Raw genomic sequence first — 54,945 nt, 5'->3', positions numbered from 1 at the left:
GTGACCTATCGCCTGAAACTTACGCCGGACACCAGCGCCGTACGTGCGGCGGTCGAAACCCAGTTGCGCGATCTGCACAACCGCGAGGCCGACCTCGGCGAGGATCTGCTGATCAGCCACATTCGCGAAGCCATCAGCAGTGCTGCCGGGGAAACCGATCACGTGCTCAGCGCCCCGGTCGCCAACGTCACCGCCAAGGACAGCGAGCTGCTGACGTTCGGAGGCTGCGTATGGGGGGCATAAGAACCGCCGCGCAATATCAGGCGCAACTGCGCGCCTTGCTGCCCAGCGGCCCGGCGTGGGACCCGGAACGGGTGCCGGAACTCGAAGAAGTGCTGCAAGGCGTCGCCGTCGAACTGGCACGCCTCGACGCGCGCGCCGCTGACCTGCTCAACGAGATGGATCCGGCCGGCGTCAGCGAACTGGTGCCCGACTGGGAGCAGGTGATGAACCTGCCCGACCCGTGCCTGGGCGCCACGCCGCTGTTCGACGACCGTCGCCTCGCCGTACGCCGCCGCTTGCTCGCGGTCGGCAGCCAGGCCGTCGGCTACTACCTCGACATTGCCAAAAGCCAGGGCTACCCCAACGCTACCATCACCGAACACGAAGCACCCCGCATGGGCCGTGCCCGGTTCGGCTCGGCGCATTGGGGCACCTGGGAAGCGCAATTCATGTGGACGCTCAACACCGGCGGCCGCCTGCTGCTCGGCCGGCGTTACGGCGCGAGCTACTGGGGTGAGCGCTTCGGCGTCAACCCGGGCTCGGCGCTGGAATGCCTGATCCACCGCAGCGCACCGGCGCATACCAAGGTGCACATCAATTATGACTAGGGAGGAATGAGGGATGGATTATCCAAAGAGCATGCCTGGTGTCGGTTTGGTCAACAGTCGTTTCGTTGATGAAAATCCCGTCACCGGAACTCCCGGATCACTGATTCCTGCTGAGTGGGGCAATGCCCTTACCGAAGAGATATTGACGGTTATCAAAGCAGCGGGAATTGAACCGACTGAAGGCTTGAACACGCAGTTGCTGGAGGCGATTCGCAGCAAAAAGCTGTTTGAAACGCCGCCTCAGTTCGATGCCAGTCAGAAAGTCGCGACGACAGAGTTCGTGCAGCGTGCGCTTGGCAGTCTGGCAGGGCAGACCAACTATGTGGGGGAGGTCTCATTGACCGCCGCTGATGTTGGCAGGCTTTCGATTTTTACCGGCCCCAGTACTGCAACGCTGCCGGAGTGGTCGACTGTCCCGGCCGGAGGTCTGATATCACTGTGTGCCAGCTCCGGTGGTTTGACGGTCAAAGCCAGAACTGGCGAAACCCTGGGCACCAGCAATGGCGCCTCGCCGACGTCGCTGTCGTTTGTCGGTGGCAGCTTTGTAACCTTCCGCCGTCTTTTGCTTGGCGGTGGCTGGGGCCTGGACGCCGGCGACGGGGCGCTCAAGTATTCGCCAGTGTTCACCGCCTCGCTGGCTACTGCCGGCGGTTATCAGCGCCTGCCCAGCGGTTTGATTTTGCAGTGGGGGCTGGCCACCGGCGGAGGCCTCAGCGAAACCATTACTTATCCGATTGCATTCCCCAACGCCGTGCTTTTTCTCTCTGGCGGCGATATCTCACCGGGATTCGCCGATCTGCGCTTCTCCCTGTTCAGACTCTCGCAAAGCCAGTTTCAGCGCTTTTCCAATATGGATCCGGGCGGTTGGAACTGGTTCGCCATAGGCTTCTGACATCAACGGTGAATTAAATGAAATACATAGATTTTGATGCCTCGGGTGAGCTGCTCGGGCGCTACGACTCGGCGATCCACGCGCAGATTCCGGCAACTGCCGTAGAGATCTCCGATGAACTGTTTCTGCGAACGATCGAAGAGCGCGACGGCCTCTGGAAATGGACCGCAGGCAAGGTCACCAAACACTCGCTTGCGAACGCTACGCAGCTGGTTGAAAGCGAACGGCGAGCGTCGGCCCTGGCGCGGCGTGACGAGTTGTTGGCCGAAGCCGATCAACAGACCGTGGGTATGGCAGACGCCTACATTGTGGGTCTGCTTGATGACGATGACATGTGGCGGTTCAAAGCCTACGCCGGTTACAAACTGGCTCTGAACAAAATCGATAAACAGCCAGGTTTTCCGCAGAGCATAAATTGGCCAGCCGTGCCGGTTGGATGACATTCCTGAGTCGAATTCCAAAGCGGGACCTTGCTTCGCTCTCACTGCAGTTGCCGCATCTGCCGTTTCAACGCTGGCCATCCGCCGGTGTTTCGATCGGTACCGTCAAACCCACGTCGATGTGGGCCTCCTCTCTTAAACAAACAGACCGCTTGAGCGCCCGCTTACACGGGGCATGAGTCAGTTCACAGGAAACAAGTAACCCATGGATTATCCAAAAAGCGTCCCCAGCGTCGGCCTGGTCGATGGCCGCTTCGTCGATGAAAACCCGGTGGCGGGCACTCCGGGATCTTTGATTCCGGCGGCGTGGGGCAACAGTGTTACGCAGGAAATTCTCAACGCGATCAAGGCTGGCGGGTTGACGCCGGATGAAGCCAGAACCGATCAACTGGCGACGGCGATCGGTGCCTTGGTCGATTTCACCAAACTGAAGAACACCCCGACGACTTTGAGTGGTTACGGCATCACGGATGCGGTGGGGCGGCTACTGGCGGTCCGGCAGATCGAGACGGTAGGGATCACGGTGTACAAGCCCAACCCAAGAGCCAAGCGTATTCGAGTGCGTCTGGTTGGCGCCGGTGGCTCGGGGGGAGGCTGTGCGCCGGTGGCGGCGGGTTATCACAGTATCGGTGGCGGCGGCGGTGGTGGCGCCTATGCCGAGAGCTTGTATGACGTGAGCGCGGAAATGATGGCCGGCGTGCCGGTTTCACTGGGCGCGGGTGGCGCTTCACGCAACGCCATGGGGCAGGCGGGTGGTGGCGCTTCTTTTGGCAGTTACATGAGCGCGGCGGGAGGCATGGGAGGACAAATCCTGACCTTTCCCTTGACAGCCACCGCAGTCGGCTTCGTCCAGGGTGGTGCCGGAGGGCAAGCCGTCACGGGTGGCAACCTCGCTAACGCACGTGGAATCGGCGGAGGCTATGCCATGCACAACGCCAATTGGGGTGTACTGGCGGGTGGAGGCGGAGCGAGTCCGTTTGATGGCGGTGGTCCGTTGATGGGCCTTAGTGGCCCCGGCACCTCAGGGAATCGAGGCTCGGGTGGCAGTGGTTCTTGTTCGACCAGTGCGTCCGCCTCTGTCCTTAGCGGCGTCGGCGGCAACGCCTTCTGCGAAATCTGGGAGTACGAATAATGGCTATTTATGCTCGGGTCGAACACGGCATGGTCGTAGAACGGATCGACACCGGTGACTACGTCATCAATCAGTTGTTCGCACCGTCCTTTGTCGAGTCGATGGTTCTGATTTCAGATGATCGACAAATCGAAATCGGCGCGCCGCTCGACGCGCTTCCCGCCGCCGATGAACCATCGTCAGCAGCGCAGAATTCGCTGCTCCTGCAGACGTCCATCAGTGCAGAAACCGAATCTGCGACATCCGCACGCGGCTGGCGCCAGGCGTCGCTGGCGGCGACCGAATGGCTGGTCACTCGCCATCGTGACGAGCAGGCGCTGGGGCGCGGCACCCACCTGCGGGCCGCGCATTATCTGGAACTGCTCGAATATCGCCAGGCGCTGCGCGACTGGCCTGATTCGCCAAGTTTTCCGGCATTGAATTCCAGGCCGGAAATACCGCTATGGCTTGCAGACATTAATGGCTGATGCGCGGGATGTAGGTTCAACGAAGGAGATGAAAAATGGATTACCCAAAGAGCTTGCCCGGCACCGGTTTGGTAAATGGCAGATTTGTTGATGAAGATCCCGTCACAGGCACGCCCGGTTCGCTGATCCCTGCAAGTTGGGGTAACAGCGTAACGCAGGAAATTCTTGAAGTTATCAAAAGTTCAGGCGTGGCGGCGGATGAAGGCGATAACACGCAGCTTCGCGCAGCGATCAACGCATTGATCCTGAAGAAACAAAACGAAAGCCTGGCCACTCAAGAAGACGCTGAAGCGGGTACGAACGCAGCAAAACTCATGACACCCTTGCGGGTATTTCAAGCAATAGCCAGGAAGGTTCAGCAAGCGACAGAGGCGTTCGTGGGGACGGCGAAAATTGCCTCTCAGGCCGAGGTCAATGCGGGCACTGGCGATGCATCAATCGTTACCCCTAAAAAACTCAGACTTGGCTTCATGGTGCGACTGGGTACTTCTGGTTATGTGGTTTTTCCCTCATGGATGGGCGGGATAATCATTCAATGGGTTAACGGCAGTGCCAGCCAGGCAGGCAATAACAATAATGGCGAGCTGAATTTATGGCCGCTGGCATTCCCCAATGCGTTGTATGTCGCGGTGGCTACTCACGAAGGTACGTCGACAGCAACTTTCCTTACATGGAATGCCGTTTCGACCGTCAGCAGGCAGGTAGGCATCAATGTGCGCTGCCCTGATTACCCTAACTCCACTATCTCCGCGCGTATCATCGGCATAGGGAATTGAATATGTATTATTTTTCCCCGACTACTAGCGGTTTTTATCATTCTGATCTGCACGGCCTGAATATTCCCAACGATGCGTTTGTACTCAGCGAAGGCGAGTACTGCGCGCTGGTATCGAATGCTCCGAAAGCAACGGTCCTTTCCCTTGATAGAGACGGCCGTCCGGAGCGTGTTCCAATGGTTGCCCAATCTCATGACTCAATTGAGCGTGCCTGGCGCAACCAGGTGCTTCAGAGCACCCAATGGCTGGTTTTGCGTGATGCCGAAGAACTCGAAACCGGTGAAGGCACGACCCTGCGCACCGAAGAGTTCAAGCAACTGCTCGCCTATCGCCAAGCGCTGCGCGACTGGCCCGATCAGCCTGAGTTTCCGGATGCGCATTCGCGTCCGATTGAGCCGGACTGGCTGGGCGCTCTGACTTTATAAGGAATCAATCGTGGATTACCCGAAAAGCGTCCCCAGCGTAGGGCTGGTGAACGGAAAGTTCGTCAATGAAGACGCCGTTGCAGGCATGCCGGGCTCGCTGATCCCTGCGGCCTGGGGCAACAGCGTTACCGATGAGCTGTTGAATGTCATCAAGTCCGCCGGGCTGGAACCGAGCGAAACCGACGCGAGCCAACTGCTGCAAGCGGTAAAAAAAATCAGCCAGGCTGGTGCAGACAAACACGCCGCGGACATCGGTGCGGCCAACCTCTACATGGCCAACTATGTGCCAGCGGTCAGCGTCTTGAAGGATGGCTTGGCACTGCGCTTCACCGCAGCAAATGCCAGCACTGGAGCGAGCACGTTTGCCCCGAATGGATTGCTGCCCAAGCCATTGGTCAGCCTTGCCCTGAGTGCGTTGCGCCCGGCCGAGATTGTCGGCGGCAGTGTGTGCTCGGTGGTGTACAGCGCTGCGCTGGACAGTTGGGTGTTGGTCTACGCGAGTGGCGGTAATGCGGCGAGCGGCCGGTTGCTGGGGGTGAAAACGTTTACTGCTTCGGGGACTTATGTGCCGACCGCAGGAATGAAGGACGTATTAGTCAAGGTTATGGCCGGTGGCGGTGGCAGTGCCGGCGTTGGCGCGACTACGACGGCACAGTACGCAACCGTGGGTGGCGGCGCCTCTGGCAGTTATGCCGAAGCCTGGCTTTCCTCCGACTCGATCGGTTCCCAACAGGTGGTAACGGTGGGCGCTGGCGGAAGCGCCGGACAGTCAGCTGCAAACGCGGGCGGAGGGGGCACCAGTTCCTTTGGTTCGCTGGTTTCTGCTGCCGGTGGTGGCGGATCGCCGTGGATCGGATATGTCGCGAATCAGGGAATGGCCCTTTGTACCGGTGGCTATCCTGGCTTGGCGGCGAGTGGTGGCAATATCGTTAATAGCGCGGGAAGTGCTGGCGCCCCGGGAATATCGGTCAACGGCTCGACCCTCGCAGGTAACGGTGGTAACTCGCCATTGGGTAGTGGCGGTTTTGCGAGCAGCGCAGCGAGCGCGTTGGCGGCTCCAGGCACAGGTTACGGCTCCGGTGCAGGCGGAATCGCCAATGCTCCAAGTCAACCGGCCAGATCCGGCGGCGCGGGTGCCCCGGGTGTCGTCATCATCTACGAGTACGCCTGATGAAAACCTACGCTCGCATCGTCAATGCCACTGTGGTCGAGTTGTTCGTCACCGACGGCAATATGGCCGAGATGTTTCACCCGGATCTGCTCTGGGTCGATATCAGCGAAGTTCTGCCGGCACCGCAAATCGACTGGACAGCCCACTTCGGCACCCTTGGTTGGGTGTTTGCCTCACCCGAACACCCTGCGCCGGTCAGCAACCTGAAAACTCTGGCAAATAAATGGCTGGCAGGCATCACCGGCCAGCCGTGATTCAATCAGGATCAATCCAGGGAGGATCAAGCATCATGCAAATAACCGAAAACAACCTTATCGACATCATGCCCAACGCCCGCTCCCAAGCGGGCGTTTTTGTTTCTGTACTCAACATCGCCATGGCGCGGCGTCGCATCGACACGCCCAAGCGCATTGCCGCGTTTCTTGCGCAGGTCGGCCACGAGTCCGGGCAACTGCGTTACGTACGCGAACTGGGCAACAACCAATACCTGAGCAAATACGACACCGGCACGTTGGCGCTGCGTCTGGGCAACACCCCCGAAGCCGACGGTGACGGGCAGAAGTATCGTGGTCGCGGCCTGATCCAGATCACTGGGCGCAGCAACTATCGCCAGTGCAGCCTTGGGTTGTTCGGCGATGAACGTTTGTTGTCGTTGCCCGAGCTGCTTGAGCAGCCACAGTGGGCAGCCGAATCGGCGACATGGTTCTGGGAGCAGAAGGGCCTGAATGAGCTGGCTGATCGTGATCAGTTCAACACCATCACCCGCCGCATCAACGGCGGGTTGAACGGCTTGCAGGATCGCCTGGACATCTGGGCGCGGGCGAGGGCGGTGCTATGCCCATCCCCTGGCGAATGATCGGCGTCCTGTCGTTCGCCGCAGCCGCCTTTGTAGCGGCCTGGCAGATTCAGGATTGGCGTTACGGACGGCAACTGGCCGAGCAATCCCGGTTAAACGCCGAAGTCCTCAATCAACAGAACCTCGCCGCCGCCACCGCGCAACAGGCCGAGCAGGATAAACGCCTGGCACTGGAGCAACGGCTCGCGAGCAGTGAACAAACCCATTTTCGAGCGCTGAGCGATGCCCAACGTGATCAGGATCGCCTGCGCGATCGTCTTGCTACTGCTGGTGTGCGCCTGTCAGTCCTTCTCGACGCCGGCGACGTTGCCCCAGGCTGCAACGTGCCAACCGCCGCCGGCGCCGGCCGCGTGGATCATGCAGCCGTACGCGCCCGACTTGACCCGGCGCATGCTCAACGAATTGTCGCCATCACCGACACCGGCGATCGTGGATTGATTGCCTTGCAGGCTTGTCAGGCCTATGTCAGAGCGCTGGCGCCTGCACATTTTGAATGATTCTGTGTATTGAAAGAGCAACCGGCTCGTGTACGGTGGTACGCATTCCACACGATCCGGAGTGCGCCGTGAAAGAGATCACCCAACTGGCCGCCGAACTTGGCCGACGTCTGCAAGTGCTCAACGCCCACGTGACCACCGCCGAGTCTTGTACCGGTGGTGGTATCGCTGAAGCGATTACCCGGATTCCGGGGAGTTCGGCGTGGTTCGAGGCCGGTTACGTAACCTATTCCAATCGGCAGAAGACTCAGCAACTGAATGTGCCGGCCGAGCTGTTCGAAACGGTGGGCGCGGTCAGTCGCGAGGTGGTCGAGGCGATGGCGCGTGGCGCGCAGGACAAAAGCCTGGCGCGGTTTGCCGTGGCGGTCAGCGGTGTGGCCGGGCCGGACGGCGGCTCGCCGAGCAAACCGGTCGGCACGGTGTGGCTGGCATGGGCAGTGGGCGATACGGTTGCCAGCGAGGTTCAGCACTTCCCGGGCAACCGCGACGAGGTTCGCCGACAAACGGTGAAGGCCGCGCTAGAGGGGCTGTTGCGACTAGCGGCACGAGAAATCGAAAATCAGGGGTAGGCGATCTTCGAACGCTGTGGAATAATACTGGCTACTTATACAGGTGTTGGCCGTCAGGCCTTATTGATTACGTGAGGACTTTAATGGACGACAACAAGAAGAAAGCCTTGGCTGCGGCCCTGGGTCAGATCGAACGTCAATTCGGCAAGGGTGCCGTAATGCGTATGGGCGATCAGGACCGTCAGGCGATCCCGGCCATCTCCACTGGCTCTCTGGGTCTGGACATTGCACTCGGCATCGGCGGCCTGCCAAAAGGTCGTATCGTTGAAATCTACGGTCCTGAATCTTCCGGTAAAACCACGCTGACGCTGTCGGTGATCGCCCAGGCGCAAAAAGCCGGCGCGACCTGCGCATTCGTCGACGCCGAACACGCCCTCGACCCCGAGTACGCCGGCAAACTGGGCGTCAACGTCGATGATCTGCTGGTCTCCCAGCCGGACACCGGCGAGCAGGCACTGGAAATCACCGACATGCTGGTGCGCTCCAACGCCGTTGACGTGATCATCGTCGACTCCGTGGCTGCGCTGGTGCCGAAGGCTGAAATCGAAGGCGAAATGGGTGACATGCACGTGGGCCTGCAAGCCCGTCTGATGTCCCAGGCGCTGCGTAAGATCACCGGTAACATCAAGAACGCCAACTGCCTGGTGATCTTCATCAACCAGATCCGCATGAAGATCGGCGTGATGTTCGGTAGCCCGGAAACCACCACCGGTGGTAACGCGCTGAAGTTCTACGCCTCTGTTCGTCTCGACATCCGCCGTACCGGCGCGGTGAAGGAAGGCGACGAAGTGGTCGGCAGCGAAACCCGCGTCAAGGTTGTGAAGAACAAGGTCGCTTCGCCGTTCCGTCAGGCCGAGTTCCAGATTCTTTACGGCAAGGGCATCTACCTCAATGGTGAGATGATCGACTTGGGCGTACTGCACGGTTTCGTTGAAAAATCCGGCGCCTGGTATGCTTACGAAGGCACCAAGATCGGTCAGGGCAAGGCCAACTCGGCCAAGTTCCTGGCGGACAACCCGGAAATCGCCGCGAAGCTTGAGAAGCAACTGCGTGACAAGCTGCTGTCGCCAGCAGTGATTGCCGATTCCAAGGCTTCCGCTGTCAAGGAAACCGAAGATGATCTGGCCGACGCTGATATCTGATTGTAGCGATGACCACCGTCGTACTCGATACACTCGTCGCAGTGCGACGAACCGCGATGGACCTGCTCGCACGGCGCGAGCATGGTCGAGTCGAGCTGACGCGTAAGCTGCGCCAGCGCGGCGCTGAAGCGGAGATGATTGAAACAGCCCTCGACCGATTGACGGAAGAGGGTCTGCTTTCCGAAGCCCGTTACCTCGAAAGTTTTGTTTCGTACCGTGCCCGTTCCGGCTACGGCCCTCTGCGGATTCGTGAGGAGCTTAGCCAGCGCGGTCTACAGCGTGCCGATATCGAACTCGCCCTGCGCGAAAGCGGTATCAACTGGCAGGAGCAACTTCGAGACACCTGGCAGCGCAAGTTCTCCGGGCATCTACCGATTGATGCGAAAGAGCGGGCCAAACAAGGTCGGTTTCTCGCGTATCGGGGTTTTTCGATGGAGATGATCAACCGTTTGTTCAGCGGTCGAGGGATGGACGATTAGAACGATTCAATAAAAACGGCCCGCTATGAAAATAGTGGGCCTTTTTTTTGCCCTCAAATTGTCTTCGAAGGTTCCCGGCTGAGTTGCTTCAGCTGTGTTTGGGAGTGGGCCCAGTTTTCCGGCAGATTGATGTAGTCAATCAACTCCCTCAGACGTCCATGGGTGCGAGCGTTGAAGGCGAACGCCAACCGCGCCAGGTGGCTGAATTGAGCGTCATCGTGCTCCTCGCCGGCATAGGCGTGTTGGTGAAACCGATCGCTCAGGCACAGATCGGCAAAAGCCTCCTGCATGTGTTCCAGCGCCTGATCGGTGAGTTTGTGATTCATGCGGATCACGAACTGGCGCTTGAGCCAGCGACTGGAATGAAAGTTGCTGTAGAACTGATTTATCTGTTCCACCGCCTCGTCGACGCTGTAGACCAGCCGCATCAGTTTCATGTCGGTCGGCAGGATGTAGCGATTGACTTCCAGTTGCTGATGAATGAAATCCATCGCGCCCTGCCAGAATGTCCCACCCGGTGTATCGAGCAGCACCACCGGCACCAATGGACTTTTGCCGGTCTGGATCAGCGTCAGCACCTCTAACGCTTCATCCAGCGTGCCGAAACCACCCGGGCACAGAACCAGTGCGTCAGCTTCTTTGACGAAGAACAACTTGCGGGTAAAGAAGAAGTGGAAAGGCAGCAGGTTGCCAGTGCCGTCCACGGTCGGGTTGGCGTGTTGCTCGAAGGGCAAGGTGATGTTGAAACCGAGACTGTGATCGCGACCGGCCCCTTCGTGAGCGGCGGCCATGATGCCGCCACCGGCTCCGGTGATAACCATCATGTCGGAGCGCGCCAGTGCGGCGCCGAGTTCACGGGCCATCGCATATAACGGATGTTCAAAAGGCGTGCGCGCCGAGCCGAACACGGTGACCTTGCGCCGCCCCTTGAATTGTTCGAGTACGCGAAATGCCTGCTCCAGTTCGCGCAGGGCCTGCAGGGTGATCTTCGCGTTCCAGCGGTTGTGATCCTCTTGTGCCATGCGCAGCACGGTCAGAATCATGTCGCGGTAAATAGGGATATTGGGACTGTTGGGAGAAACACGGTTGAGTTGTTCTTCGACCTTGCTGATGAGGTCGGGGCCGCTTTCCTGGAAATGACGACTCAAGAGGTCATTCGGTTGGTAAGGCATTCAATGTCTCCTTTGTGCACAGAGCGGGTGGCCCTGACGAGCGGCGTCAGTGCCGCGCTGCATAAACACACCTCTGGGCAGTTCCTTGGCTGCCGTCAACGGGTGATCGGGAATACTCTGAATCTAGACCTTTGCGTGGCACTACGCTGCGACTCTTTTAGAAATAGCCCCGCCAACAGAGCCACCGCTCGTCCGAACGCGCACCGGACCGCAATCCCTCTGATTAACTGATTTACAGGCGTCATGCGACAACTTCGCGTCGATCAGGTACGCAAGTAATACGCTATTCAAGGATTTGCAGGTGGCAAGGAGGCGGGACACATGGCCAGAGTGACTCTGGAAATCGATACGCAGCTGTATCGAATGTTGCTGGCAGCGGCCGAGACCAGTCAGATCAGTCTCGAAGAGGAGTGTTGCCGACGTCTGGCGGGCGGCGAACGTCGGTCCCAGTATCTACAAGCGCTGCTAGCCGAATTGCGCGCCGAGGATGAACAGCGGCGCGCCAATTCGCGGTGATTACTTCTTCTTCGCTGGGGCGGCTTTCGGGCAATCGGATTCCTGATAGCTCGCCGAGCCGATCGCTTTGTTGGTTTTCACTTCAGTGAAGTCGTAACGCATGATCGCACCCTTGGCCATCAGCTTGCGGTACGAAGGGTTGTTGCACACCGAGGCGCCCAACTGGAAGTACACGGCTTTAGGATCAGCACGCATTTTATCGGCGTGGCTTTTTTGTACGCTCAGGTGATTGATCAACTGAGTGCCTTCGACGGTGTAGCCCTGATCAAGAATGTCTTCATTGATTGCCCGAGGCGTGCCGACGCTGCTCTGGGCGGCGACATTGCGCAGCTCTCTGTTCAGATTCTGCTCACTCAGGGACGCCGCCTGAGCGGTGAAGGACGACGCCAGCAGAATGGCAGCGGTGGGAACGATAAGGCGCAGCATGAAACTCTCCTGGTTCAGTGACTGGTGGTTCGACCCGTCACGTGACTGTGCGTTCAGTGGCGGCGAATTATAGGGGAGCCGGTCGGGAGGGTACAGGCTTGTGCCGCTCGCTCTGGTAAACTGCCGGCCTTTATTGCCCTGCCGAGTGTTGTTCGTGTCGAGTTTCCCTGCCTGCCGACGTTGCCTGCGATGAACCATGCCCCCAACGCCGTAGCCCGTTTGCGCGACCAGCGCGAAGATGAAGGCATCAAGCCGATTCAGGCCAGAGGCTTTCGCTCCGAGCGTTGCCGCGATTGCCGAGTGATCATCAGTCACTGCCTGTGCGCGTGGCGGCCAAGCGTCGAGACCCGTTCGGCGGTGTGCCTGATCATGACTGGCAAAGAAGTGTTCAAGCCGAGCAACACCGGTTGGCTGATTGCCGATGTGGTGCGCGACAACCATGCGTTCATCTGGTCTCGCACCGAGCCGGACCCGCTACTGCTGGCGCTGCTCAACGACCCGCAATGGCAGCCGTACCTGGTGTTTCCCGGTGAATACGTCGAGCCGTCGCGGGTGACCAACACCGTCGCCGCCGATAGCAGCAAGCGTCCGCTGTTCATTCTGCTGGACGCGACCTGGACTGAAGCGCGGAAGATTTTCCGCAAGAGTCCGTACTTCGATCGACTGCCGATCTTGAGCCTGTTGCCCGACAAACTGTCGCGCTACCGCTTGCGCCGCTCGACCCGCAGCGAGCATCTGTGCACCGCGGAAGTGGCGGCGCTGTGCCTGGAACTGGCCGGTGATGCGGATGCTGCTTCGGCGCTGGACGCTTATTTCGACGTGTTCAGCCAGCACTACCTCGGCGCTAAACAGCAATTGGACAAGAACGAGTCGACCCCGGCCCATGCTGAGTTGCAACGCTATATACCAAAGCCGCAGGCGGGGTTGGCGCAATAGTGGCCCATACTGTACGAGCCAGCCGCCGCGCTGCTTGACCACCCCGGCTTCGCTGGGCATGCTTGGCGCCGTTCTGGGTGCGGCCAAGGTTTGAAACGTCGTGTTTGCTGTTGATTGGCGTTGAACGTGCCCCTGTGGATACCGCCTGCGAGCGGCATCTCGAGTTGCTTTGGTCTGACCGGAATGCCCCGGCCGGCCATCAAAAACAGGATCATTTGAAAAATGGCCACATACGACATCCTGATTGCCGATGATCACCCGCTGTTTCGCAGTGCCCTGCATCAAGCGGTGACGCTGGGCCTCGGCCCGGATGTGCGGCTGGTGGAAGTGGCGAGCATCGCCGAACTGGAAGCGCGTCTGACCGAAAAGGCAGACTGGGATCTGGTCCTGCTGGACCTCAACATGCCTGGCGCCTACGGTTTTTCCGGATTGGTCCTGTTGCGCGGGCAATATCCACAGATTCCGGTGGTGATGGTTTCGGCGCAGGAAGAAGCTTCGGTGATGGTCAAATCCCGCGAGTTCGGCGCCAGTGGCTTCATTCCCAAGTCCAGCGATCTGAGCGTGATTCAGCAAGCCGTACGCAAAGTGCTGGATGGCGACGTGTTCTGGCCGCCGCAAGCGTTCGAGGCAGTCAGCGTTTCCGACGAAGCCAAAGCCGCCAGCGATGGCCTCGCCAGCCTGACGCCGCAGCAGTTCCGCGTATTGACCATGGTCTGCGAAGGCCTGCTGAACAAGCAGATTGCCTACGAACTGAGTGTGTCAGAGGCGACCATCAAGGCCCACGTCACGGCGATCTTTCGCAAATTGAATGTGCGCACCCGCACGCAAGCGGCTTTACTGCTGCAACAACTTGAGTCAATTCCGAGCCAGTGATGGCTGGCGGTTTCACGCTTTTTTGACTTTCGTTGATCTAGCTTCCCCACTCCTTTTTGGTTGGTCTCTTCCATATGTCACCTTTCAAGGGCCAGACCGGCCTGAAACGTATCCTCAACGCCTCCGGTTATTCGCTCGACGGCCTGCGCGCGGCGTTTACCGGCGAAGCGGCGTTTCGCCAACTGGTGCTGCTCAATGTCGTGCTGGTCCCATTGACCTTCTTTCTCAATGTCAGCCGGGTCGAACAAGCGGTATTGATCGCCGTATGCCTGCTGGCGCTGATTGTGGAACTGCTGAACTCGGCGGTGGAAGCGGCCATTGACCGCATCTCGCTGGAACTGCACCCGTTGTCGAAGAACGCCAAGGACATGGGCAGCGCCGCGCAGTTCGTGGCCCTGAGCATGATTGCGCTGGTGTGGGCGGTGATTCTGCTTTAAGCGATGGTCGGCAGGACGATCTCGTCGCTGCGCTGCACCCCGGCGGTGAACGCGCGGCACAGTTCAAGAAACTCGCGCATGGCTGAGGTCTGATATTTCTGCTTGTGCCAGATGAAGTAAAACTGCCGGGCCAGATCCAGGTCCGGCGTCTCCACCGGCACCAGACTGCCGCGGCGAAACGCATCGCGCAGCGCCAGGCGTGAGATGCAGCCAATCCCCAGCCCTGACTCCACCGCGCGTTTGATCGCTTCGGTGTGTTCCAGCTCCAGACGGATATTCAGCGCACTACGGTGGTGGCGCATGGCTTGATCGAAGGTCAGGCGCGTGCCGGAACCCTGTTCCCGCAGAATCCACGCCTCGTGGGTCAGTTCCTCCATGCTCGCACTGCCGCGTTGAGCCAGCGGATGCTGCGGCGCGCAGAACACCACCAGCTCATCCTCGACCCAGCTCTGCACCTCGATATCCGGGTGGCTGCAATCGCCCTCGATCAGACCCAGATCAATTTCATAGTGCGCGACTTGTTGCACGATATTGGCGGTGTTCTGCACGTGCAGCTTCACCTGGCTTTCCGGGTGAAGCTGCATGAAGCTGCCGATCAGCAGGGTGGCCAGATAGTTGCCAATGGTCAGCGTCGCCCCCACTGATAGAGAGCCGAAACCGGATTTGCCGTTGAGCAGGTCCTCGATCTCCTTTGCCTGATCGAGCAGCGCGACTGCTTGCGGCAATAACTGTTTGCCCAGGGCGTTGAGGCTCAGGCGTTTGCCGGCGCGATCGAACAGCTGGCAGCTGGACTGGCGCTCGAGTTCGGTGATCGACGTGCTGGCCGCCGACTGCGAGAGGTTGAGCAGACCCGCAGCACGGGATACGCTTTCCTGCTGGGCGACGGCGACGAAGACTTGCAGTTGACGGAGAGTAAATCGCATATCGATATAACCGATAACCCTTATCTTAATAATCCAGTTAACAGATATTGTCGTCGCTATTAGAATGCGATGCAATTGCGCGCTATGGCCTTGGTGGGCCTGCGCAGACCCAATCTCCAGGAGTCAAACGTACATGAGCAACATGAACCACGAGCGTGTCCTCAGTGTTCATCACTGGAACGACACTCTGTTCAGCTTCAAGTGCACCCGCGATCCGGGTTTGCGCTTCGAGAACGGTCAGTTCGTGATGATCGGCCTGCAGCAGCCCAACGGCCGCCCGCTTATGCGCGCTTACTCGATCGCCAGCCCGAACTGGGAAGAGCATCTGGAATTCTTCAGCATCAAGGTGCAGGACGGTCCGCTGACCTCTCAACTGCAGCACCTGAAGGAAGGCGACGAGATCATCATCTCGAAAAAGCCTACCGGCACCCTGGTGCTCGATGACCTGAACCCGGGCAAGCATCTGTACCTGCTCAGCACCGGCACCGGCCTGGCGCCGTTCATGAGCGTGATTCAGGACCCGGAAACCTACGAGCGCTTCGAGAAAGTGATCCTGGTTCACGGCGTGCGTTACGTCAACGAAGTCGCCTACCGCGAATTCATCACCGAGCACCTGCCGCAGAACGAGTTCTTTGGCGAAGCGCTGCGTGACAAGCTGATCTACTACCCGACCGTGACCCGCGAGCCGTTCGAGAATCAGGGCCGTCTGACTGACCTGATGCGCAGCGGCAAGCTATTCAGCGACATCGGCTTGCCACCGATCAACCCGCAGGACGACCGTGCAATGATCTGCGGCAGTCCGAGCATGCTCGACGAGACCAGCGAAGTACTCGACAGCTTCGGCCTGAAGATCTCGGCGCGGATGCGCGAGCCGGGTGATTACCTGATCGAACGCGCGTTCGTCGAGAAGTAAACACTTGCCCTTGTGGGAGCGAGCCTGCTCGCGAATGCGATCTGTCATCAACATTGATGTTGGCTGACACGACGCCTTCGCGAGCAGGCTCGCTCCCACAGTTGGTTTTGTGGTGTGACAGTAAAAGCCCGCGTTGCCTGAGAAGGCAGCGCGGGCTTTTTCGTTTTCGGGGTTTATGCCGAGGCGGGAATGACTTCGAGCACGCAAATCCGCTCAGGCGTCGGATAATGCCAGCGCACATCCAGATCCCAGAACTGCGCACCGTATTCACGCTCTGGCGCCGGGGTCTGATAGGCCGGACGCGGATCCTGCGCCAGGCATTGCTCGATCAGCTCGACCAACGGCTCGCCGAGGCGCTGCGCATGGGTATGCGCCTGTTGCAGCGCTGGATCCGTCCACTGCACGTCAATCAGATGCGGCGCAGCGCTGGCAATGCTGTTGGCGGCGCCGGGAATGATGTCGGCGTAAGGCACATACGGTTTGATGTCGAGCACCGGGGTGCCGTCGAGCAGATCGATGCCGGAAATGAACAGCCGATTGGCTTCGACCCTGTCGAGTTTCACCACCGATTGGCCGATGCCGTTTGGCCGATGCGTCGCGCGGGTGGCGAACACGCCGATGGACTTGTTGCCGCCCAGACGCGGTGGACGCACCTTCAGCCGCGGTTTCTCTTCCAGCGCTTGATGAAACAGGAACAGCAGCCAGACGTGGCTGACTTGCTCCAGACCCTGCACGGCGTCACCCTGATCGAACGGCGCCACCAGCTCCAGCACGCCACGAGCGGCGGGGGCCAGTTGTGGCTGGCGGGGGATGGCGAATTTCTCCTTGAAGCAGGAGCGCACGAAGCCGATGGGGGAGACGCTGTAAGTCATGGTTTGCAATCGAAGCGGGGCAGGGTGGGCATGATAACCCGTTCAACCTCAAGTCTGGTGCTGGTAAGGAGGGCCTCTTCGCGAGCAGGCTCGCTCCCACAGGGATTGTGTGCATGACACAGGTCCAACGTGGGAGCGAGCCTGCTCGCGAAGGCCGCACCGCCAATGTCAGAGGCTGAACCCACCATCCAGCGGAATGATATTGCCGGTCATGTAAGCCCCGGCCGTACTCGCCAGGCTGATCGCCAACGCCGCCATCTCTTCCTCTCGTCCCCAGCGCTTCATCGGAATCAGGGCCGTGTCCTCGGCCAGCGCCTGCTCATCGTTGCCGATATGCTGGGTCATCTTGCTCGGAAATCGCCCCGGCGCGATCACGTTGACGTTGATGTGCTGGCTGACCAGTTCGCGCGCCAGAATCCGCGATAACTGATGCAGCGCTGCTTTACTCGGCCCATAGGCATATGCCTGCTCACCAAACGAAGAAATCCCCGCCACCGAACCGATATTGATGATCCGCGCCGGATTCGCCGCCGAGCCGGCCTTGCGCAGCAACGGCAGAAATTGCTGGATGCAACTGAACACCGACGTCACGTTGAGTTGCATGACTTTTTCCCAGCCCTTGACCGGGTAACTTTCAAGCGGCGCGCCCCAGGTCGTGCCGGCGTTGTTCACCAGAATGTCCAGGTGCGTGATCTGCTCGCCCAGGCGCGCAGCCAGTTCCTGCACACCTTCCTCGGTCGCCAGATTCGCCGCCACGCCTTGGCAGATGCCCAAGGCGCCGAGTTCGTCGGCGGTTTGATGGCAGGCTTCAGCGTCGCGGGAGCAGACGTAAACACGGGCGCCGGCCTCGACGAAGGCCTTGGCGATCATCTTGCCGATACCACGGGTGCCGCCGGTCACCAGAGCGGTGCGGCCTTGCAGGGAGAAGTAAGGATGCATGGCGAGTCCTGAAGATTAGGGATCAGTACACCCTAGTCGTCAGCCGCGAAAAGCGGAGCCATTATTTTTGCAGGGAATGAACGGTCATGCGTTGCGGCGGCGACTATCCGTCGCCACCGTACAAGGGCATCAGGCAGGGCGGACGCGCAGGGTCAGGCCCTTGAGGAAATTACGCAGCAACTGGTCGCCACACGGGCGATAGTTGGTGTGGCCGACCTTGCGGAACAGCGCGCTCAGCTCAGGCTTGGATACCGGAAAGTCAGCGGCCTTGAGGATCGCGTGCATGTCGTCTTCTTTCAGTTCGAAGGCTACACGCAGTTTTTTCAGGATGATGTTGTTGGTCACCGGCACTTCGATTGGCTGCGGCGGACGGCTTTCGTCCTTGCCGCGCTTGAAGATCACCAGACCGTCGAGGAAGTGGGCGATAACTTCGTCCGGGCAGCGCACGAAACCTTCTTCGTCTTCTTCCTTTTTGTCGAGCCAGGTCACTACGTCGGCGAGCGCTACGTCCATGCCGCCGAGTTTGATGATTTCGACAACCTTCTTGTCGCTGATGTCGAGCATGTAGCGCACGCTGCGCAGTACGTCGTTATGAACCATGTCGGTATTCCTGATGCGTGGTGGGCAGCGCTCACGGGCGCTGCCGAGATGTGTGGCGGCGGGAAAGCGTCAGAACTTCTCTTTGCCGGACAGGTAGCGCCATTGGCCGACCGGGACCTTGCCGATTGACACGCCGCCGATGCGGATGCGACGGATGCCGACGACTTTCAGGCCGACCGCTTCGCAGAACTGCGCGATGATCCCCGGTTGCGGGTTTTTCATGGCGAAGCGCAGGCGGTTTTCGTTCTGCCAGCTGGCCTTGACCGGCGGCAGTTCCTTGCCCTTGTGGGTCAGGCCGTGCTGCAGGCGATTGAGGCCGTGGGCGACCATCTCACCTTCGACTTCGACCACGTATTCCTGCTCGATCTTCGCCGCGTCGGCGGTGAGCTTGCGCAGGATTTTCCAGTCCTGGGTGAACACCAGCAGACCACTGGCCCTGGGCTGCAGATCGGCGCTGGCGGTCAGGCGCAGGAAGTGCCCGCGAAGCGGACGTTTGCTGTAGCGGTGTTCTTCGCTGAGGGTTTCGGCGCTGAGCGATTGCATGGCGGTTTCAACGTCCATGCCGGCCGGCGCGTTGAGCAGAATGGTCACCGGCTCCGGCGCAGTGGCCTTGGCGTCCTTGTCGAGCTCGACCTTTTGCTCGCCGACCTTGAATTGCGGCTCATCAATGACTTCGCCGTCCACGGTGACCCAGCCGCCCTCGATGAACAGCTCGGCCTCCCGGCGGGAGCAACCGACCAGTTCGATGAGGCGTTTGGAGAGGCGAATCGGGTCAGTCATGACAGGGCCGTAACAAAAAAGGGGTGAGCATTGTACCTGTGTGGCGCCGGTTAAGCCCGGTTCCATTTGCAGGCGCTGTATTCAATGTGGGAGCGAGCCTGCTCGCGAAGGCGTCCTGCCAGTCTATGTGTGTAGTGACTGGTACACCGCATTCGCGAGCAGGCTCGCTCCCACAGGGGGTTCATGGCGTGTCAGCCGTTGCTTGAGCGCTGCTGGGACTGCCGCAAGCGCATATGCAGCAGCGGATACGGCTGGCCCATGCCATCGACCTCGGAGCGGCCAATCACCTCGAAGCCCTGCTTTTCATAAAAGCCCAAGGCTTGCGGGTTCTGCTCATTGACGTCGAGTTCATCGGCGTTGAGCCGTTCGATCGCATACCGGAGCAATTGCTTGCCCAGCCCTTGACCGCGATGGGCTGGGTCGATAAACAGCATTTCAATCTTGCCCGCCGCAACCCCGGCAAATCCGGTGATGCGCTGCTGAGCGTCTTTGGTGCAGATCAGCATCACCGCATCCAGATAACGGGTGAGGACCAGGTTGCGCAACAGCTCGATGTAGCTGTCCGGCAGGAACTGATGAGTTGCACGGACCGAGGCCTCCCAGACCCGGGTCAGTTCTTCGTAATCGCTGATTTTCGGTGTGTGGATGACCGAATGCTGACGCATGTGCGTGTGCCTCTTGTACGTTTCAAGGGAGTCCGTCCCCCGCTAAACGATAGCCGCAAAAAAGCCCCGCAACTTATAAAAAGAGCGGGGCTTTTTGGATTTGTTGCGGTGTCTGGCTGGCTATTTCTGTCGCCAGCAAGATCTCTCCCCCTCACCCCAACCCTCTCCCCCAGAGGGGGCGAGGGGGAAGGGAGCTGATCTTCGTACTGTTCAAGCCTGAGTTCGACTCGATATTCCAAGTCGAAGTCATTCTGAAGAGTACCTCGATCAGTCCCCTCTCCCCCATGGGGGCGAGGGGGAAGGGAGCTGATCTTCGTGCTGTTCAAAGCCTGAGTTCGACTCGATATTTCAAGTCGGCTTCATTCTGAAGAATACCTCGATCAGTCCCCTCTCCCTCTGGGAGAGGGCTAGGGTGAGGGGCTTTTGATGTTCAGATCAGATCTGCTCAGCCCACAGATCATATTCGTCAGCATCCGTCACCTTGCACCAGACCTTGTCGCCCGGCTTCAGGTTGCTGCCATTGTCGATAAACACGTTACCGTCGATTTCCGGCGCATCGAAGAAGCAACGGCCAACCGCGCCTTGCTCGTCGACTTCATCCACCAGCACTTCGATTTCACGGCCGATGCGCATTTGCAGGCGGGCCGAACTGATGGCTTGCTGGTGCGCCATGAAACGCTCCCAACGGTCCTGTTTGACATCGTCCGGCACCACTTCCAGGTCCAGATCGTTGGCCGGAGCACCGTCCACCGGCGAGTACTGGAAGCAGCCGACGCGGTCGAGTTGCGCTTCGGTCAGCCAGTTCAGCAGGTACTGGAAGTCTTCTTCGGTTTCGCCCGGGAAGCCGACGATGAAGGTCGAACGGATGATCAGGTCCGGGCAGATCTCGCGCCAGTTCTTGATCCGCGCCAGGGTCTTGTCTTCGAACGCCGGGCGTTTCATCGACTTGAGGACTTTCGGGCTGGCGTGCTGGAACGGGATGTCCAGGTACGGCAGGATCTTGCCGGCGGCCATCAGCGGGATCAGCTCGTCGACGTGTGGGTACGGGTAAACGTAGTGCAGACGGACCCAGACGCCGAGGGTGCTCAGCGCTTCGCACAGCTCGGTCATGCGGGTTTTCACCGGCGCGCCGTTCCAGAAACCGGTGCGGTATTTCACGTCGACGCCGTAGGCGCTGGTGTCCTGCGAGATCACCAGCAGCTCCTTTACGCCGGACTTGACCAGGCGCTGGGCTTCGTCGAGCACGTCACCAACCGGGCGGCTGACCAGTTTGCCGCGCATCGACGGGATGATGCAGAACGAGCAACTGTGGTTACAGCCTTCGGAAATCTTCAGGTACGCGTAGTGACGCGGGGTCAGCTTGATGCCTTGCGGCGGCACCAGATCGATCAGCGGGTTGTGGTCCTGACGCGGCGGCACTACTTCGTGCACGGCGTTGACCACTTGCTCGTACTGCTGCGGACCGGTTACGGCCAGCACGCTCGGGTGCACGTTGCGGATATTGCCTTCTTCCACGCCCATGCAACCGGTGACGATCACCTTGCCGTTTTCCTTGATCGCTTCACCGATGACTTCCAGCGACTCCGCCTTGGCCGAGTCGATGAAACCGCAGGTGTTGACCACCACCACGTCGGCGTCCTGGTAAGTGGACACCACGTCATAGCCTTCCATGCGCAGCTGGGTCAGGATGCGCTCGGAGTCGACCAGTGCTTTCGGGCAACCCAGAGATACAAAGCCAACCTTTGGATTGGCCGGCGCAGGAGTGGTGGACATGTCTAACCTCGGTGTTTTGTGACGTCGCTGGCCACGCGCGGCAGCTGACGGATGGGCGCTTAGGGCGCGCCTCTGATCAAAAAGTGCGCAATTCTAGCGGCGGGCAGCGCACTTGACCAGCTTTATGCAGGGAAATACGACGAGTGCTGCGCTATGCTTCGCGCCGTTGAGCTTTACCGATTTCTTGCAGTCAACAAAACGTCTGTAACAACAGGTAAAACAGCGCATGCTGCAGCACAAAGCATAGTGCTTCATTCGAAGAAGCCGGTATTGAGATCAGGAGTGTTGGATGGGTCAGGCAAGTAGTCATGCGGCAGGCGCCGAGGGTTCGGCCTCCAGGCCGCTGAGCATGCTGGTCGCGGCGGTCGGGGTAGTTTACGGCGACATCGGCACGAGCCCGTTGTACACCCTCAAGGAAGTGTTCTCCGGCGGCTACGGCGTGCCGGTCAATCACGACGGCGTGCTCGGCATTCTGTCGTTGATCTTCTGGTCGCTGATCTGGGTCGTGTCGATCAAGTACATGATGTTCGTGCTGCGCGCCGACAACCAGGGCGAGGGCGGGATCATGGCGCTCACGGCGCTGGCGCGGCGAGCGGCGGGGCATCGGCGCAAATTGCGCTCCTTGCTGGTGGTCTGCGGCCTGATCGGCGCGGCGCTGTTTTATGGCGACAGCATGATCACCCCGGCGATCTCGGTACTGTCGGCAATTGAAGGTCTCGGTTTGGCTTTCGATGGCATCGACCATTGGGTCGTGCCACTGTCGTTGGTCGTGCTGGTTGCTTTGTTCCTGATCCAGCGCCACGGCACCGCACGCATCGGCATTCTGTTCGGGCCGATCATGGTTACCTGGTTCCTCGTTCTCGGCGCCCTCGGTGTATATGGCATCAGCCACACGCCGGAAGTCCTGCATGCGCTGAACCCGGCGTGGGCGGTGCGGTTCTTCATGGTGCACACCGGCATGGGCGTGGCGATTCTCGGCGCGGTGGTGCTGGCGCTGACCGGTGCCGAAGCGCTGTACGCCGACATGGGCCACTTCGGCCGCAAGCCGATTGCCCGCGCGTGGTTTCTGCTGGTGCTGCCGGCGCTGGTGCTGAACTATTTCGGGCAGGGCGCTTTGCTGCTGGACAACCCCGACGCGGCGCGCAACCCGTTCTATCTGCTGGCGCCGAGCTGGGCGCTGATTCCGCTGGTCGGCCTGTCGACCCTGGCCACGGTGATCGCCTCGCAAGCGGTGATTTCCGGCGCGTTCTCCCTGACCCGCCAGGCGATCCAGCTCGGCTATATCCCGCGCATGTACATCCAGCACACCTCCAGCGACGAGCAGGGCCAGATCTACATCGGCGCGGTGAACTGGGCGCTGATGGTTGGCGTGGTCCTGCTGGTGATCGGCTTCGAATCCTCCGGCGCCCTCGCTTCGGCCTACGGCGTGGCGGTGACCGGTACCATGCTGATGACCACCATCCTCGTCTCCGCCGTGATGCTGCTGTTGTGGAAGTGGCCACCGATCCTCGCGGTGCCGGTATTGCTGGGCTTCTTGTTGGTCGATGGCCTGTACTTCGCCGCCAACGTGCCGAAGATCATTCAGGGCGGCGCCTTCCCGGTGATCGCCGGTATTGCCCTGTTCGTGTTGATGACCACCTGGAAGCGCGGCAAGCAGCTGCTGGTCGAACGCCTCGACGAAGGCGCGTTGCCATTGCCGATCTTCATCAGCAGCATCCGCGTGCAACCGCCGCATCGCGTACAGGGCACCGCCGTGTTCCTCACCGCCCGCTCCGACGCCGTGCCGCATGCGCTGTTGCACAACCTGCTGCATAACCAGGTGTTGCATGAGCAGGTGGTGCTGCTGACCGTGGTCTACGAAGACATCCCGCGCGTACCGCCATCGCGACGTTTTGAAGTCGAAGCGCACGGCGAAGGCTTCTTCCGGGTGATCCTGCACTTCGGCTTCACCGACGAGCCTGACGTGCCGCAGGCGCTGAAGTTGTGTCATCTGGATGATCTGGATTTCAGCCCGATGCGCACCACTTACTTCCTCAGCCGCGAAACGGTGATCGCCTCGAAACTCGAAGGCATGGCGCGTTGGCGCGAGGCGTTGTTTGCGTTCATGTTGAAGAATGCTAATGGTAATTTGCGCTTCTTTAATTTGCCGTTGAATCGGGTGATTGAGCTGGGGACGCAGGTGGAGATGTAAGCCTCGCCTCAACTGAAAAAGCCCCCGTCGGCCTTGTGGTTGGCGGGGGCTTTTTTGTGTCTGCTGATAAACCTCAAATCCACAACAAATACCCTGTGGGAGCTGGCTTGCCAGCGATAAGGCCGGCACATTCAGAATCAATGTCGACTGAATCATCGCCATCGCTGGCAAGCCAGCTCCCACAAGGTTATGAGGTGGGTTCAGCCCGTTCGGTTTCGGATTCGGTCTTCGTCCGCGCAGGTCGTGGCATCAGTGTCTGTATCACATCATCAATCAAGGCTTTGCCCATCACTGTCAGGTAATGCGCAGCCCAGGCATGGCGGTCGGTGTCTCTGGTGAAGGCGGCGTCCTCGGCGAAGGATTTGGCAAGGGATAGCAGGTCGGAGGACCGGGACAAGGCATCGATGATCGGGATGCCAGAACGGACGTTGAAGAACGCTTGATCCGATTGGTAGAGGAAAGGGGTGAAGCCGATGGTTTTAGCGTTTGCGAGTCCGTGCAGGTCAGTTTCGGGCATCGTGTTACTCCTCGGTTCGAAGTGCCGCGACTTTCGTTACCACGCGAAAGGGAGGCAACTGTGCGCAGGGTGGTAAACCGGGAACCAAGGAAACCGGCACGCCCGAAAGCGTCCCACGCACAGCCGCCATAATTCGAGGAGCGGGCTGTTGCGATGGTTTCTCCGGGTTACCACACCCGATCGCTGAATGGGTCAGCGACGTCTGGAGAGTATCCCTTCAAAAAACAGCGCAATAGAGCGGCACAGCGCCCCAACAAGAGTTTCGGAGTTTGCCTACAAGGTCTGTGGGCGTCATCTGATATTGCGAGACTGGAAGTAAACGAAAGTAAACACCTGGCACTTGTTTTCCTGTGGGAGCGAGCCTGCTCGCGAAGGCGTAGTGTCAGTCGACGAATCTGTTAACTGACCTCACCGCTTTCGCGAGCAGGCTCGCTCCCACAGGGGATTTTGGTGGTTGCTGGAATGTAAAAAGCCCCCGCAACCGTGAAGTTGCAGGGGCTTTTTGTTGGCGCGCTTCAGATCACTCTTCGGCGACCGAGTCCTTGCTTTGGCGCTTCTGAATCAAGTCCACCAACCGCTTGGCCAGCGCCGGGTAGTTCTCGTCGAAGTGATGCCCACCAGGCAATTTCACCGGCTCGCCAACAGCAGTCTTGTCGGTGCAGCCACTCTCGTCGGTCTCTTCTTCACCGTAGATGCACACCACCTTGGCCGCAGGCAGCTTGGACATTTCCGGGCCGGTGGCGGCTTCTTTGCCGGCGTTGCCGAGCCAGCCTTCGACTTCGATTTCGAAGCTGCCGGTGCGGGCGAAGGCCAGCAGGATGATCGCGTCGACGCGCTGTTGCTCGTTCTCTGGCAGGCGGTTGTAGATCGCCGGGAGGACGTCAGCGCCGAAGGAGTAGCCGGTGAGGATGAAGCGTTTGGTGCCCCATTTCTGCCGGTAGTGCTGCATCAGTTCAGTGAGGTCCAGTGCGCTTTGCTCCGGGCTCTTGTGCTGCCAGTAGTAGCGCAGGGTGTCGATGCCGACCACCGGGTAGCCGATCTTGGCCATTTCCCCGGCCACGTCGCGGTCGAGATCGCGCCAGCCGCCGTCGCCGGAGAGGAACAGGGTCACCGTGTCGTTGGCCTGACCGGCCGGCACTTCGACCACCGGGATCGCCAGACCACCGTTGGCCTTGTCGCCGCCGACGAGGATTTTGCGCAGTTCGTTATTCAGCACTTGCGGCAGGTTGATGTCGTAGTCGCTGATGCTGGTTTCGGCGTTCGGTTGATCGCGCACGAAGCCTGCGCTGGCGTCATCCGGGTTGTCGTTCCACGCCACCAGCCAGTGGCCGTGGGCGGCGGATTTCGGCAGCAGGTGGGTGCAGCCGGGTTTTTCCAGCGCGAGGTCGACGGAGATGGCTTGAGCCTTGTCGTTTTTCTGCTCGGCCAGCCAGCGCCAGGCCAATACCGCGCCCGGGCCGATGCCGCTGACCAGCGTGGCCGGGCCGTTCAGTTCACGCAGGCCCGATTGCAGGGCGCGGCTTTGCAGCAGGCAGTCCTTGGGCAGAATCACCTGAACGATCTGCGCCGAGGCGCTGCGGCTGAGGGTGGTCAGTTGTTTCTCGGAGAGCTTCTGCTCGTCGGTGACGGCCACCAGCACCTGAGCCTTCGGCTTGCTGCCCGGGATTACTCGGGTCATCGCCGCGCCGTCGGCCGGTTTGAGCTGTTCGAGGGTCGGTTCCGGTGCCGGGCGTTTGAGGTACCAGAAACCGCCGCCGGCAATCACGGCCAGCACGATCAGTGCAGCCAGGATGTACTTCAGGGAGCGTTGAATCATCAGCGTTTCACCAATCCAGTCAAGCCGCCCGCGATCAGGGCAGCAGTATCGGCCAGCGCCACCAACGGATCGAGTCCGGCGGGCACGGCCATATAACGGGGTTCCCAGTCAGGCTGGAACTTGTCTTTGAAGCGGCGCAAGCCTTGGAAGTTGTACAGCTGCTCACCACGGCGGAAGACCATCGAGCCCAGGCGCTGGGTCAGTGGTGCACCGCGGCGGGGTTGCAACCCCGACAACGGCACCATGCCCAGGCTGAAGCGCGCGTATCCGTGACTCTTATAATGTTGAATCAGGCCGACCATCATGAATTCCATGGTCAGCTTCGGCGCGTCCGGGTGCGCACGCATCAGGTCGAGGCTGGCCAGATCGTGGCTGTAAGTCTCGAGCAGGTTGGCGAACGCCACCGGGCGGCCTTCGAAGCGAATCACCGCAATGCGGAAATGCTTGAGGTAATCGTCGCTGAAGCGCCCGAGGGAAAAGCCTTTCTCGCGCACGTTCTTGCCGGTCAGCCAGGCATCGGAAATCACCTTCAGCTCGTCCATTGGCGCCTGACCCGGCTCATGGATTTCCAGCGACAGACCATCTCGGGTGCCACGGTTCCAGGTGTAGCGCAGATCCTTCATCTCCTTGCCCTTGGCTTCGAGATCAAAGCGCTGCAGATCGACCCGGGCCTCTTCGCCCAGCTTGATCGCCGTCAGGCCGATGTCCATGTAGTACGGCAGGTTCTCCGCACGCACTTGGTAGAACACCGGACGGGTGTGATGGATATCGCAGAGGTCACGGAACTGCCAGATCATTTCCGCGCGTTGCTGGCTCGGGCCGATCGGGTCGTACAGGGCCACCAGACTACGGCCACGGCGGGCGTACATCAGGAACGCCTCGTCGTTGGGGTGAAACAGCAACGCCTTGTCACCGGTCAGCGCGAGGCCGCCGTCGGGTTGCGACGACGCCATGAGGATTTTCGCCGCGCGAGCGAGTTCGTCCGGTGTCGGCAGATGAATCACCGGGCGTGCGGTCCGCAACAGCCAGGTCAAGGCAATCACCAGCAACAGCACGGCAGCGCCGAGCAGCGAACGCAGGCCGCGCGGGGCATCGGCGTCGAGGGTGAATTGCCACCAGAGCTGATGGCTGTACGGCACGTCCTGATAGGCGAACAGCAGTAGCCACGTCGACGCACCGAGGACGCACAGGCTGGCGACCAGATACAGCGGCGAGAACGGCAACTCGGTCAGGCGACTCGGGCGGTAGAACGAGCGACGGAAGACGCCGAGCAGCGCCGCCGTAAGGGTCATCAACGTGGCTTCTTCCCAGTCGAAGCCCTTGAGCAGCGAGAGCAGGGCGCCGACCAGCAACAGAATGGTGGTCAGCATCCACGCCGCCGACAGGCGCCGGCGCAAGCCTTGCGCGAGCAGCAGGCACAACACGCCGATCAGGCTGGCGCCGAAGTGCGAGGCGTCGACCAGACGATGCGGGATCAGAAAGCCGATGTGCTCCAGGCGCGTGTCGATTTCAGGAGTGGCGCCGGAAAACAGCAGCACCACGCCGGAGAGAAACACCAGCACCGCCAGAATCGGCGCGGCCAGACCGGACGCGGCGCGCATGGTCTGGGTCTGAAACAGGCGCTGGCCTTCGTTGATCAACAACAGTACGCAGGCAACCAGCAGCGGCAGCACCACATAAATCAGGCGATACAGCAGCAGCGCCGCGGCCAGTGGCGCCGCGCCGAGTTTGTCGGCGAACGCGGCGAGCAGAATCGCTTCGAACACGCCAACGCCGCCCGGCACATGGCTGAGCACACCGGCGGCCAGCGCCAACAGGTACACCAGCAGGAACGGCGCGAAGGGCGGCGCTTCCGGCAGCAACAGATAGAGAACGGTGGCAGCAGCTGCGACGTCGAGTGCAGTGATCACCAGTTGCAGGAGCGTCAGGCGCCGGCCGGGCAGGCGCAGGGTGCGGCGCCCGGCCCTGACCAGCAGATTATCGGGGTAGGGTTGTTCCGGCAGGCGGCGGCGATAGATGCCGATCGCCAATACGGCACTGAGAATCAGCACAGCGGCGGCGACGCAGCCCAGCAACACCTCGGACAGGCCAAGTGCTTGCGAAGCGGCGGGCAGGTTGCTCAACGTGGCCAGCGCGGCCAGCGGCGGCAAGGCGCAGCCCAGCGAAAGACTGGCGAACAGGGTCATGTGCGCGACTTCCGACGCACCGACGCCCAGCCGTGCATATAAACGATAACGGACCGAGCCGCCCGACAGCAGCGACAGGCCAATCGCATTGCCGATCGCAAACGCGGTGAAGCCGCCGAGGGCAAGCATGCGCGGTGGCAAGGTCACGCCGGCATAGCGGCTCGCCGACCATTCATATCCGAGCAGAATGATGAAGCCGACCACGGTCGCACCGATGGCGCCGAGCAATGCCGGTTTCGGCACGTCGAGAATCGAGTCGTGCAGCGCGTCGAGATCAAGCTCGGCGAGCAGATGGCGACAGGCAATCAGCGCAATGGCAAACAGCAGCAACGTCACGGCCAGACCGATCGGCTGGCGGTATTTGCTTAACCGATCCAGCCAGCGCAAACGCTCGGGTTTGATCGGTTGTTCTGCTGTGACGGTGTCTTGTGGATCAGACGAGTTGGCGCGCATCAATCACCTCTTGGATTGTGCGCGACAGGATGGAGGTATCCAGCCAAGTTACCAATCCCTGTAGAAAAAAATAATCACAAAATATTACGCCTCTCACCGGGTGTCGGCGAGGGCAGTCATGGATTGCAGGCGTCTTGTCCGCGACCTGAAGCATAGTCGTAACTCGGCGATCCTGAGATCCTGGACGATTCACTGCACGATGACAGCTCATTGTTGCGAAAGGACTTTTTCCACAGATACAAAAAAGGCCACTCTTTCGAGTAGCCTTTTTTGATGTTTGGTTGCGGGAGCCGGATTTGAACCGACGACCTTCGGGTTATGAGCCCGACGAGCTACCAGACTGCTCCATCCCGCGTCTGTGTGGCGGCATTCTACAGGCGAACGGCGAGGTGTCAACCGCTAATCCCGTAAAGAACCAAATAAGTGCGAAATCGCGGCAAACGGTCGCAGGGGGGGCGCGTAAGTTTCGGAAATGCAACGAATTACCGTTTCGCTATGGAGAGAGCAGGGGCGGCTGTTTGCAAAACAGGCGCGCACAAAAAAGGCCACTCTTTCGAGTAGCCTTTTTTGATGTTTGGTTGCGGGAGCCGGATTTGAACCGACGACCTTCGGGTTATGAGCCCGACGAGCTACCAGACTGCTCCATCCCGCGTCTGTGTGGCGGCATTCTACAGAGCTTTGCCGATGTGTCAACAGCCGATTGGGATAAATCTGTTCAGGTTCAATTGGTTAGCGTTTTTCAGTGAGAGTTTTTCGGCCCGCAGGGCAGGCGCAGCAAGGGTTTCGGCTCTATTGGGGGGCTTCGTTTGATTGAGAAATTAAATTCAACGGTTGTTTCCTACAGCCGGTCAGGAACATTCAACACCACTGGTGCTATATACAGGTGTCAGTGAGATACTGCCGGTCTGGCTCGCCACGTTCCCTTTTCTGACATGACTCAGCGAAAAATCATCCACATTGACTGCGACTGCTTTTATGCCGCCATCGAAATGCGCGATGACCCGCGTCTGGCTGGCAAGCCCTTGGCAGTGGGTGGTTCGGCGGATCGGCGCGGGGTGATTGCCACCTGCAACTATGAGGCGCGCGCCTACGGTGTGCGCTCGGCGATGGCTTCGGGGCACGCGTTGAAGCTGTGCCCGGATCTGACCATCGTCAAGCCGCGCATGGATGCCTACCGCGAAGCGTCCAGGGAGATTCATACGATTTTTGCCGATTACACCGACCTGATCGAGCCGCTGTCGCTGGACGAGGCTTATCTCGACGTATCGGACAGTGCGCATTTTGGCGGCAGTGCCACGCGTATCGCCCAGGACATTCGGCGACGCGTCTCCAATCAATTGCACATCACTGTTTCTGCTGGCGTGGCGCCGAACAAGTTTCTGGCAAAGATCGCCAGCGACTGGAAGAAACCCAACGGCCTGTTCGTGATTACGCCGGATCAGGTTGAAGATTTTGTCAGTGGCTTGCCGGTGAGCAAGCTGCACGGCGTCGGCAAGGTCACTGCCGACAAGCTGGGTAAACTCGGCATTGTCGATTGCGCACATTTGCGTGAGTGGGGAAGGCTGGCGCTGGTGCGTGAATTCGGCAGTTTTGGCGAGCGCCTGTGGAATCTTGCCCGGGGTATCGACGACCGGCTGGTGCACAACGACAGTCGTCGGCAGTCGATCAGCGTGGAAAATACCTACGACGCTGATCTGCCGGATCTGCGCAGCTGTCTCGACAAGTTGCCCGAATTACTCGACACCCTGAAAACCCGCATGGCGCGGATCGACAGCAGCTATCGGCCGGGCAAGCCGTTCGTCAAAGTGAAATTCCATGATTTCACCCAGACCACGCTGGAGCAGGCCGGGGCAGGGCGGGATCTGGGCAGTTATCAGTTGATGCTGACGCAGGCGTTCAATCGTGGCGGCAAACCGGTGCGGTTGCTTGGGGTCGGAGTGAGGCTGGAGGATTTGCGCGGCGGGTTTGAGCAGATGGAGTTGTTTGAGCGGTAGATTTGCGCGCCTGAAAGTCGGCCTTCGCGAGCAGGCTCGCTCTCACATTTTGGAATGCATTCCTCTGTGGGAGCGAGCCTGCTCGCGAAAAGCTTTAATTCGGTCCCGGATCCGCCACCAAGCGTCCAGCATCCCGAGTCAACGACTTGAGAAACTCAGCCTGCAATTCAGGATCGTTGCGCGTCAGTTCGATCAGGCTTTGTTCCAGTTCGCTGGCCTCTTCTTCCAGGCCCAGCTCCGAGAGACGTTTGACCCGGTGCACCCACTGGCTCACCTCGTCGTCTTCGAGGTCGTCATAAATCAGCCCGTGCGCTTCCAGCAACTTGTCACGCAGGTGACTGCTGAGCATCAACGTTGAATCGGAATGCACGTCGTCCTTGGCGTCCTCGACACTGATCTGCAAGCGGCCGATATGATTCAGATCGTTCTCGGCGAACGGACTGTCGAGCAGGTTCAGTCGCAGTACGCCGTTGCGATCAGTGGTCATGTCGAAAGTCTGCTTGCCAGCCTTGACCTGTACCGGCCGCTCGCTCCACGGCAGGCTCGAATATTCCGTGCGCTTGTCGCGCTGGACTTCGTCGATACCCGCCAGATTCTGCTGCGCGCGCCCGTTGGATTGCGCATTCATGAATGGATTGAGACCGGCGAAACCGTAGCTGAACCAGTCCTTGGTCATGCTGTCCGGCAGGTTGCCCAGCGCAAACACATTGACCACGTTGGCACCGACACCGCCAACCACGGCGACCGCGCCCAGCGGGATCTCATAGACTTCGCGCCAGGGCTGGTAAGGCGTGTAACGGTCGTAACGCCGAGTGACCTCGAACTCGGTGACCTCGAAGGTCTTTTGCTCGTTGATCTTCACGCGTCGTTGCGGCAGCTCGAGCACCTTGGGCTCGCCGACATCGATCTGCAGGCTGTGATCGAGCAGCTTTCGCTCGACGCGCTCTTCGTGCTCGCTGCGCTGCGACATGTGATTGGCGCAGCCGCTGACCAGCAGGGCGCCGCACAGGGCGGCGCCACCGAGGCCTAAGGTGTTTCGCTTGAACATGACGTCTCTATCTGGTTTCAGCGGCGGATACGGGCCTGCAGGAAGGACAGTACGTCGGCGACCGGCAATGCTTGCGCTTCGCCTTCGGTACGACTCTTGTATTCCAGGTTGCCTTCGGCGAGGCCGCGGTCGCTGACCACGATCCGGTGTGGAATGCCGATCAGCTCCATGTCCGCGAACTTGATGCCCGGGCTGGTCTTCTTGTCGCGGTCGTCCAGCAGCACTTCGAAGCCGGCGGCCGTCAGTTCGGCGTACAGCTTGTCGGTGGCTTCGCGCACTTGCTCGGTTTCATAACGCAGCGGCACCAGGGCGATCTGGAACGGCGCCAGTGTGTCGCTCCAGATGATGCCGTTTTCATCGTTGTTCTGCTCGATCGCAGCCGCGACCACGCGGGACACGCCAATGCCGTAGCAACCCATTTCCAGGGTCACCGGCTTGCCGTTCTCGCCCAGCACTTCGCACTTCATCGCCTTGCTGTACTTGTTGCCCAGCTGGAAGATGTGCCCGACTTCGATGCCGCGCTTGATTTCCAGCGTGCCCTTGCCGTCGGGGCTTGGATCGCCGGCGACCACGTTACGCAGGTCAGCGACGGTGGGAACCGGCAGATCACGTTCCCAGTTCACGCCGAAGTAGTGCTTGTCGTCGATGTTCGCGCCAATCGCGAAGTCGCTCATCAGCTCGACCGAGCGGTCGATGATGATCGGCAGCGGCAGGTTCAGCGGGCCGAGCGAACCGGCGCCGGCGCCAATCGCGTCACGCAGGTCGGCATCGGTGGCCATGACCAGCGGGCTGGCCACGCCAGGCTGCTGGGCGGCCTTGATTTCGTTGAGTTCGTGATCGCCACGAACGACCAGCGCAATCAGTTTGCCTTCTTCTTCGGCGCGCACGATCAGGGTCTTGATGGTCTTTTCAATCGGCAGATTGAATTTCTCCACCAGAGCCGCGATGGTCTTGGTGTCTGGCGTATCGACCAGACGCAGCTCTTCGGTCGGCGCCGGACGCGAAGTTTCCCGAGGCACGGCTTCGGCTTTCTCGATGTTCGCCGCGTAGTCGGAGCCGTTGCTGAAGACGATGTCGTCTTCGCCGGATTCGGCCAGTACGTGGAACTCGTGCGAGCCGGCGCCACCGATCGAGCCGTTGTCGGCTTCAACCGGACGGAATTTCAGGCCCAGACGCGTGAAGATGTTGCAGTAGGCTTCATGCATGCGGTCATAGGTAATCTGCAGCGATGCCTGATCCGCGTGGAAGGAGTACGAGTCCTTCATGATGAATTCGCGGCCACGCATCAAGCCGAAGCGTGGGCGGATTTCGTCACGGAATTTGGTCTGGATCTGATACAGGTTGATCGGCAGCTGCTTGTAGCTGCTCAACTCGTTGCGCATCAGATCGGTGATCACTTCTTCGTGGGTCGGGCCCGCGCAGAAATCGCGACCATGGCGGTCTTTGATGCGCAGCAGCTCAGGGCCGTATTCTTCCCAGCGCCCCGATTCCTGCCACAGTTCGGCCGGTTGGGTGCTCGGCATCAACACTTCCAGAGAGCCGGCAGCGTTCATTTCTTCGCGAACGATGGCTTCAACCTTGCGCATCACCCGCAGGCCCATGGGCAGCCAGGTATACAGGCCCGAGGCGAGTTTACGGATCATGCCGGCGCGCAGCATCAGCTGGTGGCTGATCACGACCGCATCGGAAGGCGTTTCTTTCTGTGTGGCGAGCAAAAATTGACTGGTGCGCATGGTTGGCCGTTGTCGGTTGCTTTGACTGGAAATGACGGAGCAGTGTACCGGCGAGTTTTGTCGACGTACAGGCGTGCGGCCGCTGGTGAGGTCCGACGGCGCAATTCCTCCCGCCGTCGGCGAAACGTCTTACGATTCTTCGACGGTCGGGGTCGGGGTCGGTGCGGGCTCGGGCGTGGGCGTCGGGCCTTCGCGGCGGCTCTCCTGAAACCAGTGCAGCGCGATCAGCACCAGCGTCGGCACGCCGAGCAGGGCGGTGATGAGGAAGAAACTGTGGTAGCCGAACTTTTCCACCAGTACGCCAGAATAGCCGCCCATCAGTCGCGGCAGCAGCAGCATGATGGAGCTGAGCAGGGCGTATTGGGTGGCCGAGAACTTCAGGTTGGTCAGGCTCGACAGGTAGGCCACGAACGCTGAGGTCGCCAGGCCGGAACTGAAGTTGTCCAGCGAGATGGTCACCACCAGCATCTGCAGATTCGGACCCATGTCAGCGAGCATCACGAACAGCAGGTTGGTTCCCGCCGAGGCTACACCGCCAATGAATAGAATTGGCAAGATGCCAAAGCGCACGATCAGCAGGCCGCCCATGCCGGCACCGACAAGGGTCATGATCAGGCCGAAAATCTTGCTGACGCTGGCGATCTGGTCCTTGGTGAACCCCTGGTCGATATAGAACACGTTGGCCATGACGCCCATGACCGTGTCCGACATGCGATAGGTGGCGATCAGGCCGAGCAGCAGCAGCGCTTGCCAGCGGTAACGCAAAATGAAGTCGTTGACCGGGGTGAGTACCGGCGCCAGGCCGCGGCGGCCCATGGCTGAAAGACACAGACCGGTCAGCAGGGTGTAGAGAATTGCACGCAGAAACGCGCGGTCTTCAAGCAGCAGGTCGAGCGGGCTCATGTCGCCGAACAGCACGCTGGCGAAATCGGTGTTATAGAGCTGAGTGAACATCGCCGGTACGGATACCAGCAGGATGATCAGCACGAATACCGACATCAGTTGATGCATGAAGGTGTAACGCCCGGCCTGCAATTGCGTACGCAACGGTACGGGTGGTTCACGCATGAACAGCGTAGTCAGCAGGGCGGGCACCATCAACGCACCGAACAGCACATAAGTGCCGGTCCAGGCTGCATGTTTATAGTTGAAACCCGTGGAGCCGAAACCTTCGGCGAAGAACAACGCGCCGGCGGTGGCGAGCAGGGCGGCGACGCGGTAGCCGGACATGTAGCTGGCGGCGAGGGCCGCTTGCCGGCTGTCATCGGCGATTTCCAGGCGATAGGCGTCGACGGCGATGTCTTGCGTGGCGGAAGCAAAGGCGACCACCACGGCGATCGCGATCAGCCAGGACAAGTGCTTTTGTGGGTCGCAGAAACCCATGCCGATCAGCCCGAGAATCACCAGCGCCTGCGAAAGCACCAGCCATGAACGGCGACGGCCGAGCTTGCCGAGCAACGGCAGGCGCCATTGGTCAAGCAGCGGCGACCAGACCCATTTGAACGCATAGGCCAGACCGATCAGGCTGGCATAGCCGATCGTTTCACGGGCGACACCGGCTTCACGCAGCCAGACCGAAAGCGTTGAAAACACCAGCATGTACGGCAGGCCGGCGGCAAAACCGAGCAACAACAGCACGAGCGTCGAAGGACTGGCATAGGCGGCGAGCGCGGCGCGCCAGGTTTTACGGGGCATGGGCTGAAGTCTGCCTCAAGATTGCGAAAACAAAGCGCGCACTCTAACCGCTGTGCTCTACCGGACGCCAGCCATGGCGCCGAATATCCACACGATTGTTCAGGACGGTGATGCCTTCCAGGCGCAGTCGCGCCCGTTGTTCATCACCGGACGGGCTGCCCACGGGCAGGCTGATCCGCCCGCCAGCGCCCAGCACCCGATGCCATGGTAAGCGGGTGTCGGCGGGCAACTGACTCAGGGTTCGCCCGACCCAGCGCGCGGCGCGCCCCAGCCCGGCCAGTTCAGCCAACTGCCCGTAGCTGACCACTTTGCCCTCGGGCACCTGCGCAAGGGTGGAGTAGAGCGCCGTGCGTCGGATTTGCGCTTCGCTGTCATGGGCGTCGGTGGGTGCTGTCACGGGCGTGGTTCCTGAACCGGGGCTTTTTCAAGGTGTTCAGAGTAATCCGTTGCCGCGCAGTTGAGAAATGAACTCATTGGAAATCGCCCGGTCAGTCCTTGTCAGGGTCTTATTCCTACGGATAATGCCGACCTTTTCCGACAACTTGAGCCCTTGATTCGCCTATGTTTTCCAGATCCCTGCTGTGCCTAGCTGTTTTCAGTGCCTCAACGCCCCTGCTTGCCGACACCGTCTGGTTGAAGAATGGTGACAAGTTGAGCGGCACCATCAGCGTCTTCGATGGCGGCAAGCTGTTGATCCAGACCAAGTATGCCGGTGCGGTGACCATCGACTGGAAAGAGGTCAAGACCCTGGAGAGCGAGCAGCACCTGCTGGTCAAGCAGGATGCCTACACCGGCGAAGTCTCCAAGTCGCTGACCGCGGCGGACGACGGCAAGGTTACGCTGGCCAACGGTGACGCGCCGAAAACCGTCGAGCTGGCGAGCATTCAGCAGATCCTCAAGCCCAAGCCGATCGTCACTGACCTGGTGTGGAAGGGCAACGTCGATCTGGCGCTGGATTATCAGCGCGCCGAGAAAGACACGGATGACTACGACGTCGCATTCAAAACCTCGGCGCGCCACGGTCGCTGGCGCCATACCGCCGAAGGTGAGTACAACCGCGAAGTGCAGGACGCTGAAACCACCACCAACAACTGGCGCGCCGAGTATTCCCTCGACCGCTTCATTACCGATCAGTGGTTTTGGCAGGGCCGCCTGAACTACAAGCGTGATCACGTCGAAGAGCTGGCGCGCCAGCGGGTCGTCGGTACCGGTCCGGGCTATCAGTTCTGGGATGATGAGTTGGGTGCATTCTCGCTGGGCTCATTGCTCAACCGCACCGATTACGAATACCGCGATGGCAGCAAGGACAACTTCTATTCCGTCGCCATGAAGTGGGACTACAACCGCTACCTGATTGGCAAGAAAGTCGAGTTCTTCACCAACGGTGAAGTCGGCAAGCCGCTGTCGGGCGTGGCCGATTATGCACTGGATGCCGAACTGGGCCTGCGCTACAAGGTCACCGACTGGGCCTCGCTCAACCTCAAGGCGGAGCGCGACATCATCAGCGGTACCAACGATGCGGATCTGAACAAGACCCGCTATACCGCAGGGTTTGGCGTGGCCTGGTAAGTCATCGATAAAAATCGCAGCCGTTGTCGGGCTGCGATTTTTTTTGCCTGCACCAAACAGACGCCCACAAAAAAGCCCCGCTTTAAGGGCGGGGCTCTTTTCTAAAGAAGCTACAAGTTAGATAACTTGTACTTCTTCAGCTTGCATGCCTTTCTGACCGCGGGTAGCGATGAAAGAAACCTGTTGGCCTTCTTTCAGGCTTTTGAAGCCGTCGGATTGGATAGCTTTGAAGTGAACGAACAGGTCGTCACCGGATTGTGGAGTGATGAAGCCGAAGCCTTTTTCATCGTTGAACCACTTAACGGTACCGGTTTGGCGATTAGACATGGTGTAACTCCTTGAACAAAGATAACTGCGACTCAGGAAGAACCCTGGCCGAGACTGAGTGCAAAGAGCAGGAAAAATTCTTGTAGATGGTTGGATCGAAATTCAACATATCGTGTAGAGATTCTCAGTGACACAAGCAACACAGTGACGCCACCTTAACCCTTTTTCCGGAACGTGCCAATGCTTGTTGCAAAGGTTTCTGTGTTTTCGGGATCGGCGGTGTGACAGTTCGTCGCCGCAGCCCGTATTTCCAGGGTGTTCGCCGAGAATTGCAGTGCGCACTTTGAACGAGGCGGCGCGCCCGGTAAGATGCCGGACAGAATTTTTCCACCTCGCTATTCAGGACAAACCCGCCATGAGCATCAAATCGGACAAGTGGATTCGCCGCATGGCGCAGGAACACGGCATGATCGAACCGTTCGTCGAGCGCCAGATGCGCGGCAGCGACGACAGCCGGGTGATTTCCTACGGCGTATCGAGCTACGGCTACGATGTGCGTTGCACCAACCACTTCAAGGTGTTCACCAACATCAACTCGGCGATTGTCGATCCGAAGAACTTCGACGCCGGCAGCTTCGTCGACATCCACAGTGACGTCTGCATCATCCCGCCGAACTCCTTCGCCCTGGCCAGCACCGTCGAATACTTCCGCATTCCACGCAACGTGCTGACCATCTGCCTGGGCAAAAGCACCTACGCGCGCTGCGGCATCATTGTCAACGTCACGCCGCTGGAGCCCGAGTGGGAAGGCCACGTCACGCTGGAGTTCTCCAACACCACCAACCTGCCGGCGAAAATCTACGCCAACGAAGGTGTGGCGCAGATGCTCTTCCTCGAATCCGATGAGGAATGCGAAGTGTCCTATAAGGACCGTGGCGGCAAATACCAGGGCCAGCGTGGCGTGACCCTGCCGCGCACCTGATCGGTCTTCCGACAGAACGCGGGAATTCTTTGGCGGGCAGGCACTCTATGAGGTGTACTGCCCGTTTTTGTTTCCAGCGAAACGGGCCTTCGCCGAGGAGTGCCCTATGAAGATCGATCCGCAAATCACTGCCGAACTGGCAAGGCTTGAGCCCAATCAGGTTGGCGTATTGGCCTGGTCCTTGTTGGCGCATCCGCCTCTGAGTGCGGCTGGCGGAGTTCCCGGTCAGCCCGATCCCGATACTCCCAATGAACAACCGACCGAACCCGGCGAGCCAACCCTGCCGGACGAACCGCCTCCGGCGCCTGTCGCCTGATCCTCTGTCACCGGTATGGCCCGTCAGAGACTAACTGACGGGCCATATTTCGTTATCGCCGATCACAAAGACTTTGCAGGTTTCGTCGCGCTCGACCTGAAAGCCCCCGGTGAACGCACCGAATGCCGGCATCAGGCTGATGCGCTCGCCCAGCCGGAAACAGGCCAGGCGCAAGCTCTGCCGCCCTTTACCGTGTAGTCGATAGACCGGATGCACATGGCCGGCGAGTACATGCCGTTCGGGATGCGGATCGGGTTCATGTTGCAAGGCGAACGGGCCCAGCAGCAGCGGTTCTGGCACCACGCGAATATTCAGCGAGGCCGGCGGGTCCCCCGCGCGTTTGTCGTGATTGCCGCGAATCAGCGTCATCGGCAGATCAGCGTGCCGCGCTCGCCATTCAGCCAGCGCGTTCAGCGTATTTGGCGCATGGGAACCCGGCCCGTGGAGAAAGTCGCCGAGGAAGATCAACTGGCGGCACGGCAGCCTCGCCAGCAATCCATCGATCACCGCGATATTGCTCGCAGTGGTGCCGTGCGGCACCGGCTGGCCAAGGCTGCGATAGGCCGCTGCTTTGCCGAAATGTACGTCGGCGATCAGTAGTGCCTCCTGCGCTGGCCAGTACAGGGCTTTCTCCGGCAGCAACCACAATTCTTCACCAGCCAGGCGCACCGGATACGCCGCGCTCACGACGACTTGCCGTTGTCAGCGGTTTTTTCCAGATCACCGACCATTCTTCTGATCCTGTCAGCCAGTTTTTCCGAGCTCATGCTTTCCCGCATGCGTTCGACCAACAACGGAAAGCCCAGCGGTGTCGGGCGTTTGATCAAATGCACATCGAGTTTCATTCGGTTGATCCGCTGCAAGGTCTGCTCCAGTCGAGCGATATCCAGTTCTTCACGCAACACTTCTTCCCCGGCCTGGGCCAGCAGCAGGTTGTCGGCATCGTATTGTTTGAACACTTGAAAGAACAAACCGCTCGACGCCTGCACCTGGCGGGTGCTTTTCGGCGCGCCGGGATAACCGGCGAAGACCAGCCCGGCGATCCGCGCGATCTCGCGAAAGCGCCGTAGCGCCAGTTCGCCCGCGTTGAGGCTGGCCAGCACGTCGGCCAATAGGTGATCGGCATTAAACAGCGCGTCATTCAAATGTTCAGCCCAATCCACGGGCGTGGCACTGAGCAGTTCCAGTCCGTAATCATTCACCGCTATCGAGAACGTCACAGGTTGGCGCTGGCTGACCCGCCAGGCCAGCAGGCTGGCCAGCCCAAGATGCACCTGACGCCCGGCGAACGGGTAGAGGAACAGGTGCCAGCCTTCGCGGGATTTCAGTACCTCGGCCAGCAAATTTTCCGCGGTGGGCAGGCCGGACCAGCGCATCTGCGTGTCCAGCAAGGGCCGCAAGGCGTGCATTTCCGGCCCGGCAAACTCGCCTTGAGCGGCCGCGGTGAAGCGCCTGACCACGGCTTCGGCCAGCTCGTTGGAAAGCGGCATGCGCCCGCCATTCCAGCGTGGCACGGCGGCTTTTTTCGCGGTGCTGCGTTTGACGTAGGCGGTCATGTTTTCCACGCGCACCAATTCCAGCAAGCGCCCGGCGAACAAGAAACCGTCTCCCGGTTTAAGCCGGGCGATAAAGCCTTCTTCGACGCTGCCCAGCTGCTTGCCACCGCCGCCCTTGCTCCAGAACTTCAGATTGATGCTCGCATCGCTGACGATGGTGCCGATGCTCATCCGGTGGCGCCGCGCCAGACGCGCATCCGGCACACGCCAGACGCCATGTTCGTCGGGCTCGACCCTGCGGTAGTCCGGATAAGCTGTAAGAGACATGCCGCCATGGCGTACGAAAGCCAGCGCCCAGGCCCAGTCAGCCAGTGTCAGGTCGCGATAAGCCCAGGCGCCGCGGACTTCTTCGTACAACTCTTCAGGAATAAACCCACCGCCAAGGGCCATGCTGACCAGATGCTGCACCAGCACATCCAGAGGCTTGTGCGGCGACAGGCGCGGCTCGATGCGGCGCTGCTCGACCGCATCGCGGGCGGCCACTGCTTCGATCATTTCCAGACTATGGGTCGGCACCAGCGTCACCCGCGAGGTGCGCCCCGGGGCGTGGCCGGAACGCCCGGCCCGTTGCATCAAGCGTGCGACGCCTTTGGCCGAACCAATCTGCAGCACGCGCTCGACCGGCAGAAAATCCACGCCCAGATCCAGACTCGAGGTGCACACCACGGCTTTCAGATGACCGTCCTTCAATGCCTGTTCGACCCAGTCACGGGTATCGCGCGACAGCGAGCTGTGGTGCAAGGCGATCAACCCGGCCCAGTCCGGTCGGGCTTCCAGAAGGGCCTGATACCAGATTTCCGATTGCGCCCGGGTGTTGGTGAACACCAGGCTGCTGGCGCAGGCATCCAGTTCGGCGACCACTTGCGGCAGCATCTTCAGCCCGATGTGCCCGGCCCAGGGAAAACGGTCGATGGCCGGTGGGAGCAAGGTGTCGACGGTCAGGGCTTTTTCGCTTTGTCCTTGCACACTCACGCCCCCACCCTGTGGGATCAGCACCTGTTCAGCGTGGGATTGATTACCAAGAGTGGCGGAAACACCCCAGACGATCAGTTCCGGCTGCCAATGGCGCAGGCGGGCGAGGGCCAGTTGCAGTTGCACGCCGCGCTTGTTGCCGAGCAGTTCGTGCCATTCGTCAACGACGATCATGCGCAAGGTCGACAGCGCGGTGCGCGCATCGGCGCGGGCGAGCAGCAGGGTCAGGCTCTCTGGCGTGGTGATCAGCGCGGTCGGCAGGCGCCGGCCTTGACGGGCGCGCTCGCTGCTGCTGGTGTCGCCGGTGCGCAGGCCAATGCTCCAGGGCAGTTGCAGATCATCGACCGGTGTCTGCAAAGCGCGCGCGGTGTCAGCAGCCAGCGCGCGCATGGGGGTGATCCACAGCACGGTCAGCGGTTCGGCGGGTGGTTTGCGTTTGCGCGGTGTTTCGACGGCGGCGCGCGCACGGGCGTAGCGGTTGAGCGCAGCGAACCACACGGCGTAGGTTTTACCGGCACCGGTGCTGGCATGCAGCAGCCCGGACTCGCCATTTTTCACCGTCGCCCACACCTGCTTTTGAAACGCGAAGGGCTTCCAGCCGCGAGCGCTGAACCAGGTTTTTGCAAGGTCGGGGGATTTCGCCATGCCGGCTGCGTGCGCTCTGGAGGGGTTTTTTCAGAGACAGCGAAGCGGGGGGACAAGTTTAACTTTGTGGGTTGACGCATATCCCCTGTGGGAGCGAGCCTGCTCGCGATAGCGGTGTATCAGTCACAAATGCATTGACTGGTATGACGCTTTCGCGAGCAGGCTCGCTCCCACATGGATTTGTACTGATCGTTATTTCAGGTTGCCGCTGAGGAATTGCTTCAGCCGTTCGCTTTTCGGATTGCCCAGCACATCCTCTGGTGCGCCTTCCTCTTCAACCAGACCCTGATGCAGGAACAGCACCTGATTCGACACCTTGCGCGCAAAACTCATTTCATGGGTAACCATGATCATCGTCCGGCCTTCTTCGGCCAGACCCTGAATCACTTTCAGCACTTCGCCGACCAGTTCCGGGTCCAGCGCCGAGGTGGGTTCGTCGAACAGCATCACTTCCGGTTCCATCGCCAGCGCCCGGGCAATCGCCACGCGCTGTTGCTGGCCACCGGAGAGAAACGCCGGGTATTGCTCGGCGACCCGCGCTGGCAAGCCGACTTTGTCCAGATAGCGTCGGGCGCGATCCTCGGCTTCCTGTTTGCTGCAACCCAGCACCCGGCGCGGGGCCATGGTGATGTTTTCCAGCACAGTCATGTGGCTCCACAGATTGAAATGCTGGAACACCATGGCCAACCGGGTGCGCAGGCGCTGCAGCTCGTTGGCGTCAGCGACGTGCATGCCGTGGCGGTCGGTGACCATGCGGATCGACTGGCCATCGAGGCTCATGGCGCCGTCGTTGGGTTGCTCGAGAAAGTTGATGCAGCGCAAAAATGTGCTTTTGCCCGAGCCGCTGGCGCCGATCAGGCTGATCACGTCGCCGGTCCTGGCCTTGAGCGAAACGCCTTTGAGCACCTGATGGTCGCCATAGCTTTTATGCAGGCCTTCAACGGTCAGTTTGTACATGGGACGAACATCCTCAAGGCGAAAGTAGGTAGCCGCTGCGATAGGCTTCAGCGCCCGCGACGTGGGCGATGACCATGCCGGCAGTGGCCATGCGCCGCAGCGAGCGGGCGTACAGCAGGCCCGCGGCGGTGCAATGAATGGGGGTGACGCGATCGTGGATCGGGTCAATGATTTCGGCGATTTGCTGACCGGCCTCCAGGTACTGCCCGGCGGTGGCGGTATACACCAGCAGGCCGCCCACCGGAGTGGTTACCGGTTCGACGCCGGCCAGCGGCGTGGCAGGGTACGGCAAGGACGGTTGTGGCTTGGTTTCGCCGACAATCGCATCGAACTGGATCAGATAATCGATCAGCGCCTGGCAGTCGCGGCTGGCCAGTGGATGGGTGACGTCACCCTGACCACGCAATTCGACAGTGACCGAGAAACTGCCCAGCGGAATCTCGAAGTGTTCGCCGAAGCGCTCCTTGAGTTGCCACCAGAGCAGGGTGAAGCATTCGTCGAACGACTGACCGCCAGAGTCGGTGGCGAGCAGGCTCGCCTGCGCACCGATGTAGCGCGCCAGCGGTTCGACCTGCGGCCAGGCTTCCGGCGTGGTGTAAAGGTGCACTACCGATTCAAAGTCGCAGTGCAAGTCGAGCACCATGTCGGCGTCGCAGGCCAGCCGTTGCAGGGTCAGGCGCTGCGATTGCAGTTGCGTGCTGGCGGTCTGGCGGGCGAGGGCAGCGCGCAGGCTGGCGCGGATCAGTTCGAGGTTGTGTTGCGGGTCGTCGCTGAGCTGGCCTTCGATGGCGTTGCCGATTTCCTCGCTGAGGTCGACGAACCAGCGGTTGAAGTTCTGCCCGCTCTCCAGCTCGTAGCGGCCCAGCGGCACGTCCATCAGCACTTGCTCGAGGCCGACCGGATTGGCCACCGGCACCAGCACGATTTCGCTGCGCAGGCGGCCGGCGGCTTCCAGCTCGGCCAGCCGTTGCTTGAGGTGCCAGGCCACCAGCATGCCGGGCAATTCGTCGGCATGCAGCGAGGACTGGATATACACCTTGCCCTTGGCCTGCTCCGGGCCGAAGTGGAAGCTGTGAATCTGTCGTGCGGTCCCCGGCAGCGGGGCCAGCAAGTCATGAATCAGGTGGCGCATTGTTTATCTCTTCAGTTCCTGAGCTGGGCCTAGTGCGTCGGCCCGAGGAAGGCCAGCCAGCGCCGTTCGGCGAGACGGAACAGGCCGACCAGCGCAAAGGTGATGGTCAGGTAGATCAGCGCGGCAATGCCGAACGACTGAAAGGTCAGGAAGGTCGCCGAGTTGGCGTCCCGCGCGACTTTGAGGATATCGGGAATGGTCGCGGTGAAGGCCACGGTGGTCGAGTGCAGCATCAGGATCACTTCGTTGCTGTAATACGGCAACGACCGGCGCAACGCCGACGGCATGATCACGTAAGCGTACAGCTTCCAGCCGGTCAGGCCGTAAGCCTTGGCCGCTTCGACTTCGCCGTGGTTCATGCTGCGAATCGCCCCGGCAAAAATTTCCGTGGTGTAGGCGCAGGTGTTCAAGGCAAAGGCGAGGATCGTGCAGTTCATCGCATCGCGAAAGAAACTGTCGAGCAGCGGTTGTTCACGCACCGCCGCCAGACTGTAGATCCCGGTGTAGCAGATCAGCAGCTGGATATACAGCGGCGTGCCCCGGAACAGATAGGTGTAGAACTGCACCGGCCAGCGAATATAGAAGTGCGGCGAAACGCGGGCGATCGACAGCGGAATCGAGACGATGAAGCCGATGCAGATCGAGGCGGTCAGCAGCCACATCGTCATCGCCAGCCCGGTGATGTTCTGGCCGTCGGTATAAAGGAAGGCGCGCCAGTATTCCTGGAGGAGTTCGATCATCGCACCGCCTCCCGGGCACCCGCCGCGTAACGGCGTTCGAGCCAGCGCAGAATGAAGTTGGACGCACTGGTGATCAGCAGATAGATCAACGCGGCAAGGACCAGGAAGTAGAACAGTTGATAGGTGCTTTTACCGGCGTCCTGCGCGGCTTTGACCAGATCGGCCAGGCCGATGATCGACACCAGTGCGGTGGCCTTGAGCATCACCATCCAGTTATTGCCGATGCCCGGCAGGGCGAAACGCATCATTTGCGGAAACACCACGAAGCGAAAGCGCTGACCGCGTTTCAAGCCATAGGCGGTGGCCGCTTCGACCTGACCGCGCGGTACCGCGAGGATCGCGCCACGGAAGGTCTCGGTGAAATACGCGCCATAAATGAAGCCCAGGGTCAGTACGCCGGCGCTGAACGGGTCGATCTCTATGTATTCCCATTCCATATAGTCGGTCAGCGACGTCAGCCAGGTTTGCAGGCTGTAGAAGATCAGCAGCATCAGCACCAGGTCCGGCACACCGCGGATCAGCGTGGTGTAGAGCTGGGCGGGCAGGCGCAGCACTTTGACTTTCGACAGTTTGGCACTGGCGCCGAGCAGGCCGAGCAACACGGCCACCAGCAGCGACATCGCCGATAATTTGATGGTCATCCAGGTGCCTGCCAGCAGCAACGGGCCGAAGCCCTGCAGACTGAAGGAGGCCAGCCCCAGATTTTGCAGAAGGGTTTCAAACATAAATCAGCAACCTGAACGGATGGAAAAGGCGCCCATCGAGGATGGGCGCCGGGGCATTATTTGCCGCTGTACAGATTCAGATCGCCAAAGTGTTTCTTTTGAATCTCGGCGTATTTGCCGTCGTCGTGTAACGCTTTGATACCTTTATCCAAAAGGGCTTTCAGCTCGGTGTTACCTTTCTTGATACCGACAGCCGTTTTGGCTGGCAGCAATTCGCTGTCGACCGGCTGGCTGATTTCGTAATCGGCGCCTTTAGGCGACTTCAAAAAGCCCAGTTCGGCTTGCAGCATGTCCTGGATACCGGCGTCGAGACGACCGGAAGTCAGGTCGGAGTAAACCTGATCCTGGTTCTGATAGGCCTGGGTTTTTACGCCAGCCTTGTCCAGCACGGCTTTGGCGTAGGCTTCCTGAATGGTGCCTTGCTCGTAACCGACGGTTTTGCCCTTCAGCGACGCAACGTCAGCGGTGATGCCCGAGCCTTTCTTGAACACGTAAGCGGTAGGGCCGGAAAACAGCTCGCTGGAGAAGTCGATGACTTTCTCGCGGGCCGGGGTCACGGTCATCGACGAGATCACACCGTCGAACTTGTTGGCCTTGAGGCCCGGAATCATGCCGTCGAAATCGCTTTCGACCCACTTGCACTTGACCTTCAGTTCGGCGCAGATCGCGTTACCCAGGTCGATATCGAAACCCACCAGGCTGCCATCGGCCGCTTTCGACTCGAACGGTGCGTACGAAGGGTCAACGCCAAAGCGCAGCTCTTTGTATTCCTTGGCCAGCGCGGAGCCGGCGGCCATGCACAACGCCAGTGCAGAAAGGGTCAGCAATGCTTTTTTCATTATTCAATCCCTAAGAACCAATATGAGCGCTTGTGGCGCAGAATTATTGTTACTGCAACGCTTACGACCTATAGAAAGTAGCAATTTCCGAACCAGAGTGCCGAACAGGTGTTTTAAAAGATTGAGACACGAGGGCGGGCACGCGATTGGTGCGCGCGCTTGGCTGGGTCTGGATTCTTGCACAGTTTTGGGTCTTTACACTGCTCGGCGCTCGACTGCTCACCTTGATCGTTCCCACGCTCTGCGTGGGAATGCCTTAACGGACGCTCCGCGTTCGGCTTTGGAAGGGACGCAGAGCGTCCCGGGCTGCGTTCCCACGCAGAGCGTGGGAACGATCATTGCGATCACCGCGATCACCGCGATCACCGGGGCGGGGCCAGGATCAGGCCAGCAGATCCTGCAAGGTAGCGAGGCTGTCAGCCTCTTCGACGGTTTTGTCCTTGCGCCAGCGCAGCATGCGCGGGAAGCGCACGGCAATCCCGCTCTTGTGCCGCCGTGACAGGGCGATGCCTTCGAAACCCAGTTCGAACACCAGGCTCGGTTTGACGCTGCTGACCGGGCCGAACTTCTCGACGGTGGTCTTGCGCACGATGCTGTCGACCTGGCGCATTTCCTCGTCGGTAAGTCCCGAATAGGCTTTGGCAAACGGCACCAGCGAACGCTGGCTCGACTCCGGCGGGCCGTCCCACACGGCGAAGGTGTAATCGCTGTACAGGCTAGCCCGGCGACCATGACCGCGCTGCGCATAGATCAACACCGCATCGACACTGAACGGGTCGACTTTCCACTTCCACCACACGCCCATGTCCTTGGTGCGTCCGACGCCATATAACGCTTCGCGCGCCTTGAGCATCATGCCCTCGACCCCGAGACGTCGCGAGGCTTCGCGCTGCTGGGCGAGGTCGGCCCAGTTGCTGCCGGTGAGCACCGGCGACGGCAACAGCACCGGGCTGTTGCAACGGGCGATCACCGCTTCCAGTTGTTCTCGGCGTTTGGCCTGGGGCTGGTTGCGCCAGTCTTCGCCTTGCCATTCCAGCAGGTCGTAGGCCAGCACCACCACCGGCACGTCTTCGAGGATCTTCTTGTCGAGGGTTTTGCGGCCGATGCGTTGTTGCAGCAGGGCGAAGGGTTGAACCGCCGGCGGCGCCGTGGACTGCGGATCGAAAGCGTCTTCGGTGCTCGGATGGGTGCTTTTCCAGACAACGATTTCACCGTCGATGACCGTGCCATCCGGCAAGCCATGCACCAGCACGTCGAGTTCGGGAAAACGCTCGGTGACCAGTTCCTCGCCTCGCGACCATACCCACAAACGGCCGTCACGCTTGACCACCTGCGCACGTATGCCATCCCACTTCCATTCCACCTGCCAGTTGTCGACCGGACCGAGCAATGCGTCGAACTGATCGACCGGTTGCGACAAGGCATGGGCGAGGAAGAACGGGTAGGGCTGGCCGCCGCGCTGGGCATGTTCGTCAGCCGACTCAGGGGCGATCAGTTTCAGGTAGCTGGCGGCGTTCGGCCGGTTGGACAGGTCGGTGTAGCCGACCAGGCGCTGCGCGACGCGTTTGCTGTCGAGCCCGGCCATCGCGGCCAAAGCGCGGGTGACCAACAGTTTCGACACGCCGACGCGAAAGCTGCCGGTGATCAGTTTGATGCACAGCATCAGGCTCGCGCGATCAAGTTGCGCCCACAGTGCTGGCAGTTGTCGCGCCAGATAATCCGGTGTTTCGCCGCGCAGCGGCAGCAGTTTGTCTTCAATCCACTCAGCAAGGCCGGCTTCAGAGCTGTGCAGGTTCTCCGGCAACACCAGCGAAATGGTTTCCGCCAGATCGCCGACCGCTTGATAGCTTTCCTCGAACAGCCACGGTTCCAGCCCGGAAACCTCGACCGCCAGCTCTCGCAGGATTTTTACCGGCACCAGTTGCCGGGGCCGGCCGCCGGAAAGAAAGTACACCGCCCACGCCGCATCCTGGGGTTGGGCCTGGGCGAAGTAAGCCTGCATCGCCGCCAGTTTGGCGTTGCTTGAGGTGGTCGCGTCGAGTTCGGCGTACAGCTCGGCAAACGCTTTCATGTCGGCACCTCGGCAGGGGCGGGCTCGCTGGCGCCGCTTTCTTCTTCGTCATCGCCGTACTCGGTGTTGAAGCCTTGCGCATCCAGACCTTTTTCACGCAGATGGCGCACCAGCACGCCGATCGAACCGTGGGTGACCATCACTCGTTCCGCGCCGGTCTGTTCGATGGCCCATAGCAGGCCCGGCCAGTCGGCGTGGTCGGAAAGCACGAAACCGCGATCGACGCCGCGCCGCCGGCGGGTGCCGCGCAAACGCATCCAGCCACTGGCGAAACCGTCGCTGAATTCGCCGAAACGACGCACCCACGTACTGCCGCCGGCCGAGGGCGGGGCGATGACCAGCGCCTGGCGCATGATCGGGTCGCTTTTCTTTATGTCTCCGGCGTAGAGCGTCGGAGGCAGATACACGCCGGCCTCGCGATAGACCCGGTTCAACGGCTCGACCGCACCGTGGCTGAGGATCGGCCCGAGGCTGGCGTCGATGCCGTGGAGAATTCGTTGAGCCTTGCCGAATGAATAGCAGAGCAACACGCTGGCTTTGCCGGCGGCAATATTGGCTGCCCACCATTGATTGATCTCGGCGAAAATCTGCGCTTGCGGCTGCCAGCGGTAGATCGGCAGGCCGAAGGTCGATTCGGTGATGAACGTGTGGCAGCGCACCGGTTCGAACGGCGCGCAGGTGCCGTCCGGTTCGACCTTGTAGTCGCCCGACGCGACCCAGACTTCGCCGCCGTATTCCAGACGCACCTGCGCCGAACCGAGCACATGGCCGGCCGGGTGAAAACTCAAGGTGACACCGTGATGCGTCAGGCGCTGGCCGTAGGGCAGGGTCTGCAGGTTGATATCCTGACCGAGGCGTGCGCGCAAAATCCCTTCGCTGGCGTTGCTGGACAGGTAATGCTGGTTGCCGGTTCGTGCATGATCGCCGTGCGCGTGGGTGATGACCGAACGTTCGACCGGGCGCCACGGATCGATATAGAAATCCCCGGCGGGGCAATACAGACCTTCGGGTCGGGCGATAACAAGATCCATGTCGTGACCGGAATGGGGGGCTTGTTACGTATGAGGCGGGCGTGAGGCTGGAAGTTCGATCGGTTTTGGCGCGCTACCCTCACCCCAGCCCTCTCCCGGAGGGAGAGGGGGCCGAGCGAAGTGTCTGACGAGGTATATCAACCTGATGGACCGGGTTCTGGCCCTTCCCACGCTCTGCGTGGGAATGCAGCCCGGGACGCTCTGCGTCCCAACCAGAGCCGAACGCGGAGCGTCCGTTGAGGCATTCCCACGCGGAGCGTGGGAACGATTAAAAGCCAATGTGGGAGCGAGCCTGCTCGCGAAAGCGGTTTACCTGACACATCAATTCTGAATGTGCCTCCGTCTTCGCGAGCAGGCTCGCTCCCACAGGGAAAACTGCGTTTACTTGCCGGGAGTCAGTGTCAATCGGGTCTTGCCATACACCCGGTCAAAATTCTGCGGCTGCATTGGCAAGCCGATGTATTGCCCTTTGAGCCACGCATCGACACCATTGAGGTAATTCGGGCTGAGCGGATTGCCCGACTGCCCGGTACCGTTCTGCCCCATCAACGGTTCCGCCTGGCCGAAGTCGACGATGAAACGCATCGACGGTGCCCGCGTGGTCGCGAAGTCCTGCCCCCAAGCGAATGCGGCCGTATTCAGCGTCGTATGATCACCACCTGCAGCCAATGGTCCGCGCACGGTCTGGCCGTTGGCATTGCTCCACTGGTAGCTGTGCAACTTGCCCCACTGCCAGGCGCGGTGATCGCCGCCCAACTGACTGTCGCCGGCAGTGATCGCAGCGGCGAGGCTGCGCGCGAGAATCTGCGCCTTGTCTTCTTTTTGCGGGGTGCGCAGGTCATCCCAGAACGGGCTGTCCTCGCGACCGAGCAAATGGTCGGCTTGCGCCGCGTAGGACGTATCCCCGTTGGCGACAAACGCCTTCCACGCCGGGCTCGACTGCGGGCCGAGTTCGTCGAGGAAGATCTGCTTCATGCTTTCCTGCAGGAATAGTTCATACAGCGCCGCATCTGCCGAGGTCGGGCTGAGCTTGCCGTCGAACGCCATCAACCGCGTAAAGGCTTCGCGGGCCTTGCTGCGCTCGGCTTCCGGCAGGGCATCGATCGCCTGCTTCAGCGGTTGTTTCATGCCCGGCGCTTCAAAGACTTTTTTCAGCTTGGCAGCGAAGGTCGTGGTCTGGTCGTATTGCATGGCGATCACGCTGCGGCTGTCGTGTTTGCTGGCGCCAGCCAGTTCCGCCAGGCGTTCGCCGCGCTCCGGCGCCGCCCAGGATTTCGACAACTGCATGCCGTAACCGTCCGGGATCACGCGCTGGTTGGCGGTGCCGAGCCAGCCTTGCGCCGGGTCCTGATCGTAGGGGTGCAGCATCGGGTCGGCGTAACCGTCCCAATCATAACGACCCTCCCAGCCCGGCGAGGGCAGCAGGCCTTCGCCTTCACGGCGGTTGGGGAAGCGTCCTGTAACCTGCCAGCCAATGTTGCTTGCATCAGCGAACACCAGATTGGCGGTGATGGCGCGGATTTCGCGGCTGGCGTCGGAAGCTCGTTCAACCGTTTGCGCGCGGGTCAGGTCAAAAAACGCGTCCAGCGATTTGTCGTCGGTAAAGCTTGGGGTCTGCAAGGCCAGGCCGAAACCGCCGCCTTGCGCCGCCGCTTGAGCGCTGTTGAGCAGCGCGCCGTGACGGGTTTCATACACCGCTTCGCGAATCGGTCGCTGGCCTTTGACGAAATAGGTTTCGTTGCGCACGCCCAGTGGCTGCCATTTGCCGTTGACCTCGTAGGTCAGGCTGCTGCCCTGACGGCGGACTTTTTCCAGGAACAGGTCCTGATTGTCGCCGAGCACGCTGGTCATGCTCCAGGCGACCTTGCCGTTGAAACCGCCCAGCACCATCGGCAAACCGGCGATGGTCACCCCGGCCGCCTGATATTTCGGCGCGCGGATCTGCACGAAGCTCCACAGCGACGGCGCCATCAGCGGCCCGTGAGCGTCGCTGGCCAGCAGACTCTTGCCGCTGCGACTGCGTTGCGGGGCGATCGCCCAGTTATTCGCCGACGTTGCACCGAGCAGATTCAGCGCCGAAAGTTGCTGGCTGGCGTTGCTCAGTTCGCTCAACCCAGGAATCTGCCCGTTGAGCTTGAGGCCTTGCAGCTTGTCGGCCTCGGCCAGCGGCAGGTTTTCATCCGGCGCGGACGGCGTCAGCCAGGCGAGTTTGTCGCTGGTGACGGTTTGTGCGAGCACCAAAGACTGGATTTCTTCCGGCAGGTTGGCCGACTGGCTGAAATTCAGCAGGGCGAAGATCAGCGCCGAGTCTTCCGGTTTCCAGTATTCAGGCTTGTAGCCGCTGGCGGCGAGATCGCCCGGCAGCTTGTCGGCGTAGCGGAACAGGTAGGCGTTGACGCCCCGCGCATAGACTTCGAAGAAGCGTTTGAGCCGCGGCGACGAGGCCTTGTACAGCTCGCCGGCGCTCTTCTTCAGATTCACTGCCCGCATGTAGCGGTCGGCATCGAGCAGCGAGGCCCCGGACATTTCCGCCAGACGGCCCTGCGCCAACAGACGCAGCGTGACCATCTGGTTGATGCGGTCGCTGGCGTGGACGTAGCCGAGGCTGAACAGCGCATCGTGGAAGGTGTTGCTTTCGATCAACGGCATGCCCATGGCATTGCGGCGCACGGACACGTTCTGCGCCAGGCCCTTGAGCGGCTGCACGCCGGAGGTCGGTGGCAGGCTGTCTTGCGCGTTCCAGGTCTGGCAACCGGACAGGCCCAGGACACCGGCCACTGCTGCGGCAACGCCGAACCGGGGAAGAAAATGTGTAAGGGCTGGCGAGGCCATGGGCGAAGCTCCTGGGGATAAAGGCTGGGGGCGCAATAAAGGCGCTACGTTAGTGAGCAGGCGAGGGCCGCGCAAGCGGGGCGAGCGGTTATTTCTTCAGTGGTACGGCGGTCAGTCGGCGCGTTTGCAGTTGCCTGAGGCGAAGCGGTGATGGTGAACTGAGGAAAACCGATCAAACCTCGTGAGAAAAATCGCCATGGAGCTCAAGGGCAACGCTGCACTGATCATCATTGATCAACAGAAAGGCATTCTGCATCCGCGTCTTGGGCGCAGAAATAACCCGCAGGCGGAAGAACGGATTCTTGATCTGTTGGCGCTATGGCGCCGAACCGCACGCCCGGTGATTCATGTGCAGCATCTGTCGCACTCGCCGGAATCGGTGTTCTGGCCGGAGCAGGAGGGCGTGGAGCTTCAGCCACGATTCGTCCCGCAGCGGGACGAATGGCTGGTTCAGAAGCAGGTGCCGGATGCGTTTTCTGCCACCGGGCTGGAGGCGCGATTGCGTGAGGCGGGGATTGGGCAACTGGTGATTGTCGGCGTGGCCACTCACAATTCGGTGGAATCAACGGCGCGCACCGCTGGCAATCTGGGGTTCGATGCGTGGGTGGTGGAAGACGGGTGTTTTACTTTCGAAAAGGCAGATTATTTCGGCACTCCGCGTACGGCTGAGGAGGTGCATGGTATGTCGCTGGGGAATTTGCACGGGGAGTATGCGACGGTGGTCAGCAGTGCCCGGGTTCTGGCGGCTGGCTGAATATCTGATTGTACGAGTGAGCCTGCTCGCGATGGCTTTCTTTCAAGCGCTGAGTTTTTTGGTTTGAGCATATCCGTTGCTGCGGGTGTGGCGGCTGGCGGTTTCGCCCTTACGGCGAGTCCCTTTTTCAGACGCCAAAAAGGAACCAAAAGGCTTTGCTCCTACGTACGGCCCTCGCAGGCTCGGGTCCCTTCGCTCCGGTATCGATCCGGGCGCAGCGGCTACGGTTTGCTTCGCTGCACCTACTTCCGCTGTGTACGACTTCGTCGTACGGTCGCTGCGCTCCCACGCCCGGATCAATCCCTGCGCTCAGCCTTCCGATGTCGCTGGTTAGGCAAGATCAAGATCAAGGGCACTCGAGCTAACGCTCATTGTTGAGTGGTTAGAAGCGTCGCATGGTTTGAGATTTTCGGTGGATTCGCCCCTCACCCCAGCCCTCTCCCGAGGGAGAGGGGGCCGATTTTTGGGCCGTTCGGAAACTGCCTACGACTCGGTATTCCAGGTTGGCGTCTCTTCCGCATCCACCTCGGTCAGTCCCCTCTCCCTCCGGGAGAGGGCTAGGGTGAGGGGCTTTTGATTTTCAGGCTCCGAAGCCTTCGACATCGCCAGTGATCAAGATCAACAGCAGGCGAGCTGACACTCGGCCTGAGAAAGCGGCGGTTTTTTGTGGGAGCTTGCCTGCAAGCGATGGCGGTGGATCAGGCGACAACCATGCTGGATGTGCCGGCCTCATCGCGAGCAGGCTCACTCCTACAGGGGACCGTGTTCCAGTTGAAGTAACGCGGTCAAAGGTGGGAGCGAGCTTGCTCGCGATGGCGGGCTAACGGGCGAAGAAATACTTTGCCTGGCGGATCAGGCGCCGTGGCACTTCTTGAATTTCTTGCCGTTGCCGCATGGGCACGGGTCGTTGCGGCCGACGTCTTTCAGGGCGTTGCGCACCGGTTCCTGGTGGGCGTGTCCGCAGTTCGGGCCGTGCACGTGGCCGTGGTCGTGCTCGTGATGATGATCATGATCGTGGTTGCAGTCAGGGCCGTGGACATGGGGTTGCTGGGTCATCGGTGTTGCTCCGGAATTAAATCGGCGGGGATTATCACGCCATTGCGCTTCAGGTGCACGTAGTGGGCGATGAATAAACCGGTTTCCATTTCGCCCTCCAAGCGATAAGGAATCTGCTGATCGGATTTTTTCAGCATTTTCACCACGTCCTTGACCTTCGGCCACAGGTTGGTGCGGATCGGCACCTTGAAATACGCACTGTGCTGGGGTCCGACGCTGAACCAGTGCTCATGCTCGCCTTCGGCCAGCAGCATGTCGGCAAGATGGATGCGGTATTCCAGACCACGCACGGTCAGCTCGCTGTCGTTGGGGTTGTCGACGCGAAAATGCAGGATGAATTTCTGTTCGAGCAATTTTGCCCGCACCACTTCGACTTTCACCAGATGCACGGCGGGGTCGACGCTGTCGTCGCTGAACCACGACGCGCAACCGCCGAGGTTCAACATCAGCATCAGAACAACCCATCGCAATGTGTGACGTTGACCGAGCATCGAGCAGAACTCCCTTTGACCCTCAGTCTAGTCGCCGGCCGGTCTACGCGCCGAAATACCCCGAGCAGCACTTCTTGAATTTCTGCCCGCTGCCACACAGGCAATTGTCATTGCGCCCCAGCTTCACCGACACGGTCGGGTCGATGAAATACCAGCGCCCGCCGTTCTGCACGAAGGACGAGCGCTCGCGATGACTGTGCTCGCCCTGGTCATCATGCCAGCGCGCGGTGAAGGTGACGAAGGCGTGTTCCGGCTGGCCGCCAAAGACTTCCGAGCTTTCGACTTCAAGACCGAGCCAGGTGCTTTGCGCGCTCCAGTTGCTGATCGACTGGCGATCCAGTCCCGGCTGCTGAGCGGGCAGGGTGGTCGCCACCAGATAATCGATCAGCCCCAGCACGTAGGCGCTGTAGCGCGAACGCATCAGCGCTGCGGCGCAGGGTGCCGGGTGGCCTTCGTGATAGTGGCCGCAGCAGGCCTCCAGCAGATTGCCGCTGCCGCACGGGCAAATGGCTGTACTCATTGCATTACCACCAGTATTTCCCGAAGTTTTCCGGATTGGCCCAGAATCGCGAATTGAGCCAGTCAGGGACTTGTTTGTAGTCAAGCAGATCGTAGGTGAACAGGGTCAGCACCTGATCGTCGCGCTGGAAACGCTCGCTGGCCTGCAGTGCCAGCGAATAGAAGTCGGTGTCCTGCCAGCCGCTGGCGCTCAGGTCTGCCAACACCGCGATGCGGCTGGCGTTTAGGTTACGGATGCCACCCAACAGGTTCAGGCCGTCACGCTTGGGCAAATGTTCCAGGCAATCGACGATCAGCGCCAGATCAAAGCGCTGCGCCGCCAGCTCGGCGGGCAATGCACCGGGGGCGGCGTGGGCG

Annotated in this window: 57 protein-coding genes and 2 tRNA genes (2 of these 59 running past the window's edge); 26 read left to right on the top strand and 33 right to left on the bottom strand. The window is 60.4% G+C overall.

Annotation, left to right across the window (positions count from 1 at the left end; all coding sequences use genetic code 11):
• The 15 genes from ACGSLL_RS13035 to recX form a co-directional block, all read left to right on the top strand.
• On the top strand, positions 1-243 hold the final stretch of the coding sequence (locus ACGSLL_RS13035; protein WP_394506364.1) for a baseplate J/gp47 family protein. Its footprint begins 801 nt before the window's first position; only the last 243 of its 1,044 coding nucleotides appear in the window; its start codon lies beyond the left edge, outside the window; its stop codon occupies positions 241-243.
• Entirely contained in the window at positions 231-830 is a 600-nt protein-coding gene (locus ACGSLL_RS13030; protein ID WP_093104145.1) for a YmfQ family protein, read from the top strand. Before ACGSLL_RS13035 ends, ACGSLL_RS13030 begins: the two co-directional genes overlap by 13 nt.
• A gap of 13 nt (positions 831-843) precedes the next feature.
• On the top strand, positions 844-1,722 hold the full coding sequence (locus tag ACGSLL_RS13025; protein ID WP_394506362.1) for a gp53-like domain-containing protein: 879 nt from the start codon (positions 844-846) through the stop codon (positions 1,720-1,722).
• Positions 1,723-1,739: 17 nt separating this feature from the next.
• Complete coding sequence (locus ACGSLL_RS13020; RefSeq protein WP_394506360.1) at positions 1,740-2,162, top strand: tail fiber assembly protein; 423 nt, start codon at positions 1,740-1,742, stop codon at positions 2,160-2,162.
• Positions 2,163-2,367: 205 nt separating this feature from the next.
• Positions 2,368-3,294 carry a glycine-rich domain-containing protein gene (locus tag ACGSLL_RS13015; RefSeq protein ID WP_394506358.1) on the top strand — a complete coding sequence of 309 codons (927 nt, stop codon included), beginning with the start codon at positions 2,368-2,370 and terminating at the stop codon, positions 3,292-3,294.
• Positions 3,294-3,761: a phage tail assembly chaperone gene (locus tag ACGSLL_RS13010; RefSeq protein WP_394506356.1), complete on the top strand. Its 468-nt coding sequence runs from the start codon at positions 3,294-3,296 to the stop codon at positions 3,759-3,761. Before ACGSLL_RS13015 ends, ACGSLL_RS13010 begins: the two co-directional genes overlap by 1 nt.
• 35 nt (positions 3,762-3,796) lie before the next feature.
• Entirely contained in the window at positions 3,797-4,537 is a 741-nt protein-coding gene (locus ACGSLL_RS13005; protein WP_394506354.1) for a gp53-like domain-containing protein, read from the top strand.
• 2 nt (positions 4,538-4,539) lie between these two features.
• Entirely contained in the window at positions 4,540-4,962 is a 423-nt protein-coding gene (locus ACGSLL_RS13000; RefSeq protein WP_394506498.1) for a phage tail assembly chaperone, read from the top strand.
• A gap of 10 nt (positions 4,963-4,972) precedes the next feature.
• A complete protein-coding gene (locus ACGSLL_RS12995) occupies positions 4,973-6,133 on the top strand; it encodes a glycine-rich domain-containing protein (RefSeq protein WP_394506352.1) in 1,161 nt (386 codons plus the stop codon).
• The gene (locus ACGSLL_RS12990) at positions 6,133-6,387 is read left to right on the top strand and encodes a hypothetical protein (RefSeq protein ID WP_394506350.1); all 255 of its coding nucleotides are present in this window, start codon (positions 6,133-6,135) and stop codon (positions 6,385-6,387) included. Before ACGSLL_RS12995 ends, ACGSLL_RS12990 begins: the two co-directional genes overlap by 1 nt.
• Before the next feature lie 35 nt (positions 6,388-6,422).
• On the top strand, positions 6,423-6,989 hold the full coding sequence (locus ACGSLL_RS12985) for a glycoside hydrolase family 19 protein (RefSeq protein ID WP_394506348.1): 567 nt from the start codon (positions 6,423-6,425) through the stop codon (positions 6,987-6,989).
• Entirely contained in the window at positions 6,968-7,486 is a 519-nt protein-coding gene (locus ACGSLL_RS12980; protein WP_394506346.1) for a lysis system i-spanin subunit Rz, read from the top strand. The genes ACGSLL_RS12985 and ACGSLL_RS12980 overlap by 22 nt, the downstream gene beginning before the upstream one ends.
• A 68-nt stretch (positions 7,487-7,554) precedes the next feature.
• The gene (locus ACGSLL_RS12975) at positions 7,555-8,055 is read left to right on the top strand and encodes a CinA family protein (RefSeq protein WP_394506344.1); all 501 of its coding nucleotides are present in this window, start codon (positions 7,555-7,557) and stop codon (positions 8,053-8,055) included.
• An 83-nt stretch (positions 8,056-8,138) separates the two neighbouring features.
• Positions 8,139-9,197 (top strand): recombinase RecA, encoded by a 1,059-nt coding sequence (gene recA / locus ACGSLL_RS12970; RefSeq protein WP_090282065.1) that lies wholly within the window; start codon positions 8,139-8,141, stop codon positions 9,195-9,197.
• 8 nt (positions 9,198-9,205) lie between these two features.
• Complete coding sequence (gene recX / locus ACGSLL_RS12965; protein WP_394506341.1) at positions 9,206-9,676, top strand: recombination regulator RecX; 471 nt, start codon at positions 9,206-9,208, stop codon at positions 9,674-9,676.
• Positions 9,677-9,729: 53 nt separating this feature from the next.
• On the opposite strand, the gene ACGSLL_RS12960 is transcribed toward recX, so the two are convergent.
• Positions 9,730-10,848 (bottom strand): LOG family protein, encoded by a 1,119-nt coding sequence (locus ACGSLL_RS12960; RefSeq protein WP_394506339.1) that lies wholly within the window; start codon positions 10,846-10,848, stop codon positions 9,730-9,732.
• A gap of 321 nt (positions 10,849-11,169) precedes the next feature.
• On the opposite strand from ACGSLL_RS12960, the gene ACGSLL_RS12955 reads away from it, so the two are divergent.
• Positions 11,170-11,364 carry a hypothetical protein gene (locus ACGSLL_RS12955; protein WP_394506337.1) on the top strand — a complete coding sequence of 65 codons (195 nt, stop codon included), beginning with the start codon at positions 11,170-11,172 and terminating at the stop codon, positions 11,362-11,364.
• On the opposite strand, the gene ACGSLL_RS12950 is transcribed toward ACGSLL_RS12955, so the two are convergent.
• Positions 11,365-11,790 carry a PA3611 family quorum-sensing-regulated virulence factor gene (locus ACGSLL_RS12950; RefSeq protein WP_007908738.1) on the bottom strand — a complete coding sequence of 142 codons (426 nt, stop codon included), beginning with the start codon at positions 11,788-11,790 and terminating at the stop codon, positions 11,365-11,367.
• A 189-nt stretch (positions 11,791-11,979) separates the two neighbouring features.
• On the opposite strand from ACGSLL_RS12950, the gene ACGSLL_RS12945 reads away from it, so the two are divergent.
• From ACGSLL_RS12945 to ACGSLL_RS12935, 3 genes are all read left to right on the top strand, one after another.
• Entirely contained in the window at positions 11,980-12,726 is a 747-nt protein-coding gene (locus ACGSLL_RS12945) for a tRNA-uridine aminocarboxypropyltransferase (protein WP_394506335.1), read from the top strand.
• A 222-nt stretch (positions 12,727-12,948) separates the two neighbouring features.
• Positions 12,949-13,599 carry a response regulator transcription factor ErdR gene (erdR, locus tag ACGSLL_RS12940; RefSeq protein WP_123443004.1) on the top strand — a complete coding sequence of 217 codons (651 nt, stop codon included), beginning with the start codon at positions 12,949-12,951 and terminating at the stop codon, positions 13,597-13,599.
• A gap of 74 nt (positions 13,600-13,673) precedes the next feature.
• Positions 13,674-14,036 carry a diacylglycerol kinase gene (locus ACGSLL_RS12935; RefSeq protein ID WP_090282071.1) on the top strand — a complete coding sequence of 121 codons (363 nt, stop codon included), beginning with the start codon at positions 13,674-13,676 and terminating at the stop codon, positions 14,034-14,036.
• On the opposite strand, the gene ACGSLL_RS12930 is transcribed toward ACGSLL_RS12935, so the two are convergent.
• The gene (locus ACGSLL_RS12930) at positions 14,033-14,959 is read right to left on the bottom strand and encodes a LysR family transcriptional regulator (protein ID WP_332762464.1); all 927 of its coding nucleotides are present in this window, start codon (positions 14,957-14,959) and stop codon (positions 14,033-14,035) included. The genes ACGSLL_RS12935 and ACGSLL_RS12930 overlap by 4 nt on opposite strands.
• 133 nt (positions 14,960-15,092) lie before the next feature.
• Here ACGSLL_RS12930 and fpr point away from each other — a divergent pair, with 133 nt between their 5' ends.
• On the top strand, positions 15,093-15,872 hold the full coding sequence (gene fpr / locus ACGSLL_RS12925; RefSeq protein ID WP_007908723.1) for a ferredoxin-NADP reductase: 780 nt from the start codon (positions 15,093-15,095) through the stop codon (positions 15,870-15,872).
• A 173-nt stretch (positions 15,873-16,045) separates the two neighbouring features.
• On the opposite strand, the gene tsaA is transcribed toward fpr, so the two are convergent.
• From tsaA to rimO, 6 genes are all read right to left on the bottom strand, one after another.
• A complete protein-coding gene (gene tsaA / locus ACGSLL_RS12920; protein WP_394506330.1) occupies positions 16,046-16,744 on the bottom strand; it encodes a tRNA (N6-threonylcarbamoyladenosine(37)-N6)-methyltransferase TrmO in 699 nt (232 codons plus the stop codon).
• Positions 16,745-16,912: 168 nt separating this feature from the next.
• Positions 16,913-17,683, bottom strand: coding sequence for an SDR family oxidoreductase (locus tag ACGSLL_RS12915; protein WP_394506328.1), 771 nt, complete (start codon positions 17,681-17,683; stop codon positions 16,913-16,915).
• A 129-nt stretch (positions 17,684-17,812) separates the two neighbouring features.
• Positions 17,813-18,283 (bottom strand): YehS family protein, encoded by a 471-nt coding sequence (locus ACGSLL_RS12910; RefSeq protein ID WP_394506326.1) that lies wholly within the window; start codon positions 18,281-18,283, stop codon positions 17,813-17,815.
• Between the two features lie 69 nt (positions 18,284-18,352).
• Positions 18,353-19,063 (bottom strand): rRNA pseudouridine synthase, encoded by a 711-nt coding sequence (locus ACGSLL_RS28245; protein WP_258450272.1) that lies wholly within the window; start codon positions 19,061-19,063, stop codon positions 18,353-18,355.
• Positions 19,064-19,254: 191 nt separating this feature from the next.
• Positions 19,255-19,728 carry a GNAT family N-acetyltransferase gene (locus tag ACGSLL_RS12900; protein WP_394506324.1) on the bottom strand — a complete coding sequence of 158 codons (474 nt, stop codon included), beginning with the start codon at positions 19,726-19,728 and terminating at the stop codon, positions 19,255-19,257.
• 435 nt (positions 19,729-20,163) lie between these two features.
• The gene (gene rimO, locus ACGSLL_RS12895; protein WP_041478077.1) at positions 20,164-21,501 is read right to left on the bottom strand and encodes a 30S ribosomal protein S12 methylthiotransferase RimO; all 1,338 of its coding nucleotides are present in this window, start codon (positions 21,499-21,501) and stop codon (positions 20,164-20,166) included.
• A 349-nt stretch (positions 21,502-21,850) separates the two neighbouring features.
• Between rimO and ACGSLL_RS12890 the strand changes: the two genes are divergently transcribed.
• On the top strand, positions 21,851-23,692 hold the full coding sequence (locus ACGSLL_RS12890) for a potassium transporter Kup (protein WP_394506496.1): 1,842 nt from the start codon (positions 21,851-21,853) through the stop codon (positions 23,690-23,692).
• A gap of 187 nt (positions 23,693-23,879) precedes the next feature.
• On the opposite strand, the gene ACGSLL_RS12885 is transcribed toward ACGSLL_RS12890, so the two are convergent.
• From ACGSLL_RS12885 to ACGSLL_RS12865, 5 genes are all read right to left on the bottom strand, one after another.
• The gene (locus ACGSLL_RS12885) at positions 23,880-24,209 is read right to left on the bottom strand and encodes a DUF3077 domain-containing protein (protein ID WP_394506321.1); all 330 of its coding nucleotides are present in this window, start codon (positions 24,207-24,209) and stop codon (positions 23,880-23,882) included.
• Between the two features lie 520 nt (positions 24,210-24,729).
• On the bottom strand, positions 24,730-26,025 hold the full coding sequence (locus ACGSLL_RS12880) for a virulence factor family protein (protein WP_394506319.1): 1,296 nt from the start codon (positions 26,023-26,025) through the stop codon (positions 24,730-24,732).
• The gene (gene mprF / locus ACGSLL_RS12875) at positions 26,025-28,664 is read right to left on the bottom strand and encodes a bifunctional lysylphosphatidylglycerol flippase/synthetase MprF (RefSeq protein ID WP_394506317.1); all 2,640 of its coding nucleotides are present in this window, start codon (positions 28,662-28,664) and stop codon (positions 26,025-26,027) included. The genes ACGSLL_RS12880 and mprF overlap by 1 nt, the downstream gene beginning before the upstream one ends.
• A gap of 278 nt (positions 28,665-28,942) precedes the next feature.
• A tRNA-Met gene (locus ACGSLL_RS12870) sits at positions 28,943-29,019 on the bottom strand.
• Positions 29,020-29,239: 220 nt separating this feature from the next.
• Positions 29,240-29,316, bottom strand: a tRNA-Met gene (locus tag ACGSLL_RS12865).
• Between the two features lie 280 nt (positions 29,317-29,596).
• Between ACGSLL_RS12865 and dinB the strand changes: the two genes are divergently transcribed.
• On the top strand, positions 29,597-30,658 hold the full coding sequence (gene dinB, locus ACGSLL_RS12860; protein WP_332762444.1) for a DNA polymerase IV: 1,062 nt from the start codon (positions 29,597-29,599) through the stop codon (positions 30,656-30,658).
• A 94-nt stretch (positions 30,659-30,752) separates the two neighbouring features.
• On the opposite strand, the gene ACGSLL_RS12855 is transcribed toward dinB, so the two are convergent.
• From ACGSLL_RS12855 to ACGSLL_RS12840, 4 genes are all read right to left on the bottom strand, one after another.
• Positions 30,753-31,706, bottom strand: coding sequence for a hypothetical protein (locus ACGSLL_RS12855; RefSeq protein WP_394506314.1), 954 nt, complete (start codon positions 31,704-31,706; stop codon positions 30,753-30,755).
• A gap of 17 nt (positions 31,707-31,723) precedes the next feature.
• Positions 31,724-33,439 (bottom strand): proline--tRNA ligase, encoded by a 1,716-nt coding sequence (locus ACGSLL_RS12850; protein WP_394506312.1) that lies wholly within the window; start codon positions 33,437-33,439, stop codon positions 31,724-31,726.
• Between the two features lie 129 nt (positions 33,440-33,568).
• The gene (locus ACGSLL_RS12845) at positions 33,569-35,134 is read right to left on the bottom strand and encodes an AmpG family muropeptide MFS transporter (protein WP_394506310.1); all 1,566 of its coding nucleotides are present in this window, start codon (positions 35,132-35,134) and stop codon (positions 33,569-33,571) included.
• 43 nt (positions 35,135-35,177) lie between these two features.
• Positions 35,178-35,531 (bottom strand): MGMT family protein, encoded by a 354-nt coding sequence (locus ACGSLL_RS12840; RefSeq protein ID WP_394506308.1) that lies wholly within the window; start codon positions 35,529-35,531, stop codon positions 35,178-35,180.
• A gap of 164 nt (positions 35,532-35,695) precedes the next feature.
• Between ACGSLL_RS12840 and ACGSLL_RS12835 the strand changes: the two genes are divergently transcribed.
• Entirely contained in the window at positions 35,696-36,703 is a 1,008-nt protein-coding gene (locus ACGSLL_RS12835) for a DUF481 domain-containing protein (RefSeq protein ID WP_394506306.1), read from the top strand.
• Between the two features lie 117 nt (positions 36,704-36,820).
• Here ACGSLL_RS12835 and ACGSLL_RS12830 read toward each other — a convergent pair whose 3' ends face one another.
• Entirely contained in the window at positions 36,821-37,030 is a 210-nt protein-coding gene (locus ACGSLL_RS12830; protein WP_002554837.1) for a cold-shock protein, read from the bottom strand.
• A 355-nt stretch (positions 37,031-37,385) separates the two neighbouring features.
• On the opposite strand from ACGSLL_RS12830, the gene dcd reads away from it, so the two are divergent.
• Positions 37,386-37,952 carry a dCTP deaminase gene (gene dcd / locus ACGSLL_RS12825; RefSeq protein WP_007940589.1) on the top strand — a complete coding sequence of 189 codons (567 nt, stop codon included), beginning with the start codon at positions 37,386-37,388 and terminating at the stop codon, positions 37,950-37,952.
• Positions 37,953-38,058: 106 nt separating this feature from the next.
• Positions 38,059-38,268, top strand: coding sequence for a hypothetical protein (locus tag ACGSLL_RS12820; RefSeq protein WP_090282088.1), 210 nt, complete (start codon positions 38,059-38,061; stop codon positions 38,266-38,268).
• Positions 38,269-38,298: 30 nt separating this feature from the next.
• Here ACGSLL_RS12820 and pdeM read toward each other — a convergent pair whose 3' ends face one another.
• The 10 genes from pdeM to ACGSLL_RS12770 all read right to left on the bottom strand — a co-directional run bounded on the left by pdeM (position 38,299) and on the right by ACGSLL_RS12770 (position 51,768).
• The gene (gene pdeM / locus ACGSLL_RS12815; protein WP_394506303.1) at positions 38,299-38,955 is read right to left on the bottom strand and encodes a ligase-associated DNA damage response endonuclease PdeM; all 657 of its coding nucleotides are present in this window, start codon (positions 38,953-38,955) and stop codon (positions 38,299-38,301) included.
• The gene (locus tag ACGSLL_RS12810) at positions 38,952-41,441 is read right to left on the bottom strand and encodes a ligase-associated DNA damage response DEXH box helicase (protein ID WP_394506301.1); all 2,490 of its coding nucleotides are present in this window, start codon (positions 41,439-41,441) and stop codon (positions 38,952-38,954) included. The genes pdeM and ACGSLL_RS12810 overlap by 4 nt, the downstream gene beginning before the upstream one ends.
• Before the next feature lie 192 nt (positions 41,442-41,633).
• The gene (locus ACGSLL_RS12805; RefSeq protein WP_394506299.1) at positions 41,634-42,398 is read right to left on the bottom strand and encodes an ABC transporter ATP-binding protein; all 765 of its coding nucleotides are present in this window, start codon (positions 42,396-42,398) and stop codon (positions 41,634-41,636) included.
• 13 nt (positions 42,399-42,411) lie between these two features.
• On the bottom strand, positions 42,412-43,530 hold the full coding sequence (locus ACGSLL_RS12800) for a succinylglutamate desuccinylase/aspartoacylase family protein (protein ID WP_090282092.1): 1,119 nt from the start codon (positions 43,528-43,530) through the stop codon (positions 42,412-42,414).
• Between the two features lie 29 nt (positions 43,531-43,559).
• Complete coding sequence (locus tag ACGSLL_RS12795; RefSeq protein WP_090282093.1) at positions 43,560-44,270, bottom strand: ABC transporter permease; 711 nt, start codon at positions 44,268-44,270, stop codon at positions 43,560-43,562.
• The gene (locus ACGSLL_RS12790) at positions 44,267-44,995 is read right to left on the bottom strand and encodes an ABC transporter permease (protein ID WP_394506296.1); all 729 of its coding nucleotides are present in this window, start codon (positions 44,993-44,995) and stop codon (positions 44,267-44,269) included. The genes ACGSLL_RS12795 and ACGSLL_RS12790 overlap by 4 nt, the downstream gene beginning before the upstream one ends.
• A gap of 56 nt (positions 44,996-45,051) precedes the next feature.
• Positions 45,052-45,834 carry a transporter substrate-binding domain-containing protein gene (locus tag ACGSLL_RS12785; RefSeq protein WP_042608231.1) on the bottom strand — a complete coding sequence of 261 codons (783 nt, stop codon included), beginning with the start codon at positions 45,832-45,834 and terminating at the stop codon, positions 45,052-45,054.
• 382 nt (positions 45,835-46,216) lie between these two features.
• A complete protein-coding gene (locus tag ACGSLL_RS12780) occupies positions 46,217-47,905 on the bottom strand; it encodes an ATP-dependent DNA ligase (RefSeq protein ID WP_394506293.1) in 1,689 nt (562 codons plus the stop codon).
• Entirely contained in the window at positions 47,902-48,936 is a 1,035-nt protein-coding gene (locus tag ACGSLL_RS12775) for a ligase-associated DNA damage response exonuclease (protein WP_394506291.1), read from the bottom strand. Before ACGSLL_RS12775 ends, ACGSLL_RS12780 begins: the two co-directional genes overlap by 4 nt.
• A gap of 381 nt (positions 48,937-49,317) precedes the next feature.
• The gene (locus ACGSLL_RS12770; RefSeq protein ID WP_394506289.1) at positions 49,318-51,768 is read right to left on the bottom strand and encodes a penicillin acylase family protein; all 2,451 of its coding nucleotides are present in this window, start codon (positions 51,766-51,768) and stop codon (positions 49,318-49,320) included.
• Between the two features lie 196 nt (positions 51,769-51,964).
• Between ACGSLL_RS12770 and ACGSLL_RS12765 the strand changes: the two genes are divergently transcribed.
• Positions 51,965-52,522 carry a cysteine hydrolase family protein gene (locus ACGSLL_RS12765; RefSeq protein WP_394506494.1) on the top strand — a complete coding sequence of 186 codons (558 nt, stop codon included), beginning with the start codon at positions 51,965-51,967 and terminating at the stop codon, positions 52,520-52,522.
• Positions 52,523-53,374: 852 nt separating this feature from the next.
• Here the strand turns inward: ACGSLL_RS12765 and ACGSLL_RS12760 are convergent.
• The 4 genes in view from ACGSLL_RS12760 to ACGSLL_RS12745 are tightly spaced (at most 43 nt apart) and all read right to left on the bottom strand, a layout consistent with a single transcriptional unit that may run on beyond the window.
• Positions 53,375-53,578, bottom strand: a complete 204-nt coding sequence (locus ACGSLL_RS12760; protein WP_034154967.1) for an SEC-C metal-binding domain-containing protein — start codon at positions 53,576-53,578, stop codon at positions 53,375-53,377.
• Positions 53,575-54,069, bottom strand: a complete 495-nt coding sequence (locus ACGSLL_RS12755) for an LEA/WHy family protein (RefSeq protein ID WP_394506286.1) — start codon at positions 54,067-54,069, stop codon at positions 53,575-53,577. Before ACGSLL_RS12755 ends, ACGSLL_RS12760 begins: the two co-directional genes overlap by 4 nt.
• Positions 54,070-54,112: 43 nt before the next feature.
• Positions 54,113-54,589 (bottom strand): YchJ family protein, encoded by a 477-nt coding sequence (locus ACGSLL_RS12750; protein ID WP_394506284.1) that lies wholly within the window; start codon positions 54,587-54,589, stop codon positions 54,113-54,115.
• A 4-nt stretch (positions 54,590-54,593) separates the two neighbouring features.
• Positions 54,594-54,945, bottom strand: partial view of a DUF6231 family protein gene (locus ACGSLL_RS12745; protein ID WP_394506282.1) — the 3' portion only. 146 nt of this gene lie beyond the right edge of the window; 352 of the gene's 498 nt are visible here — the last part of the coding sequence; the start codon falls outside the window, past its right edge; the stop codon is at positions 54,594-54,596.

It is taken from the genome of Pseudomonas retamae, from assembly GCF_043496865.1.
In the GTDB taxonomy this organism is placed as follows: Bacteria; Pseudomonadota; Gammaproteobacteria; order Pseudomonadales; family Pseudomonadaceae; genus Aquipseudomonas; species Aquipseudomonas retamae.
The sequence above is the reverse complement of the archived record's forward strand: the minus strand, read 5'-3'. Positions and strand labels throughout refer to the sequence as shown.

Coding starts and splice junctions, on each gene's coding strand:
- ACGSLL_RS12780 (WP_394506293.1), bottom strand. CDS start 47,905: ATGAAAGCGTTTGCCGAGCTGTACGCCGAACTCGACGCGACCACCTCA.
- ACGSLL_RS13015 (WP_394506358.1), top strand. CDS start 2,368: ATGGATTATCCAAAAAGCGTCCCCAGCGTCGGCCTGGTCGATGGCCGC.
- ACGSLL_RS12950 (WP_007908738.1), bottom strand. CDS start 11,790: ATGCTGCGCCTTATCGTTCCCACCGCTGCCATTCTGCTGGCGTCGTCC.
- ACGSLL_RS12910 (WP_394506326.1), bottom strand. CDS start 18,283: ATGGTTCATAACGACGTACTGCGCAGCGTGCGCTACATGCTCGACATC.
- ACGSLL_RS12805 (WP_394506299.1), bottom strand. CDS start 42,398: ATGTACAAACTGACCGTTGAAGGCCTGCATAAAAGCTATGGCGACCAT.
- ACGSLL_RS12800 (WP_090282092.1), bottom strand. CDS start 43,530: ATGCGCCACCTGATTCATGACTTGCTGGCCCCGCTGCCGGGGACCGCA.
- ACGSLL_RS12885 (WP_394506321.1), bottom strand. CDS start 24,209: ATGCCCGAAACTGACCTGCACGGACTCGCAAACGCTAAAACCATCGGC.
- ACGSLL_RS28245 (WP_258450272.1), bottom strand. CDS start 19,063: ATGACTGACCCGATTCGCCTCTCCAAACGCCTCATCGAACTGGTCGGT.
- ACGSLL_RS12770 (WP_394506289.1), bottom strand. CDS start 51,768: ATGGCCTCGCCAGCCCTTACACATTTTCTTCCCCGGTTCGGCGTTGCC.
- dinB (WP_332762444.1), top strand. CDS start 29,597: ATGACTCAGCGAAAAATCATCCACATTGACTGCGACTGCTTTTATGCC.
- ACGSLL_RS13025 (WP_394506362.1), top strand. CDS start 844: ATGGATTATCCAAAGAGCATGCCTGGTGTCGGTTTGGTCAACAGTCGT.
- ACGSLL_RS12790 (WP_394506296.1), bottom strand. CDS start 44,995: ATGTTTGAAACCCTTCTGCAAAATCTGGGGCTGGCCTCCTTCAGTCTG.
- ACGSLL_RS12750 (WP_394506284.1), bottom strand. CDS start 54,589: ATGAGTACAGCCATTTGCCCGTGCGGCAGCGGCAATCTGCTGGAGGCC.
- ACGSLL_RS12955 (WP_394506337.1), top strand. CDS start 11,170: ATGGCCAGAGTGACTCTGGAAATCGATACGCAGCTGTATCGAATGTTG.
- fpr (WP_007908723.1), top strand. CDS start 15,093: ATGAGCAACATGAACCACGAGCGTGTCCTCAGTGTTCATCACTGGAAC.
- ACGSLL_RS12845 (WP_394506310.1), bottom strand. CDS start 35,134: ATGCCCCGTAAAACCTGGCGCGCCGCGCTCGCCGCCTATGCCAGTCCT.
- ACGSLL_RS13005 (WP_394506354.1), top strand. CDS start 3,797: ATGGATTACCCAAAGAGCTTGCCCGGCACCGGTTTGGTAAATGGCAGA.
- ACGSLL_RS12985 (WP_394506348.1), top strand. CDS start 6,423: ATGCAAATAACCGAAAACAACCTTATCGACATCATGCCCAACGCCCGC.
- tsaA (WP_394506330.1), bottom strand. CDS start 16,744: ATGACTTACAGCGTCTCCCCCATCGGCTTCGTGCGCTCCTGCTTCAAG.
- ACGSLL_RS12930 (WP_332762464.1), bottom strand. CDS start 14,959: ATGCGATTTACTCTCCGTCAACTGCAAGTCTTCGTCGCCGTCGCCCAG.
- ACGSLL_RS12980 (WP_394506346.1), top strand. CDS start 6,968: ATGCCCATCCCCTGGCGAATGATCGGCGTCCTGTCGTTCGCCGCAGCC.
- ACGSLL_RS12900 (WP_394506324.1), bottom strand. CDS start 19,728: ATGCGTCAGCATTCGGTCATCCACACACCGAAAATCAGCGATTACGAA.
- rimO (WP_041478077.1), bottom strand. CDS start 21,501: ATGTCCACCACTCCTGCGCCGGCCAATCCAAAGGTTGGCTTTGTATCT.
- recA (WP_090282065.1), top strand. CDS start 8,139: ATGGACGACAACAAGAAGAAAGCCTTGGCTGCGGCCCTGGGTCAGATC.
- ACGSLL_RS12760 (WP_034154967.1), bottom strand. CDS start 53,578: ATGACCCAGCAACCCCATGTCCACGGCCCTGACTGCAACCACGATCAT.
- dcd (WP_007940589.1), top strand. CDS start 37,386: ATGAGCATCAAATCGGACAAGTGGATTCGCCGCATGGCGCAGGAACAC.
- ACGSLL_RS12755 (WP_394506286.1), bottom strand. CDS start 54,069: ATGCTCGGTCAACGTCACACATTGCGATGGGTTGTTCTGATGCTGATG.
- erdR (WP_123443004.1), top strand. CDS start 12,949: ATGGCCACATACGACATCCTGATTGCCGATGATCACCCGCTGTTTCGC.
- ACGSLL_RS12820 (WP_090282088.1), top strand. CDS start 38,059: ATGAAGATCGATCCGCAAATCACTGCCGAACTGGCAAGGCTTGAGCCC.
- ACGSLL_RS12880 (WP_394506319.1), bottom strand. CDS start 26,025: ATGATTCAACGCTCCCTGAAGTACATCCTGGCTGCACTGATCGTGCTG.
- ACGSLL_RS12795 (WP_090282093.1), bottom strand. CDS start 44,270: ATGATCGAACTCCTCCAGGAATACTGGCGCGCCTTCCTTTATACCGAC.
- ACGSLL_RS12945 (WP_394506335.1), top strand. CDS start 11,980: ATGAACCATGCCCCCAACGCCGTAGCCCGTTTGCGCGACCAGCGCGAA.
- ACGSLL_RS12990 (WP_394506350.1), top strand. CDS start 6,133: ATGAAAACCTACGCTCGCATCGTCAATGCCACTGTGGTCGAGTTGTTC.
- ACGSLL_RS13020 (WP_394506360.1), top strand. CDS start 1,740: ATGAAATACATAGATTTTGATGCCTCGGGTGAGCTGCTCGGGCGCTAC.
- ACGSLL_RS12835 (WP_394506306.1), top strand. CDS start 35,696: ATGTTTTCCAGATCCCTGCTGTGCCTAGCTGTTTTCAGTGCCTCAACG.
- ACGSLL_RS12830 (WP_002554837.1), bottom strand. CDS start 37,030: ATGTCTAATCGCCAAACCGGTACCGTTAAGTGGTTCAACGATGAAAAA.
- ACGSLL_RS12785 (WP_042608231.1), bottom strand. CDS start 45,834: ATGAAAAAAGCATTGCTGACCCTTTCTGCACTGGCGTTGTGCATGGCC.
- ACGSLL_RS13010 (WP_394506356.1), top strand. CDS start 3,294: ATGGCTATTTATGCTCGGGTCGAACACGGCATGGTCGTAGAACGGATC.
- ACGSLL_RS12915 (WP_394506328.1), bottom strand. CDS start 17,683: ATGCATCCTTACTTCTCCCTGCAAGGCCGCACCGCTCTGGTGACCGGC.
- ACGSLL_RS12765 (WP_394506494.1), top strand. CDS start 51,965: ATGGAGCTCAAGGGCAACGCTGCACTGATCATCATTGATCAACAGAAA.
- ACGSLL_RS13030 (WP_093104145.1), top strand. CDS start 231: ATGGGGGGCATAAGAACCGCCGCGCAATATCAGGCGCAACTGCGCGCC.
- ACGSLL_RS12810 (WP_394506301.1), bottom strand. CDS start 41,441: ATGGCGAAATCCCCCGACCTTGCAAAAACCTGGTTCAGCGCTCGCGGC.
- recX (WP_394506341.1), top strand. CDS start 9,206: ATGACCACCGTCGTACTCGATACACTCGTCGCAGTGCGACGAACCGCG.
- ACGSLL_RS12960 (WP_394506339.1), bottom strand. CDS start 10,848: ATGCCTTACCAACCGAATGACCTCTTGAGTCGTCATTTCCAGGAAAGC.
- mprF (WP_394506317.1), bottom strand. CDS start 28,664: ATGCGCGCCAACTCGTCTGATCCACAAGACACCGTCACAGCAGAACAA.
- ACGSLL_RS12890 (WP_394506496.1), top strand. CDS start 21,851: ATGCTGGTCGCGGCGGTCGGGGTAGTTTACGGCGACATCGGCACGAGC.
- ACGSLL_RS12850 (WP_394506312.1), bottom strand. CDS start 33,439: ATGCGCACCAGTCAATTTTTGCTCGCCACACAGAAAGAAACGCCTTCC.
- ACGSLL_RS13000 (WP_394506498.1), top strand. CDS start 4,540: ATGTATTATTTTTCCCCGACTACTAGCGGTTTTTATCATTCTGATCTG.
- ACGSLL_RS12855 (WP_394506314.1), bottom strand. CDS start 31,706: ATGTTCAAGCGAAACACCTTAGGCCTCGGTGGCGCCGCCCTGTGCGGC.
- ACGSLL_RS12775 (WP_394506291.1), bottom strand. CDS start 48,936: ATGGATCTTGTTATCGCCCGACCCGAAGGTCTGTATTGCCCCGCCGGG.
- ACGSLL_RS12935 (WP_090282071.1), top strand. CDS start 13,674: ATGTCACCTTTCAAGGGCCAGACCGGCCTGAAACGTATCCTCAACGCC.